The following is a 57,671-nucleotide window of genomic DNA, read 5'->3' on the forward strand; positions in this document are numbered from 1 at the left end:
TCTAGGCAGCCGCCGGCTGTGGCTTTCGCCGCCGCCGGCGGCTGCCTAGAGTGCGGCGCGATGACGAAGCCCACGACTCCTTTCCCGATCGCCACGTGGCCGCAGCTGCCCTCGGTGCGCCAGCTCTGCGCAGAACACGGCGCCAGCCTGGCGACGGTGACGCATGCGCTGCACGAACTGGAGGACGCCGGGCTGATCGAGGCGCAGCCGCGGCGCGGCCATTTCGTGCGCGGCGCCGGGCGGCCGCTGCCGCCGCCGTCGGGTCCGGCGCTCGAGCTCGAGGGCCGGCGCAAACGCCTGTTCGAACTCGCGACCACACGCACCGACTGCCTGTCGCTGAGCCACCTGGCGCTGCCCGCGGCGCTGCTGCCGCTGGCCGCGCTGCAGCGCCATCTGCAGCAGGCGCTGGCGGCCGACCGTTCGCTGCTGGCCATCGGCAGCGTCATCGGCAGCGAGGCGCTGCGGCACCAGCTCGCGCGCCGCATGCTGCGCGCCGGCTGCGCCGTCGACGCCGAGGACATCGTCGTCACCCACGGCGAGGGCGAGGCGCTGGAGCTGTGCCTGCGGCTGCTGACGCGCCCGGGCGACCTGGTCGCGGTGCCCGAGCCGGCGTCGCCGCGCACGCTGGAGCTGGTCGCCAGCCTGGGGCTGCGGCCGCTGGCGATTCCGGCGCCGCAGGACGGCGGCTTCTCGGTGCCGGCCCTGGCCTTCGCGCTGCAGCACCATGATGTGCGCTGCTGCGTCGTCGCGCCCAGCTTCGACAGCGTGCGCGGCAGCTGCATGCCCGACGCGGCGCGTGCCGAACTCGCGGCGCTGCTGCGCCAGCACCGGCTGCCGCTGATCGAATGCGAGCTGATGGGCGAGCTGCAGCGCGGCGGCGAACGCCCGCGCCCGGTCAAGTCCTGGGACGGCGACGAGCTCGTGCTGTACTGCGGCAGCCTGGCCTGCGTCACCGGCCCGGGCCTGAGCGTGGGCTGGATCGCCAGCCGGCGCCACCGGCTGCAGCTGCGCGCCGCGCGTGCGGTGCACGGCGAGCTGCTGTCGCCGCTGGCCGACGCGGCGCTCGCCGGTTTCCTGGCCGACCGCGCCTACGAAACCCATCTGCGCCGGCTGCGGCGCCAGCTCGCGCTGCAGACCGAGAGCTGGGTCGCGGCAGTGCGGCGGCTGCTGCCCGCCGGCACGCGGGTGCAGCCCGGCGCCGGCGGCTACCTGATCTGGGTCGAGCTGCCGGCCGGCATCGACAGTGCCGAGCTGCTGCCGCGGCTGCGTGAACAGGGCTACAGCTTCGTGCCCGGCACGGCCTTCGGCAGCGGCGAGGCACTGGCACGCGGCCTGCGGCTGAGCGCCGCGCACCCGCTGGACGCGGTGCGCGAGCGCGGGCTGCAGGCGCTGGCGCAGACGCTGAACGAACACATGGGCCGCCCCGTTCGCGACGGCTCGTGACGGCCACGAACGGCGGCCTGGCCCGCGCAGCCGCGCCAGGCCTGGCGTTGCGGCCTGCGCGTGCGTGAAGCCGGCTTCACATACCGGCAACGAGCCTGCGGCCGCAGCCGCCGACAGTCGAAGGCATCGAACGCCCGCCAATGCCGATGACTCCCACGACCGCCCGCCGGCTGCGCTACGGCGCCGCCGGCCTGGCGCTGCTGATCGCCGCCGTCGCGGCGCAGCGCCTGTTCTTCTCGCGCCCGGCACCGCCCGCGGTCATCACCGCCGCCGTCACGCGTGCCGACATCCAGGACACCGTGCTCGCCAACGGCACGCTCGAAGCCAGCAAGCAGGTCAGCGTCGGCGCCCAGGTCTCGGGCCAGGTGAAGTCGCTGAAGGTCAGGCTCGGCGACGACGTGAAGAAGGGCCAGCTCGTCGCCGAGATCGACTCGCTGACGCAGCAGAACACGCTGCGCAACGCCCAGGCCGCGCTCGCCAGCGTGCAGGCCCAGCTGCGCTCGGCGCAGGCGACGCTGGCGCAGACGCGGCGCACGCTGGCGCGCCAGCAGCAGCTGCGCCGCACCGACGCCAGCGCGCCGGCCGACCTGGAATCGGCGAACGAAGCCGCCGACATCGCCGAAGCCAACGTCGCCGCGCTCCTGGCCCAGCTGGAGCAGGCGCGCATCAGCGTCGACACCGCCCAGGTCAACCTCGGCTACACACGCATCGTCTCGCCGATCGACGGCCAGGTGGTCGCCATCGTCACCGAGGAAGGCACGACGGTGAACTCGAACCAGTCGACGCCGACGATCCTGATCGTCGCCCAGGTCGACACGATGACGGTGAAGGCCTCGATCTCCGAAGCCGACGTCACCAGCGTCAAGCCGGGCCAGCGCGCCTGGTTCACGATCCTGGGCGAGCCCGAGCGCCGTTTCGAGGCGAAGCTGCGCAGCATCGAGCCTGCGACCGACAGCATCAGCTCGACCTCGACCAGCAGCACCAGCACGAGCACGACGACCAGCGCCACCGCGATCTACTACAACGGCAAGTTCGAGGTGCCCAACCCCGGGCGCCTGCTGCGCATCTCGATGACGGCCCAGGTCCACATCGTGCGCAGCGAGGCCAAAGGCGCGCTGACGCTGCCGGTCGGCGCGCTCGGCGCACGCCAGGCCGATGGCCGCACGACGGTGCAGGTGCTGGGCCCCGATGGCCGGCCGCGGCCGCGCGCGGTGCGCATCGGCATCGACAACAACGTCAGCGCCCAGGTGCTCGAAGGCCTGAAGGAAGGCGAGACCGTCGTGCTCGGCAACGCCGCCGCGGCGACGCCGGCCAGCAGCGAGCGCGGCCGCATGGGCCCGCCACCCATGTTCTGAGCGATGGCGGACCACGACACGGGCGCCGACGGCGCCGCGCTGCTGTCGCTGCGCGGCGTCTGGCGCGAGTTCCCCGCCGGCGACGGCACGATCGCCGCGCTGCGCGAGGTCGAACTCGACATCGCCGCCGGCGAGATGGTGGCCATCGTCGGCCAGTCGGGCTCGGGCAAGTCGACGCTGATGAACGTGCTCGGCTGCCTGGACCAGCCGACGCGCGGCCACTACCGCATCGCCGGGCGCGAGGTCGCGAGCCTGGGCCCGGACGAGCTGGCGGCGCTGCGGCGCGAGCACTTCGGCTTCATCTTCCAGCGCTACCACCTGCTGTCGGACCTGACGGCGCAGGGCAACGTCGAGATGCCGGCGGTCTACGCCGGCCGCACGCGCGCGCAGCGCCACGAACGTGCCCACGCCCTGCTCCAGCGCCTGGGCATGGCCGACCGCCTGGGCCACGTGCCGGGCAAGCTCTCCGGCGGCCAGCAGCAGCGCGTGTCGATCGCACGCGCGCTGATGAACGGCGGCAGCGTCATCCTCGCCGACGAGCCCACCGGCGCGCTCGACAGCGCCTCCGGCGCCGAGGTCATGCGCATCCTGGAGGAGCTGCACGCCCAGGGCCACACGATCATCCTCGTGACCCACGACATGGGCGTCGCGCGCCACGCCGAGCGCATCGTCGAGATCAGGGACGGCGCCATCGTCGCCGACAGCGGCCGCCGCGCCGCCGCCGCGCCTGCGGCGGCACTGCCGGCAGCCGGGCCCGCGGCCGGTGGCGGCCGGCTCGGCGCCTGGCTCGACGGCCTGGGCGAGGCGTTGCACATGGCGCTGCTGGCGATGAACGCGCACCGGCTGCGCACGCTGCTGACGATGCTGGGCATCATCATCGGCATCGCCTCGGTGGTCTCGGTCGTGGCGCTGGGCGAAGGCTCGCGCCAGAAGGTGCTGGCCAACATCAGCAGCATCGGCACCAACACCGTCGAGGTGTTCTCGGGCCAGGGTTTCGGCGACCCGCGTTCGGCGCGCATCCAGACGCTGCGGCCGGCGGACGCCGACGCGCTCGCCGAGCAGAGCTACGTCGACAGCGTCACGCCCAACGTGCAGACCTCGGTGACGGCGCGTTTCGGCAATGTCGACGCCTCGGCCAGCGTCAGCGGCGTCGGCGAGCAGTACTTCCGCGTCAAGGGCCTGAAGATCGCGCAGGGCAGCGCGTTCAGCGGTGCCGCGATCGCGCGCTACGCCCAGGTCGCGGTGATCGACGAGAACACGCGCAAGAAGCTGTTCCCGAACACGGCGCCGGTGGGCCAGGTGATCTTCCTGGGCAGCATGCCGGTCTACGTGGTCGGCGTCACCGCGAAGAAGGACAGCGCCTTCGGCCCGAACAGCGAGAGCCTGAACATCTTCGTGCCCTATACGACGGCGATGCGGCGCCTGATCGGCCAGGGGCATCTGCGCAGCGTCACGGTGCGCGTGGCCGACCACGCGCCGATGGACGCCGCGGCCCAGGGCATCAGCCAGCTGCTCGAACGCCGCCACGGGCGCGTCGACTTCTACGTGCTCAACACCGACAGCATCCGCCAGACCATCGAGAGCACGACGCGCACGATGACGCTGCTGATCGCCTCGATCGCGGTGATCTCGCTCGTCGTCGGCGGCATCGGCGTGATGAACATCATGCTGGTCAGCGTCACCGAACGCACCGCCGAGATCGGCGTGCGCATGGCCGTCGGCGCGCGCCGGCGCGACATCCAGCAGCAGTTCCTGATCGAAGCGGTGCTGGTGTGCCTGCTCGGCGGCGCGCTGGGCATCGCCGCGGCGCTCGCCTTCGGCGCCGTGTTCTCGCACTTCAGCCAGGACTTCAGCCTCGCGTTCTCGCCGCTGGCGATGCTGGCCGCCTTCGCCTGCGCGACGCTGATCGGCGTCGTCTTCGGCTACCTGCCGGCGCGCAACGCCGCGCGCCTGAACCCCGTCGAGGCCTTGTCCCGCGACTGAGCCGCCATGCCTGTTCCCCGCCCTCTCCTGCTGCTGCCGCTGGCCCTGCTGTCCGCGTGTTCGGCGCTGCGCACGCCCTACACCGCGGCGCCGGCCGAGCTGCCGGCGCAGTGGTCGGCACCGGCGGCCGCCGCCGCGGCCGTCACGCCGGCAGCGAACTGGTGGCAGGCGCTGCAGGACCCGGCGCTGGACCGCGTCGTCGCGCTGGCGCTGGAGCGCAATGCCGACCTCGCGCTCGCCGCGATCACGCTGCGCCAGGCGCGGCTGCAGGCCGGCCTGGCCGACAGCGACCGCCGGCCGTCCCTGAGCGCCAGCGTCAGCGGCCAGACGCAGCGCAGCCTGGAGAGTCCGCGCACGACGACGCACTCCTACGACGCGAGCCTGGGCGCGAGCTGGGATGCCGACCTCTGGCAGCGCCTGGGGGCGCTGGCCGACGCCGCCGGCCTCGAAGCCCAGGCCAGCGAAGAAGACCGCCAGGCCGCCGCGCTCAGCCTGTCAGGCACCGCGGCCACGCTGTACTGGCAGCTCGGCTACCTCAACGAACGCGTCGCCAGCGCCGAGGCCAGCCTGGACTACGTCCGCCGCACACGCGACCTGGTGCAGGCGCAGTACGCCGCCGGCGCCGTCGGCGCGCTGGAGCGCCAGGAAGCCGAGCAGTCGTTGGCGAGCCAGCAGGCGACGCTGGAAGACCTGATGCAGCAGCGCACCGAAGCCCGCCACGCGCTGGCGCTGCTGCTGGACCACGCGCCCGGCGGCGAAGCGCTGGCAGCACTGGGGCCAGAGCCGGCAGCACTGCCGGCAACGCCGCTGCCCGAGCTGCGCGCCGGCCTGCCGGCCGAACTGCTGGGCCGGCGCCCCGACCTGCGCGCCGCCGAGCTGCGCCTGCGCAAGACCCTGGCCCAGGGCGACGCCAGCCGCGCCAGCTACTACCCGTCGCTCAGCCTGACCGGCAGCCTGGGCAGCAGCAGCGCCGCGCTCGGCCATCTGCTCGCCAACCCGGTGGCCGTGCTCGGCAGCGGGCTCACGCTGCCCTTCCTGAACCAGCGCGAGATGCAGCTGAACGACGCGCTGCAGCAGGCCAACTACGAGGCGGCCGTCGTCGGCTTCCGGCAGACGCTGTACAGCGCATTCGGCGAGGTCGAGAACGCGCTGTCGGCACGCCGGACGCTGGCGCGCCAGGGCGAGTGGCTGCAGCGTTCGCTGGACGCGGCGCGCCGCGTCGAGTCGCTCTACGAACAGCGTTACCGCGCCGGCGCCGGCACGTTGAAGAACTGGCTCGACGCCCAGGAAAGCCGCCGCAGCGCCGAGCTGGCGCTGGCCGAGAACCGCTTCGCGCGGCTGAAGAACCAGGCGACGCTGGTCCAGGCGCTGGGCGGCGCGGCCTGAAGCGGCAAACCCGCTGGCCGCGGCGCCGGCGCCGCAGGCGCTAAACTGCGCGCCCTTTACCGATCCTTCGACTGGCTCACATGCTGCACGGGTCTGCCAGCCCGGGCGTCGCCGGTTCGGAGCTCACCCGCCTTCTGGCCCGCCTCGCGGACGGGCCGCCGGCGCCACGGCGTCCCGCCGTCGCCGAGCGTCTGGGCCACTGGCTCGGCTGGGCGGGCGCGATCTCGCTGTCCTCGGCACTCGCGGCCGGGCCTGCCGAAGCGCCTGCGGGCGCTGGCGGCGGCGAGCAAGCGGACTTCCAGCGCGTGCGCGCGGCTCTCGAAGCGGCGATCGCCGCCGGCCCCCGCGAAAGCGTGTCGAGCCCGGACGACTTCGGCCCGTTCCACCGCCACTGCCTGGCTCAGCAGCAAGGCATGCAGGACGCCATCGCCGCGCTGCGCCGGCGCCTGCGCGACGCGCTCGCGCGGCGCTCGGGCGCGCTCGCCCGGCTCGCGGCCATAGACGCAGCGCTGGAGACCGCGCTCGCCGCGCACGAGCGCCGCCTGCTGACGCTGGTGCCGCAGCGGCTGATGGCGCATTTCGAACGCCTGCAGCAAAGCGCCGACGCCGACGGCGCCTGGCTCGGCCACTTCCGCGACGACCTCGACGCCGTGCTACGGGCCGAACTCGCGCACCGGCTGCTGCCGGCGCAGGGCCTGCTGCACACGCTGCACACCGACCGACCGACATGAACCGACTGCTTCCCCACGCCGCCTTCGCCGCGGGCCTGAGTGCCGTCGCCTGGACTGCCGCCGGTTACGGCCCCGGCAACCCGCTGGCGCTGACGCTGGTGCTGCTGATCGCCGCCTTCTACCTCGCCGGCGCAGCCGAGCTGCGGCGCTTCAGCCGCGACACCGAAACGCTGGCGCGGCAGGTCGAACAGACCACGGCCGCACCCGAAACCCTGGCCGGCTGGCTCGAGGCCCTGCCCGCCGGCCTGCGCCACGCCGTGCGCCTGCGCGTCGAAGGTGAACGTGTGGCGCTGCCAGGCCCGGCGCTGGCGCCCTATCTCGCCGGTCTGCTGGTGCTGCTGGGCATGCTCGGCACCTTCCTCGGCATGGTCGTGACGCTCAAGGGCACCGGCCTGGCACTGGAACACGCCAGCGACGTCGAGGCGATCCGCGCTTCGCTGGCGGCGCCGGTCAAGGGGCTGGGGCTGGCTTTCGGCACCTCGGTCGCCGGGGTCGCGGCCTCGGCGATGCTGGGCTTGATGGCGGCGCTGCTGCGGCGCGAACGCCAGCAGGCCGGGCGCCGGCTCGACGCCGCGATCGCCGGGGCGCTGCGCGGCTTCTCGCGCAGCCACCAGCGCGAGCAGTCGCTGCGCCTGCTGCAGGCCCAGGCCGGGCAGATGCCGGCACTGGTCGAGCAGCTCCAGGGCCTGGTGGCGCAGATCGAGCGCCAGGCCCGCACGCAGGATGAACGCCTGCTGGCCGAGCAGCGCCGCTTCCACGACGAAGCCGCACGCGCCTACAGCGGCCTGGCCGAGTCGGTGGGCCGCTCGCTGCAGGCCAGCCTGGCCGAGAGCACGCGCCTGGCCGCCGCCGCAATCGAGCCCGCGGTACAGGCGACGATGAACAGCCTGGCGCAGGAGAACGCGGCGCTGAACACGGCGCTGACGGCCGCCGTGCGCGAGCATCTGGACGGCGTCGACACGCGGCTGCAGGCAGGCAGCGCGGCGCTGGCCGCCGCCTGGCAGGCGGCGCTCGACAGCCAGCAGCGCCACGGCGAAGCGAGCGCGCAGAACCTGGAACAAGGGCTCGAGCGGTTCACGACCGGCTTCGAGAGCCGCGCCGGTGCGCTGCTCGACGGCCTGACGCTGCGCCTGGACGAAGGCGCCGCACGCTGGGCCACGTCTTGGGGCGAGGCGCTGGCCGAACAGCGGCGCACGCAGCAGGAGCAGGCGGCGCACAGCCGCGAGACGATGGCCGCCGCCGCCGCGGCGCTGGACCAGCACGCCCGGGCGCTGCAAGCCGAGGCCGCGAGCGCCCGCACGGCGGCCGAGGAAGCTGCCGCCGCACGCGACAGCGAGCGCCTGGCGGCCCTGGACGAGCGCCTGACGGCGACCGTCGCGACGCTGCTGCAGACGACGCGGCAGGCGGCCGAAGCCGGCGCCGAACAGCAGCAGCGCATCTGCACGACGCTGGAGCGCAGCGCGCAGCAGATCGCCGAGCAGGCCCAGGCCCAGGCACGCGCGACGATCGCCGAGATCGGCCAGCTGGTCGACGCCGCGGCGCAGGCGCCGCGTGCCGCCGCCGAGGTCATGGGCGAGCTGCGGCGCAGCCTGAGCGACAGCCTGGTGCGCGACAACGCGGCGCTGGAAGAACGCAACCGCCTGCTGGTGACGCTGGCCGAACTGCTGGACGCCGTCGGCGAGGCCGGCCGCGAGCAGCGCGCCACCCTGGCCGCGCTGGTGCAGACCAGCGCCGAGCAGCTGGAACGGGTCGGCGCGCGTTTCGCCGCTGGCGTCGAGGCGCAGCTGCAGGCGCTGGACGCCGTCGCCGCACAGGTCGGCGCCGGCGCCGGCGAGCTCGCAAGCCTGGGCGAAGGTTTCGGCCAGGCGGTGCAGCTGTTCGCGCACAGCAGCGAGCAGAGTTCGGCGCAGCTGAAGAGCATCGAGGCCGCACTCGGCCAGGCGCTGGCGCGCAGCGACGAGCAACTCGCCTATTACGTCGCCCAGGCGCGCGAAATCGTCGACCTGACGCTGGGCGCGCACAAGCAGTTCGTCGACGAGCTGCAGCAGCGCAGCGCCGCCGAGGCCGGCGCGGCATGAACCTGGACGACGAGATCGACGGCGACGCCGGGCACGGCGCGCCGGTCTGGGCGGTGTTCGGCGACCTGATGGCCGGGCTGCTGGGTGCCTTCGTGCTGATCCTGGTCTGTGCGCTGGGGCTGCAGCTGGACCTGGCCGAACGCCTGCGCCACGAAGTGCAGCAGCGCCAGGCCGAGGCCCAGCGGCGCCAGGCACTGGAACAGGCGCTGGCGGTGCCGCTGGCCGCGGGCCGCGTGACGCTGGCCGACGGCCGCATCGGCATCAGCGGCAACGTGCTGTTCGCCTTCAACTCGGCCGAGCTGCAGCCCGAGGGACGGCAGCTGCTGCAAAGCCTGGCCGGGCCGCTGGCGGCCTACCTGGCGGCGCGCGACGAGGTGCTGATGGTCAGCGGCTTCACCGACGACCGCCAGGTGCGCGACGGCACCCGCGGGCGATTCGCCGACAACTGGGAGCTGTCGGCGCAGCGGGCGCTGACGGTCACGCGCGCGCTGGTCGAGGACGGCGTGCCGCAGGCAGCGGTGTTCGCGGCGGCTTTCGGTTCGCAGCAGCCGGTGGCGTCCAACGCCGACGCCGCCGGCCGCGCGCTGAACCGCCGCGTCGAGATCGCGCCGACACCGCGGCGCGGCACCACCCGATGAACGAAGCGCCCGAGCACGATCCGCTGGCCGCCGTCCAGGCCTGGAGCCGACGGACCGCGCCCGACGCGGTGACGCTGGCGATCGCCCAAGGGCTGGCGCGACGTGCCGCAACGGCGCAGGGCACGGCGCGGCAGTTGCTGCTGGCGCGGCTGCACGGCCGCATCGCCGCCGAATCCGGGCCGGCAGCCGTGGCAGCGGCGCTGCCGCACGCTGAGCCGGCGCTCGCCGGCCTGGTGGCACTCGTCGAGCGGCTCGGGCGCGCGGCGACGCCGGTCGGCCCTGACGCAACGGCGCCGCGCCTGCTTGCAGCCGAACCGCGTCCGCTGCGCGCCGTGGCGGCGTTCCAGGGCACCTGGCAGCGCCTGAAGACCGATCACCGGCTGCGCCAGGCCATGGCCGAGGTGCCGGCCAACGCCGGGCCGCTGCATTCGTCGCGTGTCGTGCACCGGATGCTGGAAACGCTGCGCGAGAGCGCGCCGGCCTATCTCGAGGCGCTGATCGGCCAGGCCGAGACGTTGGCGCTGCTGGAGCAGGAACTGGACGCGAGCCTGAAACCGGGTCGTGGTGACGCCGGCGTTCGTGGCAAAGGCGGCCGCCGCTGACGACCGTGGTGCCCGGAGCGGGGATCGAACCCGCATGCCCTCTTTCGAGAGGCGGCGGAGTTTAAGTCCGCTGCGTCTGCCAGTTTCGCCATCCGGGCGTCGGGGCCGGGCCACGACGGACAAAGGGCTCCACGCGGGAGCCCTTTGATACTCAAAAACCTGGAGGCGCGATCCGGAGTCGAACCGGACTAGACGGATTTGCAATCCGTTGCATAACCGCTTTGCTATCGCGCCACGGGGCAGAAGCCACGGATTCTGCCCAAAAAGAAGGGAAGCCTGGGCTTCCCTTCTGATGTTCTGGAGCGGGAAACGAGGCTCGAACTCGCGACCTCAACCTTGGCAAGGTTGCGCTCTACCAACTGAGCTATTCCCGCGTATTCTTGAAGCGCTGCAGTTACCTGTAACGCGTCAAGAACGACAGTATAGACCGATTATCGCGTGGTTTGCAAGCACTTTCAGTGAGGCAGTGCATCGCTGCCGACGACCGGGCTCACCGCGGCTTCCGGCGCGGCGTCCTTGGCGATGACCTCGTCCTCGGGCAGCGCAACCGGCATCTTCTCCAGCGCGATCTCGAGGACCTGGTCGATCCACTTGACGGGGATGATCTCGAGATTGTTCTTGGCGTTCTCCGGAATCTCCTGGAGGTCCTTGACGTTCTCTTCCGGGATCAGCACCTTCTTGATGCCGCCGCGGTGCGCCGCGAGCAGCTTTTCCTTCAGGCCGCCGATCGCGGTGACCTCGCCGCGCAGCGTGATCTCACCGGTCATCGCGACGTCGGCCCGCACCGGAATGCCGGTCAGCGCCGAGACGAAGGCCGTCGTCATCGCCGCGCCCGCGCTCGGCCCGTCCTTGGGCGTCGCGCCGTCGGGCACGTGGATGTGGATGTCGCGCTTCTCGAACATCTCGTCCTTGATGCCCAGGCGGCGGGAGCGAGAACGCACCACCGAACGTGCCGCCTCGACCGATTCCTTCATCACGTCGCCGAGCTGGCCGGTGCGGATGATGTTGCCCTTGCCGGGCATCACCGCCGCCTCGATGGTCAGCAGGTCGCCGCCGACCTCGGTCCAGGCCAGACCGACGACCTGGCCGACCTGGTTCTGCTTCTCGGCGCGGCCGAAGTCGTACTTGCGCACACCCAGGAAGTCGTTGAGGTTGTCCTCGGTGACGACGACCTTGCCGGTGTAGGTCTTGAGCTGCACGCCCTTGACCACCTTGCGGCAGATCTTGGAGATCTCGCGCTCGAGCGAACGCACGCCGGCTTCACGCGTGTAGTAGCGGATGATGCCGCGCAGCGCCGACTCGGTGACGTCCATCTCGCCGTCGGCCACGCCGTTGTTCTTCTGCTGCTTGGGCAGCAGGTAACGCTGGGCGATGTTGAGCTTCTCGTCCTCGGTGTAGCCGGCCAGGCGGATGACTTCCATCCGGTCGAGCAGCGCCGGCGGGATGTTCATCGAGTTCGAGGTGGCGACGAACATCACGTCCGACAGGTCGAAGTCGACCTCGACGTAGTGGTCGCTGAAGGTGTGGTTCTGCTCGGGGTCGAGCACCTCCAGCAGCGCCGAAGACGGGTCGCCGCGGAAGTCCATGCCCAGCTTGTCGATCTCGTCGAGCAGGAACAGCGGGTTGCGCACCGCGACCTTGCTCAGGCTCTGCAGCACCTTGCCCGGCATCGAGCCGATGTAGGTGCGGCGATGGCCACGGATCTCGGCCTCGTCGCGCATGCCGCCCAGCGCCATGCGCACGAACTTGCGCCCGGTGGCGCGCGCCACGCTCTGGCCGAGCGAGGTCTTGCCGACGCCCGGGGGGCCGACCAGGCACAGGATGGGCGCCTTGACCTTGTCCACGCGCTGCTGCACCGCGAGGTACTCGAGGATGCGGTCCTTGACCTTCTCGAGGCCGAAGTGATCCTCGTTGAGCACGGTCTCGGCGTTCGCCAGGTCGTGCTTGATCTTGGACTTCTTCGCCCAGGGCAGGTTGACCAGCGTGTCGATGTAGTTGCGCACGACGGTGGCTTCGGCCGACATCGGCGACATCAGCTTGAGCTTCTTCAGCTCGGCCTCGGCCTTCTTGCGCGCTTCCTTGGTCATGCGCGCGGCGGCGATCTTCTTCTCGAGTTCCTCGAGGTCGGCACCTTCCTCGCCGTCGCCGAGTTCCTTCTGGATCGCCTTGACCTGCTCGTTCAGGTAGTACTCGCGCTGGCTCTTCTCCATCTGCCGCTTGACGCGGCCGCGGATGCGCTTTTCGACCTGGAGGATGTCGACCTCGTGCTCGAGCAGCTCGAGCAGCTTCTCGAGCCGCTGCGCGGTCGCGAACAGGTCGAGCACGGCCTGCTTGGCCTCGAGCTTGAGCGGCAGATGCGCGGCGATCGTGTCGGCCAAGCGGCCCGGATCGTCGATGCCGGCGATCGAGGTCAGGATCTCGGGCGGGATCTTCTTGTTGAGCTTGACGTACTGGTCGAACTGCTGCGTCACGGCGCGACGCAACGCCTCGATCTCGGGCGTGGTGTCGGTCGGGGCGGTGATCGGCGCGACCGAGCCGACGAAATGCTCGCCGTTGTCGCTGATCTCCAGCGTGCGTGCGCGCTGCAGGCCTTCGACCAGCACCTTCACGGTGCCGTCGGGCAGCTTGAGCATCTGCAGGATGCTGGAAACGCAGCCGATCTCGAACATGTCGTCGGCCTTGGGCTCGTCCTTGCCCGCGGCCTTCTGGGCCACGAGCATGATCTGCCGGCCGGCTTCCATCGCCGCCTCGAGCGCCTTGATCGACTTCGGGCGCCCGACGAACAGCGGGATGACCATGTGCGGAAACACCACGACGTCGCGCAGCGGCAGCAGCGGCAGCGTGATCGGGTCGCTCGGCAGGGTGGGATGTCCGGACATCGGTGAACCTCTCTTTCTCAGGGCCACGTGGGGCCCGAGAAGGCAAATGCAAGTGGCGGGCCGCGGCGGGCGCCGGCGGCCCGGCCGGGATCAGGCACTGGCCTTGGCCTGTTCCCGGTAGACCAGCAACGGCTTGGCGCCGTCTTCGATGATGTGCTCGTCGATGACGACCTTGGCGACGCCGTCGAGTGTCGGCAGGTCGAACATCGTGTCGATCAGCGCGTGCTCCATGATGGAACGCAGGCCGCGGGCGCCGGTCTTGCGCGCCAGCGCCTTGCGCGCGATCGCCGCCAGCGCCGAAGGCCGGATCTCGAGCTCGACACCGTCCATGCCGAACAGCTTCTGGTACTGCTTGACCAGCGCGTTGCGGGGCTCGGTGAGGATCTGCACCATCGCGTCCTCGGTCAGCTCGCCGAGCGTGGCGACGACCGGCAGGCGGCCGACGAGTTCGGGGATCAGGCCGAACTTGATCAGATCCTGGGGCTCGACCTCGCGGAAGAGGTCGGAGACCTTCTTCTCGCTCTTGCTGTGCACGGTCGCGGCGAAGCCGATGCCCGACTTCTCGGTGCGGCTCTGGATGACCTTTTCCAGCCCGTCGAAGGCGCCGCCGCAGATGAACAGGATGTTGGTCGTGTCGATCTGCAGGAAGTCCTGGTTCGGGTGCTTGCGCCCGCCCTGCGGCGGCACGCTGGCCATCGTGCCTTCGACGAGCTTGAGCAGCGCCTGCTGCACGCCCTCGCCCGACACGTCGCGCGTGATGCTCGGGTTGTCGGCCTTGCGGCTGATCTTGTCGATCTCGTCGATGTAGACGATGCCGCGCTGCGCGCGCTCGACGTCGTAATTGCAGTTCTGCAGCAGCTTCTGGATGATGTTCTCGACGTCCTCGCCGACATAGCCGGCTTCGGTCAGCGTGGTCGCGTCGGCGATCACGAAGGGGACGTTGAGCAGCCGCGCCAGCGTCTGCGCGAGCAGCGTCTTGCCCGAGCCGGTAGGCCCGATCAGCAGGATGTTGCTCTTGGTGAGTTCGACTTCGTCCTTGCCGCCGGCGCCCATGTGCTTGAGGCGCTTGTAGTGGTTGTAGACCGCCACCGACAGCGTGCGCTTGGCCACTTCCTGCCCGATCACGTACTGATCGAGGCTGGACTTGATCTCGCTGGGAACGGGCAGGTCGGACTTCGACGCCTTCGCGACCCCGCCTTCGGCCGGAACCTCGTCACGGATGATGTCGTTGCAGAGCTCGATGCACTCGTCGCAGATGAACACCGAAGGCCCGGCAATGAGCTTCTTCACCTCGTGCTGGCTCTTGCCGCAGAACGAGCAGTAAAGGACTTTCTCGCCTGAGGCGCCCTTCTTGTCGGCCATGTCTCGTAGTTGCGAGGAGGAATAGGAACCCGAACCCCATCATAGACCAACTGCCGCCACCCGCTGGGCGGCGAAAAGGAGGCCTTTTACGGGGTTCGGAAGCGCGTCAGACGCGCTTTTCGAGGACTTGGTCGATGAGACCGTAGTCCTTGGCCTCGCCGGGCGAGAGCCACATGTCGCGCTCCATGTCGGCCGCGATCTTGTCGATCGACTGGCCGGTGCGCTCGGCGTAGATCCGGTTGAGCTGTTCGCGCGTCTTGATGATCTCGCGCGCCTGGATCTCGATGTCGCTGGCCTGCCCCTGGGCGCCGCCCGAGGGCTGGTGGATCATCACGCGCGAGTTCGGCAGCGCGAAACGCTTGCCCTTGGCGCCTGCCATCAGCAGGAAGCTGCCCATGCTGGCAGCCATGCCCATGCACAGCGTCGAGACCTCCGGCTTGATGAAGTTCATCGTGTCGAAGACCGACAGGCCCGCGCTGACGCTGCCGCCCGGCGAGTTGATGTACAGGAAGATGTCCTTGTCCGGGTTCTCGGACTCCAGGAACAGCAGCTGAGCGCAGACGAGATTCGCGACCTGGTCGTTGACAGGACCGACGAGGAAGACGATCCGCTCGCGCAGCAGGCGGCTGTAGATGTCGTAGGCGCGCTCACCGCGCCCGGACTGCTCGATGACCATGGGCACCATGCCCAGGCCGGTCGTCTCGATCACGCTCATAGGGTGCTGTTTCCTCAGGCTGCGGCCATCAATTCATCGAACGGTAGCACCTTGTCCGTGACCTTGGCCTTCGCCAGGATGAAGTCGGTGACGTTGTTCTCGATGACCACCGCCTCGACCTCGGCCATGCGCTGGCGGTCACCCAGGTACCAGCGCATCACCTCGGTCGGCTTCTCGTAGCTCTGGCTGAGCTCTTCGATGTGGGCGCGCAGCTGGTCGGGCTGGGCTTGCAGGTTGTTGGTTCGCACCAGCTCGGCGACGATCAGGCCCAGGCGCACGCGGCGCTCGGCCTGCGGGCGGAACAGGTCCTCGGGGATCGGCGCGTTGTCGGCGTCCTTGACGCCGCGCTGCTTCAGGTCGGCGCGCGCGCCGGCCACCAGGCGTTGCAGCTCGTTGGCGATCAGCGCGTTCGGCAGGTCGAGCTCGGCCGACTTGGCCAGTGCCTCCATCGCCGCGGCCTTGTTGCGGGCGCGCACGCGGAACTTGACCTCGCGCTCGAGGTTCTTTTTCACGTCGGCGCGCAGCGCCTCGACGGTGGCTTCCTTGATGCCCAGCGCCTTGGCGAAGTCGTCGTCGACCGCCGGCAGGTTCTGGACCTCGCACTTCTTCATCGTGACGAGGAAGTCGGCTTCCTTGCCGGCGACGTCCTGGCCGTGGTAGTCGGCCGGGAACTGCAGCGGGAAGGTCTTGTTGTCGCCGACCTTCATGCCGCGCACGGCCTTGTCGAACTGCTCCAGCATCTGGCCTTCGCCGATGATGAACTGGAAGCCTTCGGCCTTGCCGCCGGCGAAGGGTTCGCCGTCGATCTTGCCTTCGAAGTCGATCGTCACGCGGTCGCCCTCGGCGGCGCCTTCGGCGGCCGGACGCTGGGCGAAGGTGCGGCGCTGCTTGCGCAGGATCTCGACGGTGCGGTCGATGGCCTCTTCGGTGACGTCGGCGGCGACGCGCTCGACCTCGGCTTCGGCCAGGTCACCGAGCTTGACCTCGGGATAGACCTCGAAGGTGGCGTCGAAGGCGATCTCGCCTTCGGTGGCTTCGTCCTTCTGCGTGATGCGCGGCGCGCCGGCGACCCGCAGCTTGGCTTCGGTGGTGGCATCGGCGAAGGCCTGGCCGACGCGGTCGTTGACGACCTCGTACTGGACCGAGTAGCCGTAGCGCTGGGCGACGACGGACATCGGCACCTTGCCCGGACGGAAGCCGTCGGCCTTGACGGTGCGGGCCAGCTTGCGCAGCCGGGCTTCGACTTCGCCGTTGATGACGCTGGCGGGCAGCGTCAGGGTGATGCGGCGTTCCAGTTTTTCGAGGGTTTCGACGTTGACGGCCATGTGGGGCTCTCTAGGCTTCAAGAATTGTCTGGTGCGCGGGGCCGGACTCGAACCGGCACGCCCGTGAAGGCGTCAGGACCTAAACCTGGTGCGTCTACCAATTTCGCCACCCGCGCGGTCAGAACGTCGGCCGGACGACGAGGTGGAAATGAAAGGAATCCACCCTGCCGTCGATCGCCGTTCCCGGATAACTCGATCGGTAAACCGCGCATTCTAGCCGGCAGCCGCGAGCGCACCGCGTTCACGGGCCCACGGGCGGCTCGCGCCGCACCCGGAACCAGGCCGCGTACATCGCCGGCAACGCCAGCAGCGTGAGCACGGTGGCGACGATCAGCCCCCCCATGATCGCCACCGCCATCGGCCCCCAGAAGGTGCTGCGCGACAGCGGGAGCATCGCCAGCACCGCCGCCGCGGCTGTCAGCACGATGGGCCGCAGCCGCCGCACCGTCGCCTCGATGATCGCGTCCCATGCCGGCACGCCGCGCGCCCGGTCCTGCTCGATCTGGTCGATCAGGATCACCGAGTTGCGCATGATCATGCCCATCAGCGCGATCACGCCGAGCAGCGCGACGAAGCCGAAAGGCTGGCCCAGCAGCAGCAGCGCCGCGGCCGCGCCGGCGATGCCCAGCGGGCCGGTGAGGAACACCAGCATCGAGCGGCCGAAGCTGCGCAACTGCAGCATCAGCAGCGTGAAGATGATGAACAGCATGATCGGCACGCCGGCGACGATCGAGGCCACGCCCTTGCTGCTCTCGGCGACGCTGCCGGCGACCTCGATGCGGTAGCCCGGCGGCATGCGCGTGCCGAGTTCGTGCATCGCCGGCTCCAGCTGCGCGCTGACGGTGGCACCCTGCATGCCCTCGGCGACGTCGGCCTGCACCGTGGCGGCGTAGTCGCGCCCTTGGCGGTGCAGCACGCCGGGCTCCCAGTCCAGCCGCACCTGCGCCACCTGGGTCAGCGGCACCGAACGCCCGCTCGCCGTCTGCACGTAGGCGCTGGACAGGTCGGCGATGGCGTCGCGTTCACCCGCCGGCAGGCGCAGCACGACGTCCACCAGCTTGTCGCCTTCGCGGTACTGGGCGACGGTGCTGCCCGACAGCAGGGTCTGCGAGGTCTGGGCGACGAGCTGGCTGGTGACACCGAGCGCGCGCGCCTTGTCCTGGTCGATTTCCAGGCGCAGCACCTTGATCGCCTCGTTCCAGTCGTCGTTGACGCCGCGCGCGTGCGGGTTGGCGCGCAGGATCTCCTTGGCCTGGTCGGCCCAGCGGCGCACCTCGGCGGCGTCGCTGCCGATGACGCGGAACTGCACCGGGTACGCCACCGGCGGCCCGTTGGGCAAGGCGGTGATGCGCGAGCGTACCTCGGGGAACTCGGCCGCCAGCAGCGCCGGCAGCTCGCGCCGCAGCGAGTCGCGCTCGTCCAGGCTGCGCGGCACGACGATCGCCTGGCTGACGTTGCTGTTCGGGAAGATCTGCTCCAGCGGCAGATAAAAGCGCGGCACGCCGGCGCCGACCCAGGTGCTGACGCTGGCGATGCGATCGTCCTGCAGCAGCCGCGCCTCGACGCGGCGCGCGACCTCGTCGCTGGCGCGGATCGTCGAGCCCTCGGGCAGCCACAGGTCGACGAGCAGCTCGGGCCGCGCCGACTCCGGGAAGAACTGCTGCTGCACCCGCGTCATGCCGAAGACGCCCAGGCCGAACGAGGCCACGGTGACGGCGATCGTGATCCAGCGGTGCGCGACGCACCAGCCCACCGCGGCGCGAAAGCGCTCGTAGAACGGGCTGTCGAAGAGTTCGTGCGGCTCGCCGTCGGCTGCCGGCGCCCGGCTGCGCGTGTGCAGCAGCCAGGCGCCCAGGTAGGGCACGAAGAACACCGAGACGATCCACGAGATGACGAGCGCGGCGGTGGTCACCGCGAAGATCGCGAAGGTGTACTCGCCGGTCTCGGACTGCGCCAGCCCGATCGGCAGGAAGCCGGTGGCGGTGATCAGCGTGCCGGTGAGCATCGGCATCGCGGTCAGCTCGTAGGCGAAGGTGGCGGCACGCGCCTTGTCGTAGCCCTCCTCGATCTTTCGCACCATCATCTCGACGGCGATGATGGCGTCGTCGACCAGCAGCCCGAGCGCGATGATCAGCGCGCCCAGCGACACCTTGTGCAGGCCTATGCCCCAGTAGTGCATGGCGACGAAGGTGATCGCCAGCACCAGCGGGATCGTGATCGCCACCACCAGCCCCGGCCAGACGTCCACACGCAGCGGCCGGGTGTGCAGCCCCAGGCTCAGGAAGCTGACCGCCAGCACGATGACGACGGCCTCGAGCAGCACGCCGACGAACTCGCCGACGGAGTCGGACACGACCTGCGGCTGATCCTGGATCTGCGCGAGCTCGATGCCCACCGGCAGTTCGGCCTGCAGCTCGGCGACCGCGGCGCGCAGCGCCTTGCCGAGCGCGATGACGTCGCCGCCCGAGGCCATCGACACCCCCAGCGCCAGCACCTGGCGGCCCTGGTGGCGCACCATCGTCGTCGGCGGGTCGACGTAGCCGCGGCGAACCTCGGCGATGTCCTGCAGCCGGATCGTGCTCGAGCGCCCGGTCGCGGTGTTGAGCGCGCGGATCGGGAAGCGCCGCAGCTCGTCCACCGAGTTGAACTGGCCGCCGACCCGCAGCTGCAGCTGCTCGCCGCCGACGTCGAGCCGGCCCGCGCCCTCGACCGCGTTCTGCGCACCGAGCTGGGCGATGACCTGGTTCACGTCCAGGCCGAGCTCGGCCATGCGCTTGCGCGAGACCTCGACGAAGATGTTCTCGGGCTGGGCGCCGAAGATCTCGACCTTGGCGACGTCGTGCACCCGCAGCAGGCGCTGGCGCGCGTCGTCGGCGAACTCGCGCAGTTCCTCCTGCGAGAAGCCGTCGGCCGAGATCGCGAAGATCGAGCCGTAGACGTCGCCGAAGTCGTCGTTGAAGACCGGCCCGACCACGCCCTCGGGCAGGGTCGAGCGCATGTCGCCGATGCGCTTGCGCACCTGGTACCAGGCGTTGCGCACCTCCGCCGGCGGCGAGTTCTCGGCCAGGAACAGCGTCGTCACCGACTCGCCCGGCTTGGTGTAGCTGCGGATGCGGTCGGCGTACGGCACCTCCTGCAGCGTGCGCTCGATCTTGTCGGTCACCTGCTCGGCGATCTGCTCGGCGCTGGCGCCAGGCCACCAGGCCTGCACGACCATCGCGCGGAAGGTGAACGGCGGGTCCTCGTCCTGGCCGAGCTGGAAATAGGCGGCGATGCCCAGCGCCATCAGCACCACCATCAGGTAGCGCGTCAGCGGCGCGTGCTCCAGCGCCCAGCGGGAAATGTTGAAACGCTCGCGCCGCCCGTCGGGCGCGGCTTCGTGGGTTGCGGGTTCCATCAGCGTGCCGGGTCCTGGTACAGGCGCACCTTCTGCCCGGGCTTGAGCACGTGCACGCCGGCCACGACAACCACCGTGCCCGGCGCCAGCCCGCCGCCGACGACCAGGTCGTCACCGTCGCTGCCGGCGACCTCGATCGCACGCGGCTGCACCGTCATCGTCGTGCGGTCCAGCACCCAGACCGAGCTGCGCCCTTGCTCGCGCACCACCGCCGCCAGCGGCAGCTTGGTCACACCCTCGACCCGCGGCTGCTCGACGATCACGGTCGCGGTCTGGCCCAGCTGCATCTCGGCGCGGCCGACGTCGGCCTTGACGGCGAAGGTGCGCGTCACCGGGTCGGCGGCGGCGGCGACCTCGCGCACCGTCGCCGGCGCCGTGTCGGTACGGCCCCACAGCCGCACCCGCACGGCGCCCGGCTGGCCCTGCATCGCGCGCAGGCGGCCGACCTCGTCTTCGGGCACGGCGAAGCTGACGTCGCGCGCGCCGTCGTGCGCCAGGCGCAGCACCGGCGTGCCGGCGGCCAGCACCGCGCCGGGTTCGGCCAGCACCGCGGTGACGACGCCGGCGGCCGGCGCGTGCAGGTCGCTGTAGGCGGCCTGGTTGGTCTGCACGCCGGCCTGGGCGCGCGCCTGCTCGAACTGGGCGCGGGCCGCCTTCAGCGTGGTCTCGCGCCGGTCGAGCTCGGCGGCGCTGATGAAACCCTGCTCGTAGAGCTCGCGGAAACGCTTGAAGTCGGCATCGGCCATCTCGGCGTTGACCTGGGCCGAGCGCACCGTCGCCAGCGCCGCGGACTGGGCCAGGCGCAGGTCCTCGGGGTCCAGCTGGGCCAGCAGTTCGCCGCTGGCCACATGGCGGCCGACCTCGGCCTGGCGCCGCACCAGCTTGCCGCCGACGCGGAACGCGAGCTGCGACTCGGTACGCGCCTGCACCTCGGCGGCGAACTCCTGCACGCCGCCGGCGCTGCCGGCAGTCACGACGAGGGTGCGCACCGCACGTACGGGCTCGGGCGGCGGCTCGGGCCGCGAACAGGCCGCCAGCGTGGCCGCCGCCAGCAGCGCGGCCGGGAGAGATCGGGACAGGATCATGGCTGGCAGTTAATGACTCATTGGTCATTAATGTAGTCACGCGCCTCCACCGGTGTCAAACCAGTGGCCCGCCACGAACCGTGACAATCGGCGCCCGTGAGCGTCGATCATTACGAGAACTTCCCTGTCGCCTCGGTGCTGTGCCCGCCGGCGCTGCGTCCTGCTGTCGTGGCCATCTACCACTTCGCGCGCACCGCCGACGACATCGCCGACGAAGGCGAGCTGACCGCCGCCGCGCGCCACGAGGCGCTGGCGGCCTATCGCGCCGACCTCGCCGCGGTCGTGCAGCGGCAGGCGCCCAGCACACGCTGGACACCGGTGTTCGCGCGGCTGGCCGCGGCCATCGAGCGCTACGCCCTGCCCCCGGTCTGGCTGCACAAGCTGCTCGACGCCTTCGTGCAGGACGTGGACAACCCGGTCTACGCCGACCGCGGCCAGGTCCTCGACTACTGCCGCCGCTCCGCCGACCCGGTCGGCCGCCTGCTGCTGCATCTGTACGGCGTGAACGATGCCGACTCGCTGCGCCGCGCCGACGCCGTCTGCACGGGGCTGCAACTGGCCAATTTCTGGCAGGACCTGGGCCTGGACGCGTCGCGCGGCCGCGTCTACCTGCCGCGCGACGAACTCGCCGCCGCCGGGATCACGATCGAGGACGTGCTCGCGCGCCACGACTCGCCGGCGCTGCGTGCGCTGCTGCGTGATCTCTGCACGTGGGCGCAGGAACTGCTGGAACAGGGCATCCCGCTCGCGCGCCGCGTGCCGGGCCGAGCCGGCTGGGAGCTGCGCCTCGTGGTGCAGGGCGGCCTGCGCGTTTTGGAGAAAATCGGCCGCATGAATCATGCGACGATGCTCTCGCGCCCGAAGCTGGGCGCCGCCGATCTGCCGGTGCTGCTGTGGCGCGCGGCGACGATGCGCGGGGCGCGATGACGCCGGCCGAGTACGTCCAGAAGCGTGCCGCCGGAAGCGGCTCCTCGTTCTATTACGCCTTCCTGTTCCTGCCGCCGCCCGAGCGTGCCGCGATCACCGCGTTCTACGCTTTCTGCCGCGAGGTCGACGACGTCGTCGACGAGATGCAGGACCCGTCGGTGGCCGCGCGCAAGCTGCAGTGGTGGCGCGAGGAGGTGCAGTCCGCCTACGCCGGGCAGCCGACGCACCCGGTGACGCAGGCGTTGATGCCCTTGGCGCCACGCTTCACGATCGAGGCCGCGCATCTGCTGGCAGTCATCGAGGGCTGCCAGATGGACCTGGACCAGACCCGCTTCCTCGACTTCGCAGCGCTGCAGCGCTACTGCCACCTGGTGGCCGGCATCGTCGGCGAGGTCGCGGCCAACATCTTCGGCCGCAGCAGCGAGCGCACGGTGCAGTACGCGCACAAGCTGGGCCTGGCGATGCAGCTGACCAACATCATCCGCGACGTCGGCGACGACGCGCGCCGCGGCCGCATCTACCTGCCGGTGTCGGAGCTGCAGCGTTTCGACGTCAAGGCGCACGAGATCCTGAAGCGCGAATCGCCCTGGGGCTACAGCGACCGTTTCACCGCGCTGATGCGCTTCCAGGCCGAACGTGCGCACGCCGCCTACGACGAGGCGCTGGCACTGCTGCCCGAGGCCGACCGCGCGAAGCAGAAGACCGGGCTGATGATGGCCAACATCTACCGCACGCTGCTGCGCGAGGTCGAGGCGGGCGGCTTCCAGGTGCTGCACCAGCGCACCTCGCTGACGCCGCTGCGCAAGCTGTGGATCGCCGCCCGCACCCACGTGCGTGGCCGCTGAAGCCGCGGTGGACACACGCCGCGTCGCCGTCGTCGGCGCCGGCTGGGCCGGCCTGGCTGCCGCCGTGCGCCTGTGCGAGGGCGGCGCTGCCGTCACCGTCTTCGAGATGGCGGCGCAAGCCGGCGGGCGCGCCCGCAGCCTGGGCGGCGACGACGGCCTGGACAACGGCCAGCACATCCTGATCGGCGCCTACACGCGCACGCTGGCGCTGATGCGCACGGTCGGTGCCGACCCCGACACGCTGCTGCTGCGCACGCCGCTCGTGCTGCGCCGCGCCGACGGCAGCGGGCTGGCGCTGCCGCCGGGGCCACCGGTGGTGGCGTTTCTGCGCGCGGTCGCCGCCGCGGGCGGCTGGAGCTGGCGCGACAAGGCCTCGCTGCTCGCGGCGGCGGCCGTCTGGGCGGCACGCGGCTTTCGCTGCGACGCGGCGACGACGGTGGCCACGCTGTGCCGCGGCCTGACGCCGCGCGTGCGTGCCGAACTGATAGACCCGCTGTGTGTCGCGGCGCTGAACACGCCGGCCGCCGAAGCGAGCGCCGCGGTGATGCTGCGTGTGCTGCGCGACGCACTGTTCAGCGGCCCCGGCTCGGCCGACCTGCTGCTGCCGCGGCGGCCGCTGGGCGAACTGCTGCCCGAGCCGGCCCAGGCCTGGCTGTCGGCACGCGGCGTCGACTGGCGCCGCGGCCACCGCGTCGCCGCGCTCGAGCGCCGTGACGGCGGCTGGCGCGTCGACGGCGAAGCCTTCGACGCGGTGGTGCTCGCCAGCAGCGCGGCCGAAGCGGCCCGGCTGGCGGCAGCCGTCGACGCCGGCTGGAGCACCACCGCCGCCGAGCTGCGCTACGAACCGATCGTCACCGTCTACCTCGACGCCCCCGGCACCGCCCTGCCCTGGCCGATGACGACGCTGCACGAAGGGCCGGACACGCCGGCGCAGTTCGCTTTCGACCACGGGCAACTCGGCGGCCGGAACGGACGCTCGGCCTGGGTCGTCAGCGGCGCCCGGCAGTGGACGGAGCGTGGGCTGGACGCCTGCGCCGCCGCGGTGCAGGCGCAGGCGCGGCCATTGCTGCCGCACGCGACGGTGCGGCGCACGCTGGCCGAGAAGCGCGCCACCTTCCGCTGCACGCCGGGCCTGCAGCGGCCGGCGGCGGCCATCGCCCCGGGCCTGTGGGCCGCGGGCGACTATGTCGAAGGCCCCTATCCGGCGACGCTGGAAGGCGCGGTGCGCGCCGGCGAAGCCGCCGCGCGAGGCATCTCCGCAACGGCTTGACCATCTCGACACGCAAACAGCCCTTCCGCGATGCAAAATCGCGCGATTCAATCCGGCCGTCGCATTCATGAGTCTCAAGGAACAGCAGACCCCGACCATCCAGGTCCTGGAGCGCACGTTCGCGCTGCTGGACATGCTGGCCGCTCATCCCGACCCGGTGTCGCTGAAGGAGATCAGCGAGCGCACCGGGCTGCACCCGTCGACCGCGCACCGCATCCTGAACGACCTGACGATCGGGCGCCTGGTCGACCGCCCGCAAGCCGGCAGCTACCGCCTGGGCATGCGGCTGCTCGAACTGGGCAACCTCGTGAAGGCGCGCCTGGACGTGCGCGACGCAGCGCTGGCGCCGATGCGAGAGCTGCACAAGCTGACGCACCAGCCGGTGAACCTGTCGGTGCGCCAGGGCGACGAGATCGTCTACATCGAACGGACCTACAGCGAACGTTCGGGCATGCAGGTCGTGCGCGCCGTCGGCGGCCGCGCGCCGCTGCACCTCACCTCGGTGGGCAAGCTGTTCCTGGCCCACGAGGACGTGCAACGCGTGCGTTCGTATGCGACGCGCACCGGCCTCACCGGCCACACGCGCAACAGCATCACCGACGTCTCCCGCCTCGAGCGAGAACTGGCCGCGGTGCGTGCCCAGGGCTGCGCGCGCGACGACGAGGAACTGGAACTGGGCGTGCGCTGCATGGCCGCCGGCATCTACGACGACCAGGGCAAGCTGGTCGCGGGCCTGTCGGTGTCAGCGCCGTCGGACCGGCTCGAGGAGACGTGGATGGACAAGGTGCGCCACACGGCGGAGCAGATCTCGTCGGCGCTCGGTTACCGCGGCTGACGCGGCCCGGGCGCGGCCGTCAGTTGTGGACGGCGGCCGGCGCCAGCGCCGATCCCAAGGCGGGGCCCGCCTCGCTCGTCAGCCACTTGCGGATGCGTTCGGCGTCGCCGATGCGCGAGTACTTCCCGGCGGAGTCGAGCAGGACCATGATGAGCTTGCGCCCGGCCAGGTGCGCCTGCATCACCAGGCAGCGGCCGGCTTCGGAGATGTAGCCGGTCTTCTGCAGGCCGATCTCCCAGCTGGGGTTGCGCACCAGGCCGTTGGTGGTGTGGAACTGCAGCTGGCGCCGCCCGACCGCGACACTGGCGTCGGTCGAGGTCGTCAGCTCGCGCAGGATCGGGTGCGAATAGGCGGCGTTCACGAGCACGGCGAGGTCGCGTGCGCTCGACTGGTTCTGGCTCGACAGCCCGGTGGGCTCGACGTAGCGCGTGTCGTGCATGCCCAGCAGCTGGGCCTTGGCATTCATCGCCTGGACGAAGGCCGGCAGGCCACCCGGATAGTGGCGACCGAGCGCATTCGCGGCGCGGTTCTCTGAGGACATCAGCGCCAGATGCATCATCTCGCCACGCGTCAGCTGCGTGCCGACCAGCAGGCGCGAGCTGCTGCCCTTTTCGGTGTCGACGTCGTCTTGCGAGATCGTCAGCACGTCATCCAGCGACTGATGCGCCTCGGTCACCACCAGGCCGGTCATCAGCTTGGTGATCGACGCGATCGGCAGCACGGCGTGCGGATTCTTGCTGAGCAGGACCTGGTTGGTGTCCTGGTCGACGACGAGCGCGACGCTGGACTTCAGGTCCAGGGGGTCGTCGGTGCGATGCAGGCCGTACTGCTGGCCGAAGGACGCCTTGGCGGGCTCGACCTGCACGACGACCGACTTGCGCGGGCTGACCTTGACCACGGTGCGAGCGCTCTCGACACGGGTACCGGTCTTGGCGGTCTTGACGACCCGCGTCTTGACCGGCGCCTTCGCGCTGCGGACTTTCTTCGCGCCGCCGGCGGGCTTGGCTGCCTTGGTGCTCTTGGTCTTGGATGGCTGGGTGCCGGTTGCCGCCAGCGACGCCGTCGGCATCACACTGCCTGCGATGAGAGCCGCCGCCATGAAGACGACCGCCGCGAGCCGCTGAGAACTACCGCCAAAACATCCCACTGATACAACCCCGCAGAGAATGCGCCAAAGTGTAGTGCACCTGAAGAATCTGCGCAAGATCAAGAACTTGCGCAGGATTCCTCAAGTACACGCCGACGGGCCCGCAACAGGACCCGCGGCGCATGCCGACGGGTCTTCGTTCAGCTTTGCGCCGGGACCCGCTCGGCGTTGCTGCGCAGCTTGCTCAACGCCGACAGGTAGGCTTTCGCCGACGCGACGACGATGTCCGGATCGGCCCCCACCCCATTGACGATGCGCCCGCCGTGCTGCAGCCGCACGGTGACCTCACCTTGCGATTCTGTGCTGCCCGAGGTGATGGCATTGACCGAATAGAGCACCATTTCCGCGCCACTGCAGACCTTGGACTCGATCGCCTTGAGCGTCGCGTCGACCGGGCCGTTGCCCTGGCTCTCGACGCGGTGCTCGACGTCGCCGGCGGCGAACGCGATCGTCGCGTGCGGGCGCTCGCCGGTCTCGGAACGCTGCGCCAGCGACAGCAGGCGGTAGTGTTCCTGCGCGGCGGTGACGCTCTCGTCGCCGACGAGGGCGATGATGTCCTCGTCGAAGATCTCGCTCTTGCGGTCGGCCAGATCCTTGAAACGCGCGAAGGCGGCGTTGACCTCGGCCTCAGACTCCATCTCGATGCCGAGTTCCTGCAGCCGCTGCTTGAAGGCGTTGCGGCCCGAAAGCTTGCCGAGCACGATCTTGTTGGCGCTCCAGCCCACGTCCTCGGCACGCATGATCTCGTAGGTGTCGCGCGCCTTGAGCACGCCATCCTGATGGATGCCGCTGGCATGGGCGAAGGCGTTGGCGCCGACGATGGCCTTGTTCGGCTGGACGACGAAGCCGGTGGTCTGGCTGACCATGCGCGAGGCCGGCACGATCTGGCGCGCGTCGATGCCGACTTCGAGCCCGAAGTGGTCGCGGCGCGTCTTCACCGCCATCACGACCTCTTCCAGGCTGCAGTTGCCGGCGCGCTCGCCCAGGCCGTTGATCGTGCACTCGACCTGGCGCGCGCCGCCGATCTTCACGCCGGCCAGCGAGTTGGCGACGGCCATGCCCAGGTCGTTGTGGCAGTGCACCGACCAGACCGCCTTGTCGCTGTTGGGCACACGCTCGCGCAGCATGCGGATGAAGTTGCCGTAGAGCTCGGGGATCGCGTAGCCGACGGTGTCGGGGATGTTGATCGTCGTCGCGCCTTCGTCGATCACGGTCTCGACGACGCGGCACAGGAAGTCGGGGTCGGAGCGGTAGCCGTCCTCGGGACTGAACTCGATGTCGGCGCACAGGTTGCGCGCGAAACGCACCGCCAGCCGCGCCTGCTCGAGCACCTGCTCGCGCGTCATGCGCAGCTTCTTCTCCATGTGCAGTTCGCTGGTGGCGATGAAGGTGTGGATGCGCGCACGCGCCGCCGGCCGCAGCGCCTCGGCGGCACGCGAGATGTCGCGGTCGTTGGCACGCGCCAGCGAGCACACCGTCGATTCGCGCACCGCCTGGGCGATCGCGCGCACGGCCTCGAAGTCACCGTTGCTGGACGCGGCGAAACCGGCCTCGATCACGTCGACACGCAGGCGCTCAAGCTGACGGGCGATGCGCAGTTTCTCGTCGCGCGTCATTGACGCGCCGGGAGACTGTTCGCCGTCGCGCAGCGTGGTGTCGAAGATGATGAGCTTGTCGGTCATGGTCTTGCCTTTGCGAGGGTTTGGATTCGCAAGCAGCTTGTCGTGCAGAAATGAAAAACGGCCCGCTGCGTTGCGCTGGCGGGCCGTTGATCGGGAAAAGAATGGACGAAGACGATCAGCGCACCCGCGAATGCAGTAGCAGCGCTAGCAGGGAGAAGGCACGGATCGTCGTCACGCGGCGAATGTAGCACAGCGACCGGGTCACGGATGCAGGCCCTTCTCGTCCGGATCGTCGGTCGAAGTCGAGATCACGCTCGCCGGCTGACCCTTGAAGCGGCGCCAGGCGAAGACGAGGTAGCCCGACAGCCCGTAGGCGACGAAGATCGCGAAGAGCACACGCGGCGGGTCGAGCGCGATCAGCGCGATCACCAGCATCACCGCGACCAGCACGACGAAAGGCACGGTGCGCCGCCCGCCTATGGTCTTGAAGCTGTAGAACGGCGCGTTCGTCACCATCGACAAGCCGGCGTAGAGCGTGACGGCGAACGCCGTCCATTCCAGCCACGGGATCGAGTAGACGTCGCGATAGCCGGCGTCGTCGAAGACCCAGACCATGCCGATCACGAGCGCCGCTGCCGCCGGGCTGGGCAGGCCCTGGAAGAAGCGCCGGTCGACGACGCCGATGTTGACGTTGAAGCGCGCCAGCCGCAGTGCGGCGCCGGCGACGTAGACGAAGGCCGGGATCCAGCCGAGCTTGCCCAGGTCCTTCAGCGCCCAGACATAGACGATCAGCGCTGGCGCGGCACCGAAGGAGACCATGTCGGACAGGCTGTCCATCTGCTCGCCGAAAGCGCTCTGCGTGCGCGTCATGCGCGCGACGCGGCCGTCCATCGCGTCGAGCACGGCGGCGACGAAGATTGCGATCGCAGCGGCCTCGAAGCGGCCGTTGATCGCCATCACGACACCGTAGAAGCCGGAGAACAGCGCCGCCAGCGTGATCGCATTGGGCAGCACGTACAGGCCCCGGCGCGGCCGCCGCGTCGAGACGGCGTCGATCTCGGCGTCTTCGTCGCCGGAGTCCTGGGTATCGTCGGTCATCCGTTCGAGGATAACCGGGGCCGGGGCCGCGTGCGGCCCCGGGGACATCGGATGAACGGCGGGCCCCGGGGGCCCTGCCGTTCAAGGCCGCGTCAGTTGCGGGACTTGTCGACCAGCTTGTTGGCCTTGATCCACGGCAGTGGACGCCGTGGGAGCCGTCTGCGCCTGCGCGCAGACGGCCGGCGGCCACGGCCCCGCGTGTCTCGCACGCGGGGCTGCCGTTCAAGGCCGCGTCAGTTGCGGCTCTTGTCGACGAGTTTGTTGGCCTTGATCCACGGCATCATCGCGCGCAGCTTCTCGCCGACGACTTCGATCGGGTGCTCGGCGGTCAGGCGGCGGCGCGAGGTCAGCGTCGGAGCGCCGGCCTTGTTCTCGAGGATGAAGCTCTTCGCGTATTCGCCGGTCTGGATGTCCTTCAGGCACTGGCGCATCGCGTTCTTGGTGTCCTCGGTGACGACACGCGGCCCGGTCACGTACTCGCCGTATTCGGCGTTGTTCGAGATCGAGTAGTTCATGTTGCCGATGCCGCCTTCGTAGATCAGGTCGACGATCAGCTTGAGCTCGTGCAGGCACTCGAAGTAGGCCATCTCGGGCGCGTAGCCGGCTTCCACCAGCGTCTCGAAACCGGCCTTGATCAGCTCGACGGTGCCGCCGCAGAGAACCGCCTGTTCGCCGAACAGGTCGGTCTCGGTCTCTTCGCGGAAGCTGGTCTCGATGATGCCGGCCTTGCCGCCGCCATTGGCCGCGGCGTAGGACAGCGCCAGATCGCGCGCCTTGCCCGACTTGTCGGCGTGCACCGCGATCAGGTGCGGCACGCCGCCACCCTGCTTGTAGGTGTTGCGCACGGTGTGGCCCGGGGCCTTGGGCGCGACCATCCAGACGTCGAGGTCGGCGCGCGGCACGACCTGGTTGTAGTGGACGTTGAAGCCGTGGGCGAACGCGAGCGAAGCGCCTTCGCGGATGTTGGGCTCGACTTCGCTCGCGTAGACGCCGGCGATCTGCTCGTCGGGCAGCAGGATCATGACGACGTCGGCGGCCTTCACGGCCTCCGCGACCTCGGCGACCTTCAGGCCGGCGCCCTCGGCCTTGGCCCAGCTGGCGCCGCTGCGGCGCAGGCCGACGGTGACCTTGCAGCCGCTGTCGTTCAGGTTCTGGGCGTGGGCGTGGCCTTGCGAGCCATAGCCGATGATGGTGACGTTCTTGCCCTTGATGAGGCTCAGGTCGGCGTCCTTGTCGTAATAGACCTTCATTGGGTTCTCCGTTCTCTAGTCAGACGCCCGGCCGCTAATGGCCAGGCAGGTTTCCGGGCGATGGGCGGCCGCTGAGGGCCGCCGGGGCGCCGCCTCAGATTCGAAGGATCCGCTCGCCGCGACCGATGCCGCTGGCGCCGGTGCGCACAGTTTCGAGGATCGCCGCTCGGTCGATCGCGAGCAGGAAGGCGTCGAGCTTGCCCGAGTCGCCGGTCAGCTCGATCGTGTAGCTCTTCTCGGTGACGTCGATGATGCGGCCGCGGAAGATCTCGGCCATGCGCTTCATCTCCTCGCGCTCCTTGCCGACGGCGCGCACCTTGATCAGCATGAGCTCGCGCTCGACAAAGCTGCCTTCGGTCAGGTCGACGACCTTGACGACCTCGATCAGCCGGTTCAGATGCTTGGTGATCTGCTCGATGACCTCGTCGCTGCCGGTGGTGACGATCGTCATGCGCGACATCGACGGGTCCTCGGTCGGGGCGACCGTCAGGCTCTCGATGTTGTAGCCGCGCGCCGAGAAGAGCGCGACCACCCGCGACAGGGCGCCGGCCTCGTTCTCGAGCAGCACCGCGATGATGTGTTTCATGGTCTTCGTCCTGCGCGGATCCCCGAGCCGACGGCGGTAACCGCCGGCCCTTCACCACGCTGTTCGATCGGTTGATGGGGAATGCCGAAGCTGTAGCCGGAGTCGGCCGTGCCGGTCGGCGGCGGCGCGGTAACGCCGTCGCCGCCTGCGCGGCCCGCGCCGGTCACAGGTCTTCGGACTTGAGCTGCATCTCGCTGATGCCCTTGCCCGCATGGACCATAGGCCACACGTTCTCGGTCGGGTCGGTGCGCACGTCGACGAAGACGGTGCGGTCCTTGAGCCGCATCGCCTCCTTCAGCGCGCCCTCGACGTCGGCCGGCCGGTCGACGCGGATGCCGACGTGGCCGTAGGCCTCGGCGAGCTTGACGAAGTCGGGCAGCGCGTCCATGTAGCTGTGCGAGTAGCGGCCGCCGTAGATCAGCTCCTGCCACTGCCGCACCATGCCCAGGTAGCGGTTGTTCAGCGAGACGATCTTCACCGGCGTCTTGTACTGCAGGCAGGTCGACAGCTCCTGGATGCACATCTGGATCGAGCCTTCGCCGGTGATGCAGAAGACGTCCGACTCGGGCTTGGCGAGCTTGACGCCCATCGCGTACGGCAGGCCCACGCCCATCGTGCCCAGGCCGCCGGAGTTGATCCAGCGCCGCGGCTCCTCGAAACCGTAGAACTGCGCCGCCCACATCTGGTGCTGGCCGACGTCGGAGGTGATGTAGGCGTCGCGACCGCGCGTCAGGCGGGCCAGCGTCTGCACCACCATCTGCGGCTTGATCACGTCGTCGCTGGGCTCGTAGGCCAGGCACTCGAGCTTTCGCCACTCGTTGATCTGACCCCACCAGGACGAGATCGCGACCGTATCCGGGCGCGCATGCGACTCCTTGATCTGCGTGATCAGTTCCTGCAGCACGTCCTTGACGTCGCCGACGATCGGGATGTCCACGCGCACGCGCTTGGAGATCGACGAGGGGTCGATGTCGACGTGGATGATCTTGCGCTCGACCTGGGCGAAGTGCGCCGGGTTGCCGATGACGCGGTCGTCGAAGCGGGCACCGACCGCCAGCAGCACGTCGCAGTGCTGCATCGTCATGTTGGCCTCGTAGGTGCCGTGCATGCCGAGCATGCCGAGGAACTTCGGGTCGCTGGCGGGGATGGAGCCGAGGCCCATCAGCGTGTTCGTGACCGGGAAGCCCAGCAGGTCGGCGAGCTGGCGCAGCTCCTGCGACGCCTCGCCGAGCACGACACCGCCGCCGGTGTAGATGTAGGGGCGCTTGGCCTGCAGCAGCAGCTGCACGGCCTTGCGGATCTGGCCGCTGTGGCCCTTGCGCACCGGGTTGTACGAGCGCAGCTCGATGGTCTGCGGGTACTGGAAGGCGGCCGTGTTCAGCGACACGTCCTTGGGCACGTCGACGACGACCGGACCGGGGCGGCCGGTGCGCGCGATGTGGAAGGCCTTCTTCATCGTCGAGGCCAGGTCGCGCACGTCCTTCACCAGGAAGTTGTGCTTGACGACCGGGCGCGTGATGCCGACGGTGTCGCACTCCTGGAAGGCGTCCATCCCGATCGCCGAGGTCGGCACCTGACCGGTGATGATGACCATCGGGATCGAGTCCATGTAGGCCGTCGCGATGCCGGTGACGGCATTCGTGACACCCGGGCCCGAGGTGACGAGCGCGACGCCGACGTTGCCGGTGGCGCGGGAATAGCCGTCGGCGGCATGCACCGCGGCCTGTTCGTGGCGTACCAGGACGTGCTGGATGCTGTCCTGCTTGTACAGCGCGTCGTAGATGTAGAGGACCGAGCCGCCCGGGTAGCCCCAGAGGTACTTGACCCCTTCGGCCTGCAGGCAACGGACCAGGATTTCAGCGCCGTTGAGCACGGCGGGAGGAGAAGACGGTTGTGCCGATGCGGCACGCTTGACTTCCGCGGCGGAGATGTCCATTTCCGAACCTTTGCGAATTTCTCTGACGAAAATCCATCGGTGCTCCTCCTCGCGCCCTCGTGAGGCGGACTTGGAACTGCGCGCGGTCTGAGAACTGGCGTCCGGGTCGGACGCCGAGCGAGACCCAAAAGAGCGTTGTGCGACCGAGGATTATGCACCGGGGGCGCGCGCCGCCCCGGCGCGGTGCCTGCGGGGCCTGGGCGCGTGCATAATCCGCCGCGCCCGAACCGGGCGCCGCCCGTTCCGCCCCCGCGTTGGCATCCGACAAAGAACTCTCCGACTTCCTGAAGAGCGTCGAACGACGCGCGTTCAAGCGCGCGGCGTTTGCCGTTCGTGACGAGGATGCCGCGCTGGACATCGTCCAGGACGCGATGATCCGGCTCGCCGAGAAGTATCCGGACCGGCCGGCGTCGGAATTCCCGATGCTGTTCCAGCGCATCCTGTCCAACGCGACGATGGACTGGTTCCGGCGCCGCAAGGTGCGCAACGCCGTCGTCCAGAACATGTCGGACCTCGAAGGCGACGACGCCGACGGCGACTTCGACCTGCTCGAGACGCTGCAGGTTGCCGAGGACACGATGGGCACCGAAAGTGCCGCCGACGCGGTCTCGCGGGACCAGATCTTGCGTCATATCGAACACGAGGTGGCCGAACTGCCCGCCCGTCAACGCGAGGCCTTCCTGCTGCGTTACTGGGAGGAGTTCGACGTGGCCGAGACCGCGGCGGTCATGGGGTGTTCGGAGGGCAGCGTCAAGACCCACTGCTCCCGTGCCGTGCACGCACTGGCCAAGGCCCTTCGGCTCAAGGGAATCGCGCCATGACCAAGTCCACTTTCACCGACGCCGACGTTCTGCGTGCGCGCTTTGCGGCACGCATCGCGTCCGCACTGACCGAGCGTGCGGATGAACTGCCGCACGACCTGAACGAACGCCTGCGCGTGGCCCGCGAGCAGGCGGTCGCCCGGGCGCGCCTGGTGCGGCGAGAGGCGACGGCCGACGCGATCGTCTTCGTCTCGGGCGGTGTCGCCGCCCGTACCGGCCCGCGCTGGTGGCAGCGGCTGGCGGTCGTGCTGCCGCTGCTGGTGCTCGTCGCCGGGCTGGCGCTGATCCGCGAGCACAGCCTGCGCGAGCAGATCGTGGCCGCCGCCGACATCGACAGCGTGCTGCTGGCCGACGATCTGCCGCCGTCCGCCTACTCCGATCCCGGATTCGCCGAGTTCCTGAACACCCAGCAACCGTGATCCTGCGCCCGGTCGCCTTCGCCGCCCTGATCCTGTCGGCCGCGCTTGCCGCGTCTGTGCCCGCTCGGGCCGCCGAGTCAGGCCCCACCTGGAGCCAGCTGACGCCGGCGCAGAAGCAGGCGCTGGCGCCGCTGCAGAAGGACTGGCCGGCGATCGACCCGACCGGCAAGGACCGCTGGCTGACGGTGGCCGCGCGCTTCCCGAAGATGGGCGAGGCAGAGCGCAAGCGGGTGCAGGAACGCATGGGCGCCTGGACGCGGCTCAGCCCGAGCGAACGCGCCCAGGCACGGCTGCAGTTCCAGCAGGCGCGCCAGTACTCCGCCGAAGACCGCCAGGCCCGCTGGGAGGCCTACCAGGCGCTGCCCGACGACCAGCGCAAGAAGCTCGCCGAACGCGCCACCCCGAAACAACGGGCCGCATCGGGCCCGCGCGACGACGACGACGGCAAACCCAAGCGCAACATCGTCGCGCCGCTGCGCAAGCAGCAGGTGAAGGCGGTCGCGCCGGCGGTGATCCAGGCCGCGCCGGGCGCAACGACGACGCTGATGTCCTCGCCGCCGTCTTCGCCGGCCTACCACCAGTCCGGCATGCCGAAGATCATCGCGACCGACGGCTTCGTGAACCCGCAGACACTGCTGCCGCGGCGCGGCCCCCAGGGCGCTGCGGTACGCTCGCAGGCTGCTTCGGAACCGCGTTAGCCCCTTCGAATGATTTCTCTGCCCCCCGCCACGGGTGATCACAGCACCCCGGCGCTGGTTCGCCGTGTCGCCTGCTTCGTCTACGAGGGCGTGCTGCTCTTCGGCATCGTGATGGCGGCCGGCATCGCCTATTCGCTCGCGACCGACCAGCGCAGCGCGCTGCAGGGCCAGCTCGGGCTGCAGCTCTTCGTCTTCGCCGTCTTCGGCCTGTACTTCGTCTGGTTCTGGACACGCACCGGCCAGACGCTGGCGATGCAGACCTGGCACATCCGCCTGGTGCAGCGCGACGGCCAGCCGGTGGCGCTGGCGCGCGCCGTCGCGCGCTACCTCGTCTGCTGGGTCTGGTTCCTGCCGTGGCTGGCCATCGCCCATGTCGCCGGCCTGCGCAGCAACGGCGCCGTCTTCGGCCTGCTGTGCGCCGGCATCGCCCTGTGGGCGCTGTTGTCGCGCCTGCACCCGGACCGCCAGTTCTGGCACGACGCGCTCTGCGGCACGCGGCTGATCACCTGGCGCGCCAAACCCAAGGACTGAACATGGCCGACAGCAGCCCGCCACCACCGCTGCAGCGCCCCGACGGCGCGAGCCGCGCGTCCAACCCACACAAAGGACGCACCGGCCTGGAACGCATCCGGCGCGCAGCCGGTTATTCCGCGGCCGGACTGGCGGCCGCTTTCCGTGGCGAGAGCGCCTTCCGCCAGGAGGTCTTCGCCGCCACGCTGATGCTGCCGGCGGCCTTCTGGATCGGCCGCGGCTGGGTCGAGATCTCGCTGCTGGCCGGCAGCGTGCTGCTGGTGCTGGTGGTCGAGCTGTTGAACTCGGCGATCGAAGCGGTCGTCGACCGCGTCGGTTTCGAACTGCACGAACTCTCCAAGCGCGCCAAGGACCTGGGCAGCGCCGCCGTCATGCTGTCGCTGCTGCTGGCAGGCGGCATCTGGATCGGGGCGCTCTGGCAGCGCCTGGCCTGAGCTTCAGCCGACGGCCACTGGCCAGAGGACGACGTGACGGGCGGGCGCTGAGACAATCGGCGCGATGAACGACACCGCGCCCCCGCCCTTCACCGTCTGCGTCTACTGCGGCTCGCGCCATGGGCGCAACACCGCCTACACCGAAGCCGCGCGTGCGCTCGGCCGCTCCATCGGCGGGCGCGGCTGGCAGCTCGTCTATGGCGGCGGCAAGGTCGGGCTGATGGGCGAAGTCGCCGACAGCGTGCTCGCCACTGGCGGCCGCGTCGTCGGCGTGATCCCCGAGTCGCTGATGCAGCGCGAGGTCGGGCACCGCGGCCTGAGCGAGCTGCACGTCGTGCCGACGATGCACAAACGCAAGCAGATGATGGCCGAACGCGCCGACGCCTTTGTCGCCCTGCCCGGCGGCATCGGCACGCTGGAGGAGCTGTTCGAGGTCTGGACCTGGCGCCAGCTCGGCTACCACGACCAGCCGGTCGGCCTGCTCAACGTCGACGGTTTCTACGACGGCCTGCTCGCCTTCATGCAGAAGACCGTCGACGAGGGTTTTTTGTCGACGGCGCAGCAGGCGGTGCTGCAGGTCGGCTCCGACCCGGTGGCGCTGCTCGACCATCTGGCCGAACTGGCGCACCGCGCCGGCGGCCCGGATCACTTCGGCGGCATCTGAGGCCCGGAGGGCTCGCCACCCGGGTGGCGGCGCCTGAAAACGACGCGGGGCGCCCAGGCGCCCCGCGGTGTCTGCCCGGCCGCTGCGGCCGGGGCGCGTGTCAGACCGCCGATTCGTCGGTCTCGCCGGTGCGGATGCGCACCACCTGCTCGACCGGGGTGACGAAGATCTTGCCGTCGCCGATCTTGCCGGTCTTGGCGGCCTTGACGATGGCGTCGATGGCGCGGTCGACGTCGGCGTCCTTGACGACGACCTCGATCTTCACCTTGGGCAGGAAGTCGACGACGTATTCGGCACCGCGATAAAGCTCGGTGTGGCCCTTCTGACGGCCGAAACCCTTGACTTCGGTGACCGTCAGACCCGAGACGCCGACCTCGCCCAGGGCTTCGCGGACTTCTTCGAGCTTGAACGGCTTGATGACGGCTGTGATCTGCTTCATGCGGGAAACTCCGGGGAAGGTCTATGGACTATCGGGAATTTAAGCACGGAACTTCGACGTGATGGGATAACGCCAGTCGCGTCCGAACGCCCGATGGGTGATGCGGATGCCCACCGGCGACTGGCGCCGCTTGTACTCGTTGATCTTGATGAGCCGCGTGACCCGTTCGACGTCGGCGCGCTCGAAGCCGGCAGCGACGATCTGCTCGACGCTCTGGTCCTCTTCCATGTAGCGCGCAAGGATCGCGTCCAGCACCTCGTAGGGCGGCAGGCTGTCCTGGTCGGTCTGGTCGGGGCGCAGTTCGGCCGAGGGCGGCCGCGTGATGATGCGCGGCGGGATCACCTCGGCGCCCTGGTCGTTGCGCCAGTTCGCGAGCCGGTAGACCAGCGTCTTGGCGACGTCCTTGATGACCGCAAAACCACCCGCCATGTCGCCGTAGAGCGTGCAGTAGCCGGTCGCCATCTCGCTCTTGTTGCCGGTGGTCAGCACGATCGCGCCAGTCTTGTTGGACAGCGCCATCAGCAGCGTGCCGCGGATGCGCGCCTGCAGGTTCTCTTCGGTCGTGTCCTCGGCCAGGCCGGCGAACTGCGGCGAAAGCGCCGTGCGGAAGGCGTCGAACATCGGCGCGATGTCGATCTCGTCGTAGCGCACGCCCAGGCGTGCGGCCATGTCGCGTGCGTCGATCCAGGAGATGTCGGCGGTATAGGGTGAGGGCATCATCACCGCACGCACCTTGTCGGCACCGAGCGCGTCGACGGCGACGGCCAGCACCAGAGCCGAGTCGATGCCGCCGGACAGGCCGATGATCGCGCCCGGAAAACCGTTCTTGCCGAGGTAGTCGCGCACGCCGGTGACGAGTGCGCCCCAGGCCTGCGCCTCCAGGCCCGGGGCCTCGGCGACCGGGCCGCGGGGCAGGCCGTCGGCGTCGATGTCGACCAGCAGCAAGTCTTCGGCGAAGGTGGCGGCACGCGCCGCGACCTCGCCAGCGGCGTCGAGCGCGAACGAGGCGCCGTCGAAAACGACCTCGTCCTGGCCGCCGACGAGGTGGGCAAACAGCAGCGGCAGGCCGACGTCGCGCGCACGTTCGGCCATGCGGGCCTGGCGCTCCTCGGCCTTGCCGAGGTGGAAGGGCGAGGCGTTGAGCACGCACAGCACCTGGGCCCCGGCTTCGCGCGCCAGGCGCGCCGGCTCGTCGAACCAGGCGTCCTCGCAGATCACGACGCCGAAACGCCGCCCGGCGCAGTCGAACACCAGCGGCCCGAGGCCGGCGTCGCGGCCGGAGACGAAATAGCGGCGTTCGTCGAAGACCTGGTAGTTGGGGAGTTCGCGCTTGCAGTAGCTCGCCTGCACCCGGCCCCCTGCCAGCAGCGAGGCCGCGTTGTAGCGCTGCTGCACCGTCACCGACTTCGTCCTAATATCGCCGCGCTCGCCGAACTGGTGCGGGTGCCCGACCAGCAGATGCAGCCCTTCGCAGTCCCGCAAGTCCTCGGCCAGCGCCGCCAGCGTCTGGGCGCACGCCTGCATGAACGCCGGGCGCAGCAGCAGGTCTTCGGGTGGGTAGCCGGTCAGCGCCAGTTCGGGCGCGATGACCAGCGAAGCGCCCTGCGCATGGGCGCGGCGGGCGGCGTCGGCGATGCGACGGGCGTTGCCGGCGAGGTCGCCGACGGTGGCGTTGATCTGGGCCAGCGCGACTCTCATCTACGGCTCCGCTGAATGTCACGAGGGCTCACGGGACACGATTATCACATCGGGGTCGAGACCGATCCGCGGCGGCTGGATGCGCGCGCCTGGAATGCGCTGCTCGACAGCCAGCCGGCGCCGACCCCGTTCCTGCGCCTCGAGTACCTGGCCGCGCTGCACGCATCGGCCAGTGCGGTGCCGGACACCGGCTGGGGGGCGCAGTTCCTGACCGTGCACCGCGGCGCCGAACTCGTCGCCGCCGCGCCGCTGTATGTGAAGAGCCATTCCTACGGCGAATACGTCTTCGACTGGGCCTGGGCCGACGCCTACCGCCGCCACGGCCTGGCCTACTACCCCAAGCTGCTCGGCGCGGTGCCGTTCACGCCGGTGCCGGGCACGCGGCTGCTGGCGTGCGACGACGCCGGGCGCGACCTGCTGGTCGCCGCGATGCGCCAGCTCGCGCTCGACGCCGGGCTGTCGTCGGCGCACGTGCTCTTCGTCGACGACACCGACCGCGCCGCGTTCGAACGCGCCGGCTGGATGCTGCGCGAGAACCTGCAGTTCCACTGGACGCAGGACCGGGAACGGCCGGTGGCCGACTTCGACGAGCTGCTGGCACGGCTGCAGCGCGAGAAACGCAAGAAGATCCAGCAGGAGCGGCGCCGGGTCGCCGAACTCGGCGTCGAGTTCACGGCGCACGAGGGCGAGGCGATAGACGCCGGGCTCTGGGATTTCTTCCACCGCTGCTACACGCTGACCTACGCGGCGCACCACTCGACGCCCTATCTCACACGCGACTTCTTCGCCCGCATGCAATCGACGATGGCGCAGAACTGGCTGCTGTTCGTCGGCCGGCGCGAGGGCCGGCCGGTGGCGGCGTCGCTGATCGCGATCGACCGCGAGCGCGGCAGCGCCTGGGGGCGCTACTGGGGCTGCGTCGAGCCGCTGCCCTTCGTGCACTTCGAAGCCTGCTACTACCAGCCGCTGGCCTGGTGCCTACGCGAAGGTTTCCTGCGTTTCGAGGGCGGCGCCCAGGGTGAACACAAGATGGCGCGCGGCCTGCTGCCGGTACGCACGAGTTCGGCGCACTGGCTGCGCGACGAACGTTTTGCCGGCGCGGTGGCCGAGTTCCTCGCCCGCGAGGGCGAAGGCGTCGAGGCCTGGGCGGACGAACTGCGCGAGCGCAGCCCGTTCAAGCGCGACGCCGCGACCGGCTGAACGCGGCCGATCAGGCCGGCGTGTTGGCCTTGGTCCAGTTGATCATGCCGATGCGCACTTCCTCGCGCGCGGCGTCCGGGCCTTCCCAGCCCAGCACCTTGACCCACTTGCCTTCCTCGAGGTCCTTGTAGTGCTCGAAGAAGTGCTGGATCGCCTTCAGGCGCGCCGGGTTCAGGTCCTCGGGCTTCTTCCAGGCTTCGTACAGCGACAGGATCTTGGGCGTGGGCACGGCCAGCAGCTTGTTGTCGCCGCCGGCTTCGTCGTTCATCTTCAGCATGCCGATCGCGCGGCAGGTCACGACCACGCCCGGGATCAGCGGCACCGGCGTGATGACGAGCACGTCGACCGGGTCGCCGTCGTCGGCCAGCGTGTTGGGCACGTAGCCGTAGTTGCACGGGTAATGCATCGCCGTGCTCATGAAGCGGTCGACGAAGAGCGCCCCGGTGTCGTGGTCGACCTCGTACTTGATCGGATCGGCGTTCATCGGGATCTCGATGATCACGTTGAACTGGTCCGGCGCGTTCGGACCGGGCGTCACGTTGTGCAGGCTCATGCGACTGTCTCGGTGTGGAGAAAAAGAAGAGGAAAAGAGGGAGAACGATCGGGGCGCGATTCTAGGCGCCACGCTTGCCAGCCCCTGACGCCCGCCGGCGTTGACCCCGATCATGCGGCCACTCGGACATAGGAAAACCCCCAACCGAGCGTGATAGCCTTCACATAGCATGCCGCGCCAGCCGCCCCGACAGCGCCCGGGCGGCGTGTCCGAGATAGAGAGAAGAGACTAGACCCGAACGAGAGGAAGGAGCTCTTTCCATGACGACGAATTTGGCGCTGTACATAGCGCTGGGGTGCGGCCTGGCAGCCGTGCTCTATGGGTTCATCCAGAGGGGATGGATCCTCGCCCAGGATGCCGGCAATGCACGCATGCAGGAAATTGCCGGGGCCATCCAGCAAGGCGCGGCAGCGTATCTGGCACGGCAATACAAGACGATTGCGATCGTCGGCGCGGTTCTCGCGGTCCTGATCTTCTTCTTCCTCGGCGGCCTGACGGCCGCCGGGTTCGTTTTGGGGGCCGTACTTTCGGGTGCCTGCGGCTTCATCGGCATGAACGTCTCGGTGCGCGCCAACGTGCGCACCGCACAGGCGGCCACCAAAGGCATAGGCCCGGCGCTCGACGTCGCCTTCAAGGGCGGCGCCATCACCGGCATGCTCGTCGTCGGCCTGGGGCTGCTCGGCGTCTCGCTGTTCTTCTGGTTCCTCAGCGGCGGCACGCAGGCCGACGCGGCGACGCTCAAGCCGCTGCTGGGCCTGGCCTTCGGCTCGTCGCTGATCTCGATCTTCGCGCGCCTGGGCGGCGGCATCTTCACCAAGGGCGCCGACGTCGGCGCCGACCTGGTGGGCAAGGTCGAAGCCGGCATCCCCGAGGACGACCCGCGCAACCCGGCGGTGATCGCCGACAACGTCGGCGACAACGTCGGCGACTGCGCCGGCATGGCGGCCGACCTGTTCGAGACCTATGCCGTGACGCTGATCGCGGCGATGGCACTGGGCGCCCTGTTGCTGCCCAACGCGACGCTGGCCGCGGCGGTGTATCCGCTGGTGCTGGGCGGCGTCTCGATCATCGCCTCGATCATCGGCTGCGCCTTCGTCAAGGCCAGCCCCGGCATGAAGAACGTGATGCCGGCGCTGTACAAGGGCCTGGTCGTCGCCGGCGCCATCTCGCTGGTGTTCTTCTTCTTCGTCACGCGGCTGGTGATGCCCGACGATGCGCTCGGCGCGGGCACGCAGATGCGGCTGTTCGGCGCCTGTGTCGTCGGCCTGGTGCTGACGGCGGCGATGGTCTGGGTCACCGAGTACTACACCGGCACGCAGTTCAAGCCGGTGCAGCACGTCGCGCAGGCCTCGACCACCGGCCACGGCACGAACATCATCGCCGGCCTGGGCGTCAGCATGAAGTCCACCGCCTGGCCGGTGATCTTCGTCTGCATCGCGATCTACAGCGCCTTCGCGCTGGCCGGCCTGTACGGCATCGCGATCGCCGCGACCTCGATGCTGAGCATGGCCGGCATCGTCGTCGCGCTCGACGCCTACGGCCCGATCACCGACAACGCCGGCGGCATCGCCGAGATGTCGGGCCTGCCCGACAGCGTGCGCGACATCACCGACCCGCTGGACGCCGTCGGCAACACGACCAAGGCCGTGACCAAGGGCTACGCGATCGGCTCGGCGGGCCTGGCCGCGCTGGTGCTGTTCGCCGACTACACCCACGCGCTGGAAGCGCGCGGCATGTCGCTGTCCTTCGACCTGAGCGACCACCGCGTCATCGTCGGCCTGTTCATCGGCGGCCTGATCCCCTACCTGTTCGCGTCGATGGCGATGGAAGCCGTCGGCCGCGCCGCCGGTTCGGTCGTCGTCGAGGTGCGGCGCCAGTTCCGCGACATCAAGGGCATCATGGAAGGCACCGCGAAGCCCGAATACGGCACCGCGGTCGACATGCTGACCACCGCGGCGATCAAGGAGATGATCGTGCCGTCGCTGCTGCCGGTCGTGGCACCGATTCTGGTCGGCATGCTGCTCGGCCCGGCGGCGCTGGGCGGCCTGCTGATGGGCACCATCGTCACCGGCATCTTCGTCGGCATCTCGATGTGCACCGGCGGCGGCGCCTGGGACAACGCGAAGAAGCTGATCGAAGAAGGCTTCACCGACGCCAACGGCGTGCTGCACAAGAAGGGCAGCGAAGCGCACAAGGCGGCGGTGACGGGCGACACCGTCGGCGATCCCTACAAGGACACCGCCGGCCCGGCCGTCAACCCGCTGATCAAGATCATCAACATCGTCGCGCTGCTGATCGTGCCGTTGCTGCCGATGGCCAGCAACCCGGCCAAGGCCACGCACGTCGAGCCGGCCGCCGTCGTGCAGCCGGCCGAGAGCCTCGCCGCGCCGGCCACGCTGCCGGTGGAGCCGGCCGCACTGGCGGCTTCGCAGTAAGCTCGCGGTCTTTCCCGCATGTGCCGGCGCCCTCGGGGCGCCGGCCTTTTTTGTCGATGTCCGATTCGCCCCACGAAGGCCTGCGCAATCCCGATCTGCCGCGGTATCGCCCGCTGTCGAGGCAGCGTCGGCTGCTGATCTTCGCGCTCGCGATCGCCACCGCGGTCACCGTCGTCTCGATGCTGATCGACCCGCCGGGCCGCCCCGAGCATCCGCGCGACGCACAGGTGCGCGAATGCCCGACCGGCCGCGGCGTGCACTGCGTCGGCGGCACGGCCCAGGTGCTGCTGATCGCGCCGCAAAGCGGCGCCTCCGCCGCCGCTTCGGCACCCTGAGCCCCGACGCCGTCCGCGCCAGCGTGTCCCAGGTCACCGACGCGGGCGGCGGCTGCGGGTTCCAATCAGGTGGTCGCTCCTGCCCTGCCCCCGACCGCCACCGATGACAGACCCACGCCCGCCCCGTTCCCGCACCGCCGCCGTTCCACAGGGGCGCGCGCGGCGGCTGCTGCATTTCGGGCGTGCGGTCGGTGAACTGGCGGCCGGCGCCGCCGCCGAAGGCCTGTCGCGGCTGGCGCGCGGCCAGATGCCGCAGGTCTCGCGCATGGTGCTGACACCCGGCAACGCCAGGCGGCTGGCGACGCGGCTGTCGCAGCTGCGCGGCGCGGCGATGAAGTTCGGCCAGCTGATGTCGATGGACGGCCACGGCGTGCTGCCGCCGCAGTTCACCGAACTGCTGGGCGGGCTGCGCGACCGTGCGCACGTGATGCCGGCCTCGCAGCTGGCCGAGGTGCTGGAGCGCGAATACGGCGTCGGCTGGCACCGGCGCTTTCGCAGCTTCAGCTTCGAGCCGATCGCCGCCGCATCCATCGGCCAGGTGCACCGCGCCGTCACGCACGACGGCCGCGAGCTGGCGCTGAAGATCCAGTACCCGGGCGTGCGCGAGAGCATAGACAGCGACGTCTCCAACCTCGCGCTGCTGGCGAAGACGCCGGGCCTGGTGCCCTCGGGCCTGGACCCGGCGCCGCTGTTCGAACGGGTGCGCCGCGTGCTGCACCAGGAGACCGACTACGTCGCCGAGGCGCGCGCGCTCACCGAGTACCGCGAGCGCCTGGGAGCAGACGAACTCTTCGTCGTGCCCGAGGTCGACGCCGAGCATTCGACCGCCAGCATCCTGGCGACGAGTTTCCAGCCCGGCGAGGCCATAGACCGCCTCGCCGAGCCTGGCGTGCCGCAGGCGCACCGCGACCGCATCGCGCACGCGCTGTGCCGCCTGGTCGTGCGCGAGATCTTCGAGCTGCGCCTGGTGCAGACCGACCCGAACTTCGCCAACTACCTCTACGACGCGAAGACGCAGCGCGTCGCGCTGCTGGACTTCGGCGCGACGCAGACGGTGAGCCTGCAGCGCGTGGAGCACCTGCGCGCGCTCGGCCGCGCGATGCGCGACCAGGACCACGACGCGATGTCCCGGGCCGCGCGGCGTGCGGGTTTCATCGCCGAGAGCGATCCGCCGGAGCAGGCGCGCCAGGTCGTCGACCTGATCCTGATGATCGGCGAGCCGCTGGCGCAGGACAGGCTGTTCGACTTCGCCGCCTCGGAGCTGTTCAAGCGCAGCTTCGAAGCCGGCCGCGACCAGTATTTCGGCAGCGGCTTCTCGCACGCGCCGCCGCCGGACCTGGTGTTCCTGCAGCGCAAGATGGTCGGCGTCTTCATGCTGTGCACGCGGCTCAAGGCGCGCGTGAACCTGGCACGGCTGTTCGGCGAACAGCTCTGAGGCCTCAGGCGCAGAGCCGCCGGCGCATGCCCAGCCATTCGTTGCCGGCCAGCGCCGCCAGCACCAGCAGGCCGCCGACGAGCACGCTGGCCTCGGGCGTCTCGCCGGCACCGAGCCAGGCCCAGGTGACGCCGAAGATCACCTCGAGCAGGCCGAGCAGCGACATCTCGGCCGCCGGCAGCACACGCGCCAGCGAGACCGCGATCAGGCAGGGAATGGCGAGCTGGACCGAACCCAGCAGCGCCAGCAGCCCGAGGTCGTGAGCCGAAGCCTGGTAAGGCCAGGCCAGCGGCAGCGTGACGAGGGCCGACAGCGTCGCGCCGATCAGCACCGCGGGCAGCATGTCGCTGCCCGGGTCGTCACGGCGCGACTGCAGGAGGGTCCAGTTCACCGCCGCCGACACCGGCACCGCGAGTGCCACCACCGTGCCCAGCAGGTGGCGGCTGTCGCCGCTCAGCTGCTGGCCGTACATCCAGGCGATGCCGGCACCGGCCAGCGCGATCGCGCCCCAGGTGCGCGCCGGCAGCCGGTGGCCGAGCGTGAAGCGCGCCAGCAGCGCCGTGATCAGCGGGCCGAGTGCCATCGTCACGAGCACGTTGGCGACGCTGGTCAGCGTCAGCGCAACCATGAACGAGGTGTACATCACGGCCCAGCACAGGCCCGACAGCCAGATGATCCGGCCGCCGTCGCGGATGGTGCGCAGGATCTGCGCCGGCCCGCGCAGCCAGGACAGCAGCGCCAGCAGCGCGAGCGCGTTGAAGCCGCTGCGCCAGAACGTGACCTCGAAACTCCGCGCCGCCTCCAGCTGCCGCGTCACCACCCCCGCGATGCTCCACAGCAGGGTGGTGAAGATCATCAGCAGGACGGCGTTGCGGCGTGTCACGGCAGAAACGGAAGACCGGAATGCCCCCAGAGGCTCGCGCAGCGAGCCGGGCAACTACCTGACTAGAGCCCCCCTCCCGGAGGGGGGCTGTGGGGGAGTCGTGCGGAAAGTCGGGACGCCGAAGGGCATCCGGGTTCGCAAGCGCCCGTGTTCAGCTGCCCTCGCGCGAAGCACGCTTGCGATCGTGTTCCTTCAGATGGCGCTTGCGCACCCGGATGCTCTTCGGCGTGATCTCGACCAGCTCGTCGTCGGCGATGAACTCGACGCCGTACTCCAGCGTCAGCTCGATCGGCGGCGTGATCTTGATCGCGTCTTCCTTGCCGCTGACGCGGAAGTTGGTCAGCTGCTTCTGGCGCACGGCGTTGACGACGAGGTCGTTGTCGCGGCTGTGGATGCCGACGATCATGCCTTCGTACACCGGGTCGCCGGGCTTGACGAACATGCGGCCGCGGTCGTCGAGCTTGCCCAGCGCGTAGGTGACGATCTCGCCGTCGTCCATGCTGATCAGCACGCCGTTCTTGCGCCCGGAGATCTCGCCCTTGTAGGCCTCGTAGCCGTCGAAGATGTTGCTGATCAGGCCGGTGCCGCGCGTCAGGTTCATGAACTCGTTGGAGAAGCCGATCAGCCCGCGCGCCGGGATGCGGTACTCGAGCCGCACGCGGCCACGGCCGTCGGTCTCCATGTTGACGAGTTCGCCCTTGCGCTCGCCCAGGGCCTGCATCACGCCGCCCTGGTGCTGGTCCTCGACGTCCACCGTCACCAGTTCGATCGGCTCCTGGCGCTCGCCGCCGTCGTCGTGGAAGACGACGCGCGGCTTGCTCACCGCCAGCTCGTAGCCTTCGCGGCGCATGTTTTCCAGCAGGATGGTCAGGTGCAGTTCGCCGCGGCCCGAGACCTCGAAGATGCCGTCCTCGCCGGACTCCTTGACGCGCAGCGCGACGTTGCTTTGCAGTTCCTTCTGCAGCCGGTCCCAGATCTGGCGGCTGGTGACGTACTTGCCTTCGCGGCCGGCCAGCGGGCTGGTGTTGACGCAGAAGTTCATCGTCAGCGTCGGCTCGTCGACCTTGAGCATCGGCAGCGGCTGCGGGTTCGCCGGGTCGGTCAGCGTCGCGCCGATGGGCACGTCGTCGATGCCGTTGACGAGCACGATGTCGCCCGGGCCGGCTTCGTCGGCCGTGATGCGCTGCAGGCCTTCGAACTTCAGCACCTGGTTGACGCGGCCCTTGTAGGCACGGCCGTCAGGGCCTTCCATCACGAGCACGTCCTGCGACGGCTTCAAGGTGCCGGCGTTGACGCGGCCGACGCCGATGCGGCCGACGAAGGTCGAGTAGTCGAGCGAGGAAATCTGCAGCTGCAGCGGCGCCGCCGGGTCGCCTTCGTGCGCCGGCACGTGGCTGAGCACGGTCTCGAACAGCGGCGCCATGTCGTTGCCCCAGGCCTCGCCGGCCGCGCCTTCTTCCAGCGACGCCCAGCCGTTCAGGCCCGAGGCGTAGACCACCGGGAAGTCGAGCTGGTCTTCGGTCGCGCCGAGCTTGTCGAACAGGTCGAAGGCGGCGTTGATCACGTAGTCGGGGCGCGAACCCGGCTTGTCGACCTTGTTGACGACGACGATGGGCTTCAGGCCCAGCGCCAGCGCCTTCTTGGTGACGAAGCGCGTCTGCGGCATCGGCCCTTCCTGGGCGTCGATCAGCAGCACGACGCCGTCGACCATCGACAGCGCACGCTCGACCTCGCCGCCGAAGTCGGCGTGCCCCGGGGTGTCGACGATGTTGATGTGCGTGCCCTTCCAGGTCACGGCGCAGTTTTTCGCCAGGATCGTGATCCCGCGCTCGCGTTCGATGTCGTTGCTGTCCATCACGCGTTCGGCGATCTTCTCGTTGTCACGGAAGGTGCCGCTCTGGCGCAGGAGCTGGTCGACGAGCGTGGTCTTGCCGTGGTCGACGTGGGCGATGATGGCGATGTTGCGGATCGGCTGGGTCATGTCAGGCCTCGATGCCGGCGTCGGCGGGCGTGGCGGAAAAGGTGGCAGGGATGCCGAGTTGCGACGCCACTTCGGGCGGGCTCAGCAGGCGATCGGCGATGAGTTCGCCGCAGGTGACGTGGGCGCTGCCGAGAAAGGCGCGCGGATCGGGGCCGTAGACGCGCACGGCGGGCGCGTCGGCATGTTCGGTGCGGCGGCGCTGGCCACTGAGGAAGCGGCCGGCGTCGGCCTCGCCCAGCTGCAGCGCAGGCCAGTCGGCGACGAGGCAGTCCACGGGATGCAGCAGCGCTTCGCGCGCCTCGGGCGTCATCGCCTCGAGTTCGGTGATCGTGACGGCGCCGGCGAGCGTCAACGCGCCGCTGGCCGTGCGGCGCAGCGCCGACAGGTGGGCACCGCAGCCGAGCGCGCGGCCGATGTCCTCGGCCAGCGTGCGCACATAGGTGCCCTTGCTGCAGACCACGTCCAGCACCAGCGTCGGCGCGTTCCATTCGAGCAGCTCGAGCGCGTGGATCGTCACGCGGCGCGGCTCGCGCTCGACCTCGACACCCTGGCGCGCGTATTCGTAGAGCGCGCGGCCCTGGTGCTTGAGCGCCGAGTGCATCGGCGGCAGCTGATCGATCTCGCCGGTGAAACGCGCCAGCACGGCGGCGATCGCGGCGCGGTCGCAGTCGAGCGGGCGCTCCTCGACGACTTCGCCCTCCAGGTCGCCGGTCGTCGTCGTGCGGCCCAAGTGCAGCGTCGCGGTGTAGCGCTTGTCGGCGTCCAGGCTGGCCTGCGAGAACTTGGTCGCGGCGCCGAAACACAGCGGCAGCAGCCCCGTGGCCAGCGGGTCCAGCGTGCCGGTGTGGCCGCCCTTCTCCGCGCGCAGCAGGCCCTTGGCCTTCTGCAGCGCGTCGTTGCTCGTCCAGCCGATCGGCTTGTCGAGCAGCAGCACGCCGTGCAAGGGCCGGCGTGGCAGCCGCGGCGCGCGAGCGCCCCTCACCCAGCCCCTCTCCCCCTGCGGGGGCGAGGGGGGAAAACCGGACGCGGCATCACCCGCTCTCCCGCTTGCGGGAGAGGGCTGGGGCGACGGCAGCCGGCGTTCCACCGCGTCATCCCTCACTCGGCGTCGTCCTTCGCCCGCGTGGCATTCGCCTTCACGATCAGAGCGGACAGGTCGGCGGCGCGTTCGGTCGTGCGGTCGAAATGGAAATGCAGCGTCGGCACGGTGTGGATGGACAGCCGCTTGAACAGGCCGTTGCGCAGGAAACCCGCGGCTTCGTTCAACGCCTCGGCGCTGTCCTCGGCGCTGCCCACCAGCACCGAAAAGTAGACCTTCGCATGGGCATAGTCGGGCGAGACCTCGATGCTGTTGATCGTCACCATGCCGATGCGCGGGTCCTTCAGCTCGCGGATCAGCTCGGCCAGATCACGCTGGATCTGGTCGGCGACGCGGAAGCTGCGGTTGATGGGGGCTTTCTTGTGACGCATCGGGATGCTCCAAAAAACACGCGACCCCGCCAAGGCGGGGCCGCTCGCGATCGAGGTCGGGTCAGCGCGCCCTCGCCCGGCACGGCGGCCGGGCGGGAGCGAAGGGGACTCACAGGGTCCGCGCGACTTCCTTGACTTCGAAGACTTCGAGCTGATCGCCTTCGCGGATGTCGTTGTAGTTCTTCAGCTTGATACCGCACTCGAAGCCTTCCTTGACTTCGCGCACGTCGTCCTTCAGACGCTTCAACGACTCGATCTCGCCGGTGTAGATCACGACGTTGTCGCGCAGCAGGCGGAAGCGGGCGTTGCGCGTGACCTGGCCGGCCGTGACCATGCAGCCTGCAACCGTGCCGATCTTGCTCGCAACGAACACCAGGCGGATCTCGGCGGTGCCGATGATTTCCTCGCGCTGCTCGGGTGCCAGCATGCCGGCCATCGCCGCCTTCACATCGTCGACCGCGTCGTAAATGATGTTGTAGTAGCGGATGTCGACGCCGTTGCCTTCGGCCAGCTTGCGCGCGCCGGCATCGGCCCGCGTGTTGAAGCCGATGACCACCGCCTTCGACGCGATCGCCAGGTTGACGTCGCTTTCGCTGATGCCGCCGACCGCCGCATGCACGATCTGCACCTTGACCTCGGAGGTCGAGAGCTTCTGCAGGCTCTGCGCCAGTGCTTCCTGCGAGCCCTGGACGTCGGCCTTGATGATCAGCGGCAGCGTCTGCGCGGCGTCGGCGAGCTGGTCGAACATGTTCTCCAGCTTCGATGCCTGCTGGCGTGCCAGCTTGACATCGCGGTACTTGCCCTGGCGGAAGGTGGCGATCTCGCGCGCCCGGCGTTCGTCGGTCAGCACGATGAACTCGTCGCCGGCCTGCGGAACCTCGGTCAGGCCCTGGATCTCCACCGGCATCGACGGGCCGACCAGCTCGGTGTTCTTGCCGTCCTCGTCGAGCATCGCGCGGACCCGGCCGTAGCTGGAGCCGGCGAGCACGACGTCGCCCTTCTTCAGCGTGCCGCTCTGCACCAGCACCGTGGCCACCGGGCCGCGGCCCTTGTCCAGGCGCGCTTCGATGACCAGGCCGCGGGCGGCGGCTTCCACCGGCGCCTTCAGCTCCAGCACCTCGGCCTGCAACAGCACCTGCTCGAGCAGCGCATCGACGCCCTGGCCGGTCTTGGCCGACACCTGGACGAAGGGCGAATCACCGCCGAAGTCCTCGGGCACGACGCCTTCGGCGACGAGCTCGCTCTTCACGCGCTCGATGTTGGCGTCGGGCTTGTCGATCTTGTTCAAGGCCACGACGATCGGCACCTTGGCCGCCTTGGCGTGGGCGATCGCTTCCTTGGTCTGCGGCATGACGCCGTCGTCGGCGGCCACGACCAGGATGACGATGTCGGTCGCCTGGGCACCACGGGCACGCATCGCGGTGAACGCCGCGTGGCCCGGGGTGTCGAGGAAGGTGACGACGCCACGCGGCGTCTCGACGTGATAGGCGCCGATGTGCTGCGTGATGCCGCCGGCTTCGCCCGCGGCAACCCGCGCCCGCCGGATGTAGTCCAGCAGCGAGGTCTTGCCGTGGTCGACGTGGCCCATCACGGTGACCACCGGCGGCCGCTGCACCGCTTCGGCGGCGTCGTGGGCGGCGGTCTCTTCCTCGGTGAAGGCTTCCGGGTCGTCCAGCTTGGCGGGGAACGCCTTGTGGCCCATCTCCTCGACGAGGATCATGGCCGTTTCCTGGTCGAGCTGCTGGTTGATCGTGACCATCTGGCCCAGCTTCATCAGCTGCTTGATCAACTCGCTCGCCTTGACGGACATCTTGTGCGCGAGGTCGGCGACGGAAATCGTCTCCGGCACGTGCACTTCCTGGATCTGATGCTCGGGCGGCGGCGTGAAGGTCGAGCTGCCATCGCGGTCGCCACGGCCACCACGCGCACCGCCACGCGGCGCGCGCCAGCCCGGGCGGGCACCGCCGGAGTCGCCGCGCGTCTTCAGCGCCGCACGCTTCTTGGCGGCGTCGTCGGCCCAGCTCGACGAGAGCTTCTCCGACTTGACCTGCTTCTTGTCGCCCGGCTTGGCCGCATTCGCGGTCGTGGCCGGCGCCGGAGCGCCCGGCTTGGCCGCCGGCTTGTGGATCGTGCCCTTGATGGCTTCCTTGGCCGGATCGGGCTTCGGTTCCTCGGGCTTCTTCGCGACCAGCGTCTTGCGCGGCTGCGCCATCATCGCGCGGATGGCGGCGGCTTCGGCCTCGGCGGCCTTGCGCTTGCGTGCCAGTTCGGTCTGGCGCGCGGCGTCCTCGGCGGCCTTGTCGGCAGCCTTGACGACACGCAGCGCCGGCTTGGGCGGCTCGGCCGGCTTGGCGGCTTCGGGCTTGGGCGCCTCGACCGGCTTGGCGGCTTCGACAGGCTTGGCGGCCTCGACCGGCTTGGCGGCTTCGGCAGCGCCGGCCGGCTTGGGCTGTTCGGCCTGGGCCTTGGCGGCGGCTTCGGCAGCGGCCTTGGCAGCAGCCTCTTCGGCAGCGGCCTTGGCGGCGGCTTCAGCTGCAGCCTTGGCGGCGGCTTCGGCGGCGGCCTTGGCCGCGGCCTCGGCGGCTTCACGCGCCAGGCGCTCCTGCTCCTCGCGGCGGCGGCGCTGCTCGGCGAGTTCCTCTTCCTGGCGCCGCAGCGCCTCGGCTTCGGCGCTCGCTTCTTCCTCGCGCCGCTGCAGGTCGAGTTCCTCGGCCGTGGGGCCGGCGGTCATCTCGCTGCCGGGAACGTCATCGCGCTTGACGAAGACACGCTTTTTGCGCACCTCGACCTGGATCGTGCGCGCCTTGCCACTGGCATCGGCTTGCTTGATCTCGGTGGTCGACTTGCGCGTCAAAGTGATCTTCTTGCGCTCGGCGCCGCCGGTGCCATGCGCGGAGCGCAGGAACTCGAGCAGACGCTCCTTGTCCGCATCGGTCAGGGCGTCGTCGGGCGACTTCTTGGCGACGCCGGCCGACTGCAGCTGCTCCAGCAACGCCGCCGTCGGGCGGTTGAGCTGGAGTGCGAACTGGGCGACGGTGGTCACGGCCATGTGGCGGTATTCCTCGGTGTTTTGCAGCGGGCGCGAGCGGTCTAGCAATTCGTTCAAGCCGTAAACCAATGCTCGCGCGCCTTCATGATCAACGCGCGCGCCTGCGCTTCGTCGACGCCGGTGATCTCGACCAACTCGTCGACCGCGAGGTCGGCGAGATCGTCTCGGGTATGGACGCCGCCATCGGAGAGCTTGCCGATCAGCTCGGGCGACAGGAGGTCCAGGTCACGCAGGTCCTGCGAGACCTCGTCGACCTTCTCCTCGCGCTCGATCTCCATCGTCAGCAGCGCATCCTTGGCACGGGTGCGCAATTCCTGGACAGTGTCCTCGTCGAAGGACTCGATCTCCAGCATCTCCTGCAGCGGCACGTAGGCCACTTCCTCGAGGCTGGCGAAACCTTCGGCGATGAGGATGTCGGCGACTTCCTCGTCGACGTCGAGCTTCTCGACGAAGATCTTGCGCACCGACTCGGTCTCGGTGGCCAGCTTGGCCTGCGATTCCTCGGCGGTCATGATGTTGATGCGCCAGCCGGTCAGCTCGGAGGCCAGGCGCACGTTCTGGCCGCCGCGGCCGATGGCGATCGCGAGGTTCTCCTCGTCGACGACCACGTCCATCGCGTGGCGCTCCTCGTCGACGACGATGCTCTGCACGTTCGCCGGCGCCAGCGCGCCGATGACGAACTGCGCCGGGTCTTCCGACCACAGCACGATGTCCACGCGCTCGCCGGCGAGTTCGGTCGTGACGCCATTGACGCGCGAGCCGCGCACACCGACGCAGGTGCCGATCGGATCGACCCGGCGGTCGTGGCTGACGACGGCGATCTTGGCGCGGCTGCCCGAGTCACGGGCGCAGCTCTTGATCTCCAGCAGGCCCTGCTCGATCTCGGGCACTTCCTGCGCGAAGAGTTCGATCATGAAACCCGGGGCGCTGCGCGACAGCATGATCTGCGGGCCGCGCTGCGTCGGGTCGACGCCGAGGATGAAGGCCCGCACGCGGTCGCCCGAGCGCAGGTTTTCCTTCGGGATCATCTCGCTGCGCTTGAGGCGCCCTTCGACACGGCCGGACTCGACGATGATGTCGCCCTTGTCCAGACGCTTGACGGTGCCGACGAAGATCTTGTCGCCGCGCGACAGGAAGTCGTTGAGCAGCTGCTCGCGCTCGGCGTCGCGGATCTTCTGCAGGATGACCTGCTTGGCCGCCTGCGCACCGATGCGCCCGATCGGCACCGAATCGACCGACTCCTCGATGTAGTCGTCGACCTCGATGTCCGGGATCTGTTCCTGGGCCTCGAACAGCAGCACCTCGGCGTCCGCATTCTGCAGACCGGCCTCGTTGGGCACGACGTGCCAGCGGCGGAAGGTTTCGTAGTCACCCGTCTCGCGGTCGACCGCCACGCGGATATCGACCTCGCCGCCATGCAGCTTCTTCGTGGCCGAGGCCAGCGCGGCCTCGACCGCGCCGAAGACGACGTCGCGATCGACCGTCTTCTCGCGCGAGATGGCTTCCACCAGCATCAGCATTTCGCGATTCATCGCTCCAGACCTCCGTCTACCCCCGGCTCAGTGCCGGCCTTGCGGCCGCGCCGGCCTTTGAAATCCACCACCGGGACGAGCCGGGCTTCGCGCACCTCGTCGAGCGAGAACGCCAGCACCTGCTCGGCCTTGCCGTCCTGGAAGACGAGGCACCAGCCCTCGCCTTCCCCTTTGCCCAGGACACCCTTCCAATGCTTGCGGCCCTGGAACGGCAGCCGCAGCGTCAGTTCGATTTCCTGACCGGAGAAACGCTCGTAATCGGCAGCCCGGCGCAGCGGCCGGTCGAGCCCGGGGGAGGAGACTTCCAGACGCTCGTAGTCGACGTTCTCGACCTCGAGCAGATACTGAAGCTGGCGTGTGACGGCCTCGCAGTCCTCGACCGTGACGAACTCGCCTTCGACCGGATAAGCCTGGCCGGGCACCCGGTCGATCGTGACGCGCAGCAGACCGCGACCGATGCGCTCCACCTCCACCAGGTCGTAACCCAGCCCGGTGACCGTACGCTCGATCGCCTCGCGCCAGCCGATGCGACCACCGCCGCCCGCTGCGCCTGCCTTGTCTGCCGTGTCCGATTCGCTCAAGTTGCCCCGTGTCCTGTGCCGGTCCGCGCCCGCCGCCGCCGGTCTCCCGGCATAAGCGCCTCACCCCGGGGCCGCCGAGGCGTCTTGCCTGCCGCCTTGATACGGAGCCTGCACGCCGAACCTTGCCTGGATGACTCCGCGCAAAGCGACCTGTTGGCCCCGGATAAAGGCGTTCGAGCAAAAAAAATGGGCTGGAAGAATCCGCCCACGCCAGCATTTCCCGGGAAAACGGCATTATAGCCACGGGCCAAACCCTGAGCAAGGGCAGAACACCGACGGCGCAAGGATGCCAAAATCCACGACATCGCTAAGAACGGAGTCACCATGGGTTTTCTTGCCGGCAAGCGCCTGCTCATCACCGGCCTGCTGTCCAACCGCTCGATCGCCTACGGCGTTGCCCGCGCCTGCCGCGCGCAGGGCGCCGAGCTGGCTTTCAGCTATGTCGGGGAACGCTTTCGCGACCGGATCACCGAGTTCGCACACGAATTCGACTCGAAGCTCGTCTTCGAATGCGACGTCGGCGACGACGCCCAGATCGAGTCGACCTTCAAGCAGCTCGCCGAGCACTGGCCCGAGTTCGACGGCTTCGTGCACTCGATCGGCTACGCGCCGCGTGAAGCGATCGGCGGCGATTTCCTCGAAGGTCTGTCGCGCGACGCCTTCCGCATCGCCCACGACATCTCGGCCTACAGCTTCCCGGCGCTGGCCAAGGCGGCGCTGCCGATGCTCAGGCCCAACGCCGCGCTGCTGACGATGAGCTACCTGGGCGCGGTGCGCGCGGTGCCGAACTACAACACGATGGGGCTGGCCAAGGCTTCGCTCGAAGCCAGCGTGCGCTACCTGGCGGCGAGCCTGGGCCCGCGCGGCATCCGCGTCAACGGCATCTCGGCCGGCCCGATCAAGACGCTGGCGGCCAGCGGCGTGAAGGACTTCGGCAAGCTGCTCGGCCTCGTCGCCGGCAGCGCACCGCTGGGGCGCAACATCACGATCGAAGAAGTCGGCAACGTCGCTGCCTTCCTGCTGTCGGATCTGGCCTCGGGCGTCACCGCCGAGATCACCTACGTCGACGGCGGCTTCAGCCACGCGATGGTCCGCGACGACTGAGGCGGGACGGGCAAGGCTGGAAGGCCTTGCCCGCCAGCCGAAGGCCAGCGCGCGATTTCACGCGGGCTGGCTGAGTTCAGCGCCACCCCGGCGGCAAGCAGCCGCCGCAGAAGACGGCCGGACGGTGTGCAACCGCCCGGCCGTCTTCGTTTCAGCCTTCGCGCACGCAGTCGACGTAATAGGTGCGCCGGCCCTCGACGTCGACGTCCTCGACGAGGCCGTGCACGTCGGTCGCGAACCCGGGGAACGCGGCGTTGAACTCGCGCGTGAAGCGCAGGTAGTCGACGATGCGCTTGTTGAAGCGCTCGCCCGGGATCAGCAGCGGGATGCCCGGCGGGTACGGCGTCAGCAGCGAGGTCGCGATGCGGCCTTCGAGCGCGTCGATCGCGACGCGTTCGGTGCTGCGCAGCGCGATGTGGGCGAAGGCCTCGGTGGGCTTCATCGCCGGCACGATCTCCGAGACGTACATCTCGGTCGTCAGGCGCGCGATGTCGCCCTTGGCGTACTGCTCGTGGATCGCCTGGCACAGGTCGCGCAGGCCCATGCGCTCGTAGCGCGGGTGCGCGGCGCAGAACTCGGGCAGCACGCGCCACATCGGCGCGTTCTTGTCGTAGTCGTCCTTGAACTGCTGCAGCGCCGTCAGCAGCGTGTTCCAGCGGCCCTTGGTGATGCCGATCGTGAACATGATGAAGAACGAGTAGAGCCCGGTCTTCTCGACGACGACGCCGTGTTCGGCGAGGAACTTGGTGACGATGGACGCCGGGATGCCGGTCTTGGCAAAACGCCCCTGCAGGTTCAGCCCCGGCGTGATCAGGGTGCACTTGATCGGGTCCAGCATGTTGAACCCGTCGGCGAGCGCGCCGAAGCCGTGCCACTTGTCGTCGGCCTTGAGCACCCATTCGGCGCTCTTGCCGATGCCGTCGGACGCAAGCTTGTCCGGGCCCCAGACCTTGAACCACCAGTCGCCGCGGCCGAACTCCTTCTCGACCTTGCGCATCGCGCGGCGGAAGTCCAGCGACTCGACGATGCTCTCCTCGACCAGCGCCGGGCCGCCGGGCGCTTCCATCATCGCCGCGGCGACGTCGCAGCTGGCGATGATCGCGTACTGCGGCGAGGTGCTGGTGTGCATCAGGTAGGCCTCGTTGAAGAGGTGGCGGTCGAGCTTGCGCTCGGTCGCGTCCTGCACCAGCACCTGGCTGGCCTGGCTGATGCCGGCCAGCAACTTGTGCGTCGACTGGGTCGCGAAGACCAGCTGGTCCTTCGGCCGTGCGCGCTTCTTGCCCATCGAGTGGTAGGGCCCGTAGAAGCGGTGGAAGGCGGCGTGCGGCAGCCAGGCTTCGTCGAAGTGCAGCGCGTCGACATAACCGTCGAGCGCGTGCTTGATGGTCTCGGTGTTGTAGAGCACGCCGTCATAGGTGCTCTGGGTCAGCGTCAGGATGCGCGGCTTGACCGTCTTCGGGTCGACGCCGGCGAGCAGCGGGTTGGCGGCGATCTTGCGTTCGATCGCCTCGCGCGAGAACTCGCTCTCGGGGATCGGGCCGATGATGCCGTAGTGGTTGCGCGTCGGCGTCAGGAACACCGGCACCGCGCCCGTCATGATGATCGAGTGCAGGATCGACTTGTGGCAGTTGCGGTCGACCACGACCACGTCGCCCGGCGCCACCATGTGGTGCCAGACCATCTTGTTGCTGGTGCTGGTGCCGTTGGTGACGAAGAAGCAGTGGTCGGCGTTGAAGATGCGCGCCGCGTTGCGCTCCGAGGCCGCCACCGGGCCGGTGTGGTCGAGCAGCTGGCCCAGTTCCTCGACCGCGTTGCAGACGTCGGCGCGCAGCATGTTCTCGCCGAAGAACTGGTGGAACATCTGGCCCACCGGGCTCTTCAGGAAGGCGACGCCGCCCGAGTGCCCCGGGCAGTGCCAGGAGTAGGAGCCGTCCTGGGCGTAGTCCATCAGCGCCTTGAAGAACGGCGGCGCCAGGCCGTCGAGGTAGCTGCGGGCCTCGCGGATGATGTGCCGGGCGACGAACTCCGGCGTGTCCTCGAACATGTGGATGAAACCGTGCAGCTCGCGCAGCACGTCGTTCGGGATGTGCTGGCTGGTGCGCGTCTCGCCGTACAGGTAGATCGGGATGTCCGCGTTCTTGAAGCGGATCTCCTCGATGAACTTGCGCAGGTTCAGCACCGCCGGGTCGAGCTCGGGGCCGGGCGTGAACTCGTTGTCGTCGATCGACAGGATGAAGGCGCTGGCGCGGCTTTGCTGCTGGGCGAACTGCGACAGGTCGCCGTAGCTCGTGGCGCCGACGACTTCGAAGCCCTCCTTCTCGATGGCCCCGGCGAGCGCACGGATGCCGAAACCCGAGGTGTTCTCGGAACGGAAGTCCTCGTCGATGATGACGATGGGGAATCGAAAGCGCAGCATGGGCCGGGGCCTCGTCGAAACGACTGGGTGAAAAGAGGCGCGAAGTGTAGAGGCCGACGGGGGCGAGCGTCGTGACGAACAATGGCCCGATCGCCAACCGCAAATCGCCATGACCATCGAACTGAACGTGCTCGGCACCGAACTCGTGCCCTGCTCCTACGACCCGCTGACCGGCTGGCGCCGCGACGGCTGCTGCCACGGCGACGACGGCGACCCGGGGCGGCACCTCGTCTGCGCGCGCATGACGGTCGGTTTCCTCAACTTCCAGATGGAGCGCGGCAACGACCTGATCACGCCGCGCCCCGAGATGCGCTTCCGCGGCCTGGCCCCGGGCGACCGCTGGTGCGTCTGCGTGCTGCGCTGGCGCGAGGCCTACGAAGCCGGCTGCGCGCCCCCTGCCGTGCTCGAGAGCACACACGCCGCGGCACTCGATTACGTGCTGATCGACTGGCTGCGGCGCAGCAACACGCCCGAGCTGAGGTAGACTCCCGGGTTTTC

General features: G+C 69.6%; 46 protein-coding genes, 4 tRNA genes and 1 pseudogene. 24 read left to right on the forward strand and 27 right to left on the reverse strand.

All coding sequences use genetic code 11. The features are described from left to right. Positions 1–60 precede the first annotated feature (60 nt). From CKO43_RS04255 to CKO43_RS04290, 8 genes are all read left to right on the forward strand, one after another. Positions 61–1,443 (forward strand): aminotransferase-like domain-containing protein, encoded by a 1,383-nt coding sequence (locus CKO43_RS04255; protein ID WP_200377935.1) that lies wholly within the window; start codon positions 61–63, stop codon positions 1,441–1,443. Positions 1,444–1,589: 146 nt separating this feature from the next. Next, on the forward strand, positions 1,590–2,798 hold the full coding sequence (locus CKO43_RS04260; protein WP_200377936.1) for an efflux RND transporter periplasmic adaptor subunit: 1,209 nt from the start codon (positions 1,590–1,592) through the stop codon (positions 2,796–2,798). Between the two features lie 3 nt (positions 2,799–2,801). After that, the gene (locus tag CKO43_RS04265) at positions 2,802–4,781 is read left to right on the forward strand and encodes a MacB family efflux pump subunit (RefSeq protein ID WP_200377937.1); all 1,980 of its coding nucleotides are present in this window, start codon (positions 2,802–2,804) and stop codon (positions 4,779–4,781) included. A gap of 6 nt (positions 4,782–4,787) precedes the next feature. Continuing rightward, a complete protein-coding gene (locus CKO43_RS04270; RefSeq protein WP_200377938.1) occupies positions 4,788–6,167 on the forward strand; it encodes an efflux transporter outer membrane subunit in 1,380 nt (459 codons plus the stop codon). Positions 6,168–6,247: 80 nt separating this feature from the next. Beyond that, entirely contained in the window at positions 6,248–6,898 is a 651-nt protein-coding gene (locus CKO43_RS04275) for a DUF3348 family protein (protein ID WP_200377939.1), read from the forward strand. Then, positions 6,895–8,976: a DUF802 domain-containing protein gene (locus tag CKO43_RS04280; RefSeq protein ID WP_200377940.1), complete on the forward strand. Its 2,082-nt coding sequence runs from the start codon at positions 6,895–6,897 to the stop codon at positions 8,974–8,976. Before CKO43_RS04275 ends, CKO43_RS04280 begins: the two co-directional genes overlap by 4 nt. After that, positions 8,973–9,614, forward strand: a complete 642-nt coding sequence (locus CKO43_RS04285) for an OmpA family protein (protein ID WP_200377941.1) — start codon at positions 8,973–8,975, stop codon at positions 9,612–9,614. Before CKO43_RS04280 ends, CKO43_RS04285 begins: the two co-directional genes overlap by 4 nt. Further along, positions 9,611–10,216, forward strand: a complete 606-nt coding sequence (locus tag CKO43_RS04290; RefSeq protein WP_200229970.1) for a DUF2894 domain-containing protein — start codon at positions 9,611–9,613, stop codon at positions 10,214–10,216. The genes CKO43_RS04285 and CKO43_RS04290 overlap by 4 nt, the downstream gene beginning before the upstream one ends. Positions 10,217–10,222: 6 nt before the next feature. Here the strand turns inward: CKO43_RS04290 and CKO43_RS04295 are convergent. The 10 genes from CKO43_RS04295 to CKO43_RS04340 all read right to left on the reverse strand — a co-directional run bounded on the left by CKO43_RS04295 (position 10,223) and on the right by CKO43_RS04340 (position 20,979). Beyond that, positions 10,223–10,314: transfer RNA gene (locus tag CKO43_RS04295), tRNA-Leu, on the reverse strand. Positions 10,315–10,376: 62 nt separating this feature from the next. Beyond that, a tRNA-Cys gene (locus CKO43_RS04300) sits at positions 10,377–10,450 on the reverse strand. Positions 10,451–10,514: 64 nt separating this feature from the next. Continuing rightward, positions 10,515–10,590: transfer RNA gene (locus CKO43_RS04305), tRNA-Gly, on the reverse strand. Positions 10,591–10,671: 81 nt separating this feature from the next. After that, positions 10,672–13,095: an endopeptidase La gene (gene lon / locus CKO43_RS04310; RefSeq protein ID WP_200229968.1), complete on the reverse strand. Its 2,424-nt coding sequence runs from the start codon at positions 13,093–13,095 to the stop codon at positions 10,672–10,674. Between the two features lie 90 nt (positions 13,096–13,185). Further along, positions 13,186–14,457: an ATP-dependent Clp protease ATP-binding subunit ClpX gene (gene clpX / locus CKO43_RS04315; protein ID WP_200229967.1), complete on the reverse strand. Its 1,272-nt coding sequence runs from the start codon at positions 14,455–14,457 to the stop codon at positions 13,186–13,188. 106 nt (positions 14,458–14,563) lie between these two features. Continuing rightward, positions 14,564–15,172: an ATP-dependent Clp endopeptidase proteolytic subunit ClpP gene (gene clpP, locus CKO43_RS04320; protein ID WP_275951993.1), complete on the reverse strand. Its 609-nt coding sequence runs from the start codon at positions 15,170–15,172 to the stop codon at positions 14,564–14,566. Positions 15,173–15,186: 14 nt separating this feature from the next. After that, positions 15,187–16,497, reverse strand: a complete 1,311-nt coding sequence (gene tig, locus CKO43_RS04325; protein ID WP_200229966.1) for a trigger factor — start codon at positions 16,495–16,497, stop codon at positions 15,187–15,189. A gap of 29 nt (positions 16,498–16,526) precedes the next feature. Next, positions 16,527–16,613 (reverse strand) — tRNA-Leu (locus CKO43_RS04330). A gap of 125 nt (positions 16,614–16,738) precedes the next feature. Beyond that, on the reverse strand, positions 16,739–19,894 hold the full coding sequence (locus CKO43_RS04335; RefSeq protein WP_200377942.1) for an efflux RND transporter permease subunit: 3,156 nt from the start codon (positions 19,892–19,894) through the stop codon (positions 16,739–16,741). After that, positions 19,894–20,979, reverse strand: a complete 1,086-nt coding sequence (locus tag CKO43_RS04340) for an efflux RND transporter periplasmic adaptor subunit (RefSeq protein WP_200377943.1) — start codon at positions 20,977–20,979, stop codon at positions 19,894–19,896. Before CKO43_RS04340 ends, CKO43_RS04335 begins: the two co-directional genes overlap by 1 nt. 96 nt (positions 20,980–21,075) lie before the next feature. On the opposite strand from CKO43_RS04340, the gene hpnC reads away from it, so the two are divergent. From hpnC to CKO43_RS04360, 4 genes are all read left to right on the forward strand, one after another. Then, the gene (gene hpnC / locus CKO43_RS04345; protein WP_200377944.1) at positions 21,076–21,906 is read left to right on the forward strand and encodes a squalene synthase HpnC; all 831 of its coding nucleotides are present in this window, start codon (positions 21,076–21,078) and stop codon (positions 21,904–21,906) included. Beyond that, positions 21,903–22,751 (forward strand): presqualene diphosphate synthase HpnD, encoded by an 849-nt coding sequence (hpnD, locus tag CKO43_RS04350; protein WP_200377945.1) that lies wholly within the window; start codon positions 21,903–21,905, stop codon positions 22,749–22,751. The genes hpnC and hpnD overlap by 4 nt, the downstream gene beginning before the upstream one ends. A 7-nt stretch (positions 22,752–22,758) precedes the next feature. Beyond that, a complete protein-coding gene (hpnE, locus tag CKO43_RS04355; RefSeq protein WP_346728205.1) occupies positions 22,759–24,021 on the forward strand; it encodes a hydroxysqualene dehydroxylase HpnE in 1,263 nt (420 codons plus the stop codon). 67 nt (positions 24,022–24,088) lie between these two features. After that, positions 24,089–24,856 (forward strand): IclR family transcriptional regulator, encoded by a 768-nt coding sequence (locus tag CKO43_RS04360; RefSeq protein ID WP_200229960.1) that lies wholly within the window; start codon positions 24,089–24,091, stop codon positions 24,854–24,856. A 19-nt stretch (positions 24,857–24,875) separates the two neighbouring features. On the opposite strand, the gene pbpG is transcribed toward CKO43_RS04360, so the two are convergent. From pbpG to CKO43_RS04390, 6 genes are all read right to left on the reverse strand, one after another. Next, positions 24,876–25,925 (reverse strand): D-alanyl-D-alanine endopeptidase, encoded by a 1,050-nt coding sequence (gene pbpG / locus CKO43_RS04365; protein ID WP_242481051.1) that lies wholly within the window; start codon positions 25,923–25,925, stop codon positions 24,876–24,878. Positions 25,926–26,143: 218 nt separating this feature from the next. Further along, positions 26,144–27,685, reverse strand: a complete 1,542-nt coding sequence (locus CKO43_RS04370; protein ID WP_200377948.1) for a 2-isopropylmalate synthase — start codon at positions 27,683–27,685, stop codon at positions 26,144–26,146. A 201-nt stretch (positions 27,686–27,886) separates the two neighbouring features. Continuing rightward, positions 27,887–28,723 (reverse strand): CDP-diacylglycerol--serine O-phosphatidyltransferase, encoded by an 837-nt coding sequence (gene pssA / locus CKO43_RS04375; protein WP_200229954.1) that lies wholly within the window; start codon positions 28,721–28,723, stop codon positions 27,887–27,889. Positions 28,724–28,956: 233 nt separating this feature from the next. Next, positions 28,957–29,973, reverse strand: coding sequence for a ketol-acid reductoisomerase (gene ilvC, locus CKO43_RS04380; RefSeq protein ID WP_200229952.1), 1,017 nt, complete (start codon positions 29,971–29,973; stop codon positions 28,957–28,959). Positions 29,974–30,067: 94 nt separating this feature from the next. Then, positions 30,068–30,559, reverse strand: a complete 492-nt coding sequence (gene ilvN, locus CKO43_RS04385; RefSeq protein WP_200229949.1) for an acetolactate synthase small subunit — start codon at positions 30,557–30,559, stop codon at positions 30,068–30,070. A 163-nt stretch (positions 30,560–30,722) separates the two neighbouring features. After that, positions 30,723–32,495, reverse strand: a complete 1,773-nt coding sequence (locus tag CKO43_RS04390; protein WP_200229947.1) for an acetolactate synthase 3 catalytic subunit — start codon at positions 32,493–32,495, stop codon at positions 30,723–30,725. A 251-nt stretch (positions 32,496–32,746) separates the two neighbouring features. Between CKO43_RS04390 and CKO43_RS04395 the strand changes: the two are divergent. The 6 genes and pseudogenes from CKO43_RS04395 to CKO43_RS04420 form a co-directional block, all read left to right on the forward strand. Further along, positions 32,747–33,316: pseudogene (locus CKO43_RS04395) on the forward strand (RNA polymerase sigma factor); the annotation flags it as partial. Continuing rightward, the gene (locus tag CKO43_RS04400; RefSeq protein ID WP_200229943.1) at positions 33,313–33,735 is read left to right on the forward strand and encodes a DUF3619 family protein; all 423 of its coding nucleotides are present in this window, start codon (positions 33,313–33,315) and stop codon (positions 33,733–33,735) included. The pseudogene CKO43_RS04395 and the gene CKO43_RS04400, both read left to right, overlap by 4 nt. Then, complete coding sequence (locus CKO43_RS04405; RefSeq protein ID WP_200377950.1) at positions 33,732–34,433, forward strand: DUF3106 domain-containing protein; 702 nt, start codon at positions 33,732–33,734, stop codon at positions 34,431–34,433. Before CKO43_RS04400 ends, CKO43_RS04405 begins: the two co-directional genes overlap by 4 nt. Positions 34,434–34,442: 9 nt before the next feature. Continuing rightward, positions 34,443–34,964, forward strand: a complete 522-nt coding sequence (locus CKO43_RS04410; protein ID WP_200377951.1) for an RDD family protein — start codon at positions 34,443–34,445, stop codon at positions 34,962–34,964. A 2-nt stretch (positions 34,965–34,966) separates the two neighbouring features. Further along, on the forward strand, positions 34,967–35,398 hold the full coding sequence (locus CKO43_RS04415) for a diacylglycerol kinase (protein ID WP_242478009.1): 432 nt from the start codon (positions 34,967–34,969) through the stop codon (positions 35,396–35,398). A 64-nt stretch (positions 35,399–35,462) separates the two neighbouring features. Continuing rightward, entirely contained in the window at positions 35,463–36,062 is a 600-nt protein-coding gene (locus CKO43_RS04420; RefSeq protein ID WP_200229939.1) for an LOG family protein, read from the forward strand. Positions 36,063–36,162: 100 nt separating this feature from the next. Here CKO43_RS04420 and CKO43_RS04425 read toward each other — a convergent pair whose 3' ends face one another. Further along, the gene (locus CKO43_RS04425) at positions 36,163–36,501 is read right to left on the reverse strand and encodes a P-II family nitrogen regulator (protein WP_200229938.1); all 339 of its coding nucleotides are present in this window, start codon (positions 36,499–36,501) and stop codon (positions 36,163–36,165) included. A gap of 39 nt (positions 36,502–36,540) precedes the next feature. After that, complete coding sequence (locus CKO43_RS04430) at positions 36,541–38,199, reverse strand: NAD+ synthase (RefSeq protein ID WP_200377952.1); 1,659 nt, start codon at positions 38,197–38,199, stop codon at positions 36,541–36,543. A gap of 15 nt (positions 38,200–38,214) precedes the next feature. On the opposite strand from CKO43_RS04430, the gene CKO43_RS04435 reads away from it, so the two are divergent. Then, the gene (locus tag CKO43_RS04435; RefSeq protein ID WP_200377953.1) at positions 38,215–39,399 is read left to right on the forward strand and encodes a GNAT family N-acetyltransferase; all 1,185 of its coding nucleotides are present in this window, start codon (positions 38,215–38,217) and stop codon (positions 39,397–39,399) included. Positions 39,400–39,409: 10 nt separating this feature from the next. On the opposite strand, the gene ppa is transcribed toward CKO43_RS04435, so the two are convergent. Next, entirely contained in the window at positions 39,410–39,952 is a 543-nt protein-coding gene (gene ppa / locus CKO43_RS04440; protein ID WP_200229935.1) for an inorganic diphosphatase, read from the reverse strand. A 260-nt stretch (positions 39,953–40,212) separates the two neighbouring features. Here ppa and CKO43_RS04445 point away from each other — a divergent pair, with 260 nt between their 5' ends. From CKO43_RS04445 to CKO43_RS04455, 3 genes are all read left to right on the forward strand, one after another. Beyond that, on the forward strand, positions 40,213–42,387 hold the full coding sequence (locus CKO43_RS04445) for a sodium-translocating pyrophosphatase (protein WP_200229934.1): 2,175 nt from the start codon (positions 40,213–40,215) through the stop codon (positions 42,385–42,387). A gap of 56 nt (positions 42,388–42,443) precedes the next feature. Further along, entirely contained in the window at positions 42,444–42,722 is a 279-nt protein-coding gene (locus CKO43_RS04450; RefSeq protein ID WP_200377954.1) for a hypothetical protein, read from the forward strand. A gap of 103 nt (positions 42,723–42,825) precedes the next feature. Continuing rightward, the gene (locus CKO43_RS04455; protein WP_200377955.1) at positions 42,826–44,157 is read left to right on the forward strand and encodes an ABC1 kinase family protein; all 1,332 of its coding nucleotides are present in this window, start codon (positions 42,826–42,828) and stop codon (positions 44,155–44,157) included. A gap of 4 nt (positions 44,158–44,161) precedes the next feature. On the opposite strand, the gene CKO43_RS04460 is transcribed toward CKO43_RS04455, so the two are convergent. From CKO43_RS04460 to rimP, 7 genes are all read right to left on the reverse strand, one after another. After that, entirely contained in the window at positions 44,162–45,013 is an 852-nt protein-coding gene (locus CKO43_RS04460) for a DMT family transporter (RefSeq protein WP_200377956.1), read from the reverse strand. Positions 45,014–45,191: 178 nt separating this feature from the next. Then, positions 45,192–47,021, reverse strand: coding sequence for a translational GTPase TypA (gene typA, locus CKO43_RS04465; protein ID WP_200377957.1), 1,830 nt, complete (start codon positions 47,019–47,021; stop codon positions 45,192–45,194). Position 47,022: 1 nt separating this feature from the next. Then, on the reverse strand, positions 47,023–48,003 hold the full coding sequence (gene truB, locus CKO43_RS04470) for a tRNA pseudouridine(55) synthase TruB (protein ID WP_200377958.1): 981 nt from the start codon (positions 48,001–48,003) through the stop codon (positions 47,023–47,025). Between the two features lie 116 nt (positions 48,004–48,119). Then, positions 48,120–48,491 (reverse strand): 30S ribosome-binding factor RbfA, encoded by a 372-nt coding sequence (rbfA, locus tag CKO43_RS04475; RefSeq protein WP_200229921.1) that lies wholly within the window; start codon positions 48,489–48,491, stop codon positions 48,120–48,122. A gap of 109 nt (positions 48,492–48,600) precedes the next feature. After that, a complete protein-coding gene (infB, locus tag CKO43_RS04480) occupies positions 48,601–51,540 on the reverse strand; it encodes a translation initiation factor IF-2 (RefSeq protein WP_200377966.1) in 2,940 nt (979 codons plus the stop codon). Between the two features lie 53 nt (positions 51,541–51,593). Further along, complete coding sequence (nusA, locus tag CKO43_RS04485; protein ID WP_200231874.1) at positions 51,594–53,072, reverse strand: transcription termination factor NusA; 1,479 nt, start codon at positions 53,070–53,072, stop codon at positions 51,594–51,596. Next, positions 53,069–53,599 (reverse strand): ribosome maturation factor RimP, encoded by a 531-nt coding sequence (gene rimP / locus CKO43_RS04490; protein WP_200231890.1) that lies wholly within the window; start codon positions 53,597–53,599, stop codon positions 53,069–53,071. The genes nusA and rimP overlap by 4 nt, the downstream gene beginning before the upstream one ends. A 378-nt stretch (positions 53,600–53,977) precedes the next feature. On the opposite strand from rimP, the gene fabI reads away from it, so the two are divergent. Further along, complete coding sequence (fabI, locus tag CKO43_RS04495; protein ID WP_200231875.1) at positions 53,978–54,757, forward strand: enoyl-ACP reductase FabI; 780 nt, start codon at positions 53,978–53,980, stop codon at positions 54,755–54,757. Between the two features lie 151 nt (positions 54,758–54,908). Here fabI and CKO43_RS04500 read toward each other — a convergent pair whose 3' ends face one another. Next, complete coding sequence (locus CKO43_RS04500) at positions 54,909–57,173, reverse strand: arginine/lysine/ornithine decarboxylase (protein WP_200231876.1); 2,265 nt, start codon at positions 57,171–57,173, stop codon at positions 54,909–54,911. A 109-nt stretch (positions 57,174–57,282) separates the two neighbouring features. Here CKO43_RS04500 and CKO43_RS04505 point away from each other — a divergent pair, with 109 nt between their 5' ends. Further along, positions 57,283–57,657, forward strand: a complete 375-nt coding sequence (locus tag CKO43_RS04505) for a DUF2237 family protein (protein ID WP_200231877.1) — start codon at positions 57,283–57,285, stop codon at positions 57,655–57,657. The last annotated feature ends 14 nt before the right edge of the window (positions 57,658–57,671 follow it).

This window comes from Rubrivivax gelatinosus, from assembly GCF_016583785.1.
Lineage (GTDB): Bacteria > Pseudomonadota > Gammaproteobacteria > Burkholderiales > Burkholderiaceae_C > Rubrivivax > Rubrivivax gelatinosus_B.

Bases quoted from the DNA above. Each gene is read 5' to 3' on its own strand.
- CKO43_RS04415 (WP_242478009.1), top strand. From the start codon at position 34,967: ATGGCCGACAGCAGCCCGCCACCACCGCTGCAGCGCCCCGACGGCGCG.
- CKO43_RS04400 (WP_200229943.1), top strand. From the start codon at position 33,313: ATGACCAAGTCCACTTTCACCGACGCCGACGTTCTGCGTGCGCGCTTT.
- CKO43_RS04275 (WP_200377939.1), top strand. From the start codon at position 6,248: ATGCTGCACGGGTCTGCCAGCCCGGGCGTCGCCGGTTCGGAGCTCACC.
- CKO43_RS04340 (WP_200377943.1), bottom strand. From the start codon at position 20,979: ATGATCCTGTCCCGATCTCTCCCGGCCGCGCTGCTGGCGGCGGCCACG.
- clpP (WP_275951993.1), bottom strand. From the start codon at position 15,172: ATGAGCGTGATCGAGACGACCGGCCTGGGCATGGTGCCCATGGTCATC.
- ilvN (WP_200229949.1), bottom strand. From the start codon at position 30,559: ATGAAACACATCATCGCGGTGCTGCTCGAGAACGAGGCCGGCGCCCTG.
- CKO43_RS04280 (WP_200377940.1), top strand. From the start codon at position 6,895: ATGAACCGACTGCTTCCCCACGCCGCCTTCGCCGCGGGCCTGAGTGCC.
- CKO43_RS04255 (WP_200377935.1), top strand. From the start codon at position 61: ATGACGAAGCCCACGACTCCTTTCCCGATCGCCACGTGGCCGCAGCTG.
- ppa (WP_200229935.1), bottom strand. From the start codon at position 39,952: ATGAGCCTGCACAACGTGACGCCCGGTCCGAACGCGCCGGACCAGTTC.
- CKO43_RS04425 (WP_200229938.1), bottom strand. From the start codon at position 36,501: ATGAAGCAGATCACAGCCGTCATCAAGCCGTTCAAGCTCGAAGAAGTC.
- CKO43_RS04435 (WP_200377953.1), top strand. From the start codon at position 38,215: ATGTCACGAGGGCTCACGGGACACGATTATCACATCGGGGTCGAGACC.
- CKO43_RS04290 (WP_200229970.1), top strand. From the start codon at position 9,611: ATGAACGAAGCGCCCGAGCACGATCCGCTGGCCGCCGTCCAGGCCTGG.
- CKO43_RS04260 (WP_200377936.1), top strand. From the start codon at position 1,590: ATGACTCCCACGACCGCCCGCCGGCTGCGCTACGGCGCCGCCGGCCTG.
- CKO43_RS04390 (WP_200229947.1), bottom strand. From the start codon at position 32,495: ATGGACATCTCCGCCGCGGAAGTCAAGCGTGCCGCATCGGCACAACCG.
- CKO43_RS04285 (WP_200377941.1), top strand. From the start codon at position 8,973: ATGAACCTGGACGACGAGATCGACGGCGACGCCGGGCACGGCGCGCCG.
- CKO43_RS04265 (WP_200377937.1), top strand. From the start codon at position 2,802: ATGGCGGACCACGACACGGGCGCCGACGGCGCCGCGCTGCTGTCGCTG.
- CKO43_RS04370 (WP_200377948.1), bottom strand. From the start codon at position 27,685: ATGACCGACAAGCTCATCATCTTCGACACCACGCTGCGCGACGGCGAA.
- fabI (WP_200231875.1), top strand. From the start codon at position 53,978: ATGGGTTTTCTTGCCGGCAAGCGCCTGCTCATCACCGGCCTGCTGTCC.
- CKO43_RS04505 (WP_200231877.1), top strand. From the start codon at position 57,283: ATGACCATCGAACTGAACGTGCTCGGCACCGAACTCGTGCCCTGCTCC.
- lon (WP_200229968.1), bottom strand. From the start codon at position 13,095: ATGTCCGGACATCCCACCCTGCCGAGCGACCCGATCACGCTGCCGCTG.
- CKO43_RS04410 (WP_200377951.1), top strand. From the start codon at position 34,443: ATGATTTCTCTGCCCCCCGCCACGGGTGATCACAGCACCCCGGCGCTG.
- pssA (WP_200229954.1), bottom strand. From the start codon at position 28,723: ATGACCGACGATACCCAGGACTCCGGCGACGAAGACGCCGAGATCGAC.
- infB (WP_200377966.1), bottom strand. From the start codon at position 51,540: ATGGCCGTGACCACCGTCGCCCAGTTCGCACTCCAGCTCAACCGCCCG.
- CKO43_RS04460 (WP_200377956.1), bottom strand. From the start codon at position 45,013: ATGATCTTCACCACCCTGCTGTGGAGCATCGCGGGGGTGGTGACGCGG.
- CKO43_RS04335 (WP_200377942.1), bottom strand. From the start codon at position 19,894: ATGGAACCCGCAACCCACGAAGCCGCGCCCGACGGGCGGCGCGAGCGT.
- CKO43_RS04500 (WP_200231876.1), bottom strand. From the start codon at position 57,173: ATGCTGCGCTTTCGATTCCCCATCGTCATCATCGACGAGGACTTCCGT.
- CKO43_RS04430 (WP_200377952.1), bottom strand. From the start codon at position 38,199: ATGAGAGTCGCGCTGGCCCAGATCAACGCCACCGTCGGCGACCTCGCC.
- pbpG (WP_242481051.1), bottom strand. From the start codon at position 25,925: ATGCCGACGGCGTCGCTGGCGGCAACCGGCACCCAGCCATCCAAGACC.
- hpnD (WP_200377945.1), top strand. From the start codon at position 21,903: ATGACGCCGGCCGAGTACGTCCAGAAGCGTGCCGCCGGAAGCGGCTCC.
- typA (WP_200377957.1), bottom strand. From the start codon at position 47,021: ATGACCCAGCCGATCCGCAACATCGCCATCATCGCCCACGTCGACCAC.
- CKO43_RS04270 (WP_200377938.1), top strand. From the start codon at position 4,788: ATGCCTGTTCCCCGCCCTCTCCTGCTGCTGCCGCTGGCCCTGCTGTCC.
- nusA (WP_200231874.1), bottom strand. From the start codon at position 53,072: ATGAATCGCGAAATGCTGATGCTGGTGGAAGCCATCTCGCGCGAGAAG.
- CKO43_RS04420 (WP_200229939.1), top strand. From the start codon at position 35,463: ATGAACGACACCGCGCCCCCGCCCTTCACCGTCTGCGTCTACTGCGGC.
- CKO43_RS04450 (WP_200377954.1), top strand. From the start codon at position 42,444: ATGTCCGATTCGCCCCACGAAGGCCTGCGCAATCCCGATCTGCCGCGG.
- CKO43_RS04445 (WP_200229934.1), top strand. From the start codon at position 40,213: ATGACGACGAATTTGGCGCTGTACATAGCGCTGGGGTGCGGCCTGGCA.
- rbfA (WP_200229921.1), bottom strand. From the start codon at position 48,491: ATGCGTCACAAGAAAGCCCCCATCAACCGCAGCTTCCGCGTCGCCGAC.
- clpX (WP_200229967.1), bottom strand. From the start codon at position 14,457: ATGGCCGACAAGAAGGGCGCCTCAGGCGAGAAAGTCCTTTACTGCTCG.
- CKO43_RS04360 (WP_200229960.1), top strand. From the start codon at position 24,089: ATGAGTCTCAAGGAACAGCAGACCCCGACCATCCAGGTCCTGGAGCGC.
- tig (WP_200229966.1), bottom strand. From the start codon at position 16,497: ATGGCCGTCAACGTCGAAACCCTCGAAAAACTGGAACGCCGCATCACC.
- CKO43_RS04455 (WP_200377955.1), top strand. From the start codon at position 42,826: ATGACAGACCCACGCCCGCCCCGTTCCCGCACCGCCGCCGTTCCACAG.
- ilvC (WP_200229952.1), bottom strand. From the start codon at position 29,973: ATGAAGGTCTATTACGACAAGGACGCCGACCTGAGCCTCATCAAGGGC.